Source organism: Nocardiopsis baichengensis YIM 90130, assembly GCF_000341205.1.
Classification (GTDB): domain Bacteria; phylum Actinomycetota; class Actinomycetes; order Streptosporangiales; family Streptosporangiaceae; genus Nocardiopsis_A; species Nocardiopsis_A halophila.
On the sequence record NZ_ANAS01000020.1, the window covers coordinates 113072 to 170282 of the forward strand.

General features: G+C 74.2%; 47 protein-coding genes (2 of these 47 cut by a window edge). 26 read left to right on the plus strand and 21 right to left on the minus strand.

The genetic code is table 11. The annotated features are described in order from the left end of the window. Window positions 1-969: the 3' portion of a glycine/sarcosine N-methyltransferase gene (locus C892_RS0117260; protein ID WP_193374786.1), read on the plus strand. 687 nt of this gene lie to the left of the window's left edge; 969 of the gene's 1656 nt are visible here — the last part of the coding sequence; its start codon lies off the left edge, out of view; the stop codon is at window positions 967-969. A gap of 193 nt (window positions 970-1162) precedes the next feature. On the opposite strand, the gene C892_RS0117265 is transcribed toward C892_RS0117260, so the two are convergent. Beyond that, window positions 1163-2137 carry an HpcH/HpaI aldolase/citrate lyase family protein gene (locus C892_RS0117265; protein ID WP_017558197.1) on the minus strand — a complete coding sequence of 325 codons (975 nt, stop codon included), beginning with the start codon at window positions 2135-2137 and terminating at the stop codon, window positions 1163-1165. A 158-nt stretch (window positions 2138-2295) separates the two neighbouring features. On the opposite strand from C892_RS0117265, the gene C892_RS0117270 reads away from it, so the two are divergent. The 4 genes from C892_RS0117270 (at window position 2296) to C892_RS29120 (ending at window position 7921) form a co-directional block, all read left to right on the plus strand. Beyond that, window positions 2296-4659, plus strand: coding sequence for a molybdopterin-dependent oxidoreductase (locus tag C892_RS0117270; protein WP_017558198.1), 2364 nt, complete (start codon window positions 2296-2298; stop codon window positions 4657-4659). 160 nt (window positions 4660-4819) lie between these two features. Beyond that, window positions 4820-5908, plus strand: coding sequence for a FecCD family ABC transporter permease (locus tag C892_RS0117275; protein WP_017558199.1), 1089 nt, complete (start codon window positions 4820-4822; stop codon window positions 5906-5908). Beyond that, window positions 5905-6975 (plus strand): FecCD family ABC transporter permease, encoded by a 1071-nt coding sequence (locus C892_RS0117280; RefSeq protein ID WP_017558200.1) that lies wholly within the window; start codon window positions 5905-5907, stop codon window positions 6973-6975. Before C892_RS0117275 ends, C892_RS0117280 begins: the two co-directional genes overlap by 4 nt. A 40-nt stretch (window positions 6976-7015) precedes the next feature. Continuing rightward, a complete protein-coding gene (locus C892_RS29120) occupies window positions 7016-7921 on the plus strand; it encodes an ABC transporter ATP-binding protein (RefSeq protein WP_017558201.1) in 906 nt (301 codons plus the stop codon). Window positions 7922-8049: 128 nt separating this feature from the next. Here C892_RS29120 and C892_RS0117290 read toward each other — a convergent pair whose 3' ends face one another. After that, a complete protein-coding gene (locus C892_RS0117290) occupies window positions 8050-9555 on the minus strand; it encodes a CYTH and CHAD domain-containing protein (RefSeq protein WP_017558202.1) in 1506 nt (501 codons plus the stop codon). Between the two features lie 88 nt (window positions 9556-9643). Beyond that, window positions 9644-11692: a HelD family protein gene (locus C892_RS0117295; protein ID WP_017558203.1), complete on the minus strand. Its 2049-nt coding sequence runs from the start codon at window positions 11690-11692 to the stop codon at window positions 9644-9646. Between the two features lie 486 nt (window positions 11693-12178). Between C892_RS0117295 and C892_RS0117300 the strand changes: the two genes are divergently transcribed. The 6 genes from C892_RS0117300 (at window position 12179) to C892_RS0117325 (ending at window position 18353) form a co-directional block, all read left to right on the plus strand. Next, window positions 12179-12889, plus strand: a complete 711-nt coding sequence (locus tag C892_RS0117300) for an MIP/aquaporin family protein (RefSeq protein ID WP_017558205.1) — start codon at window positions 12179-12181, stop codon at window positions 12887-12889. Between the two features lie 130 nt (window positions 12890-13019). Then, a complete protein-coding gene (locus C892_RS0117305; RefSeq protein WP_017538872.1) occupies window positions 13020-13385 on the plus strand; it encodes a hypothetical protein in 366 nt (121 codons plus the stop codon). A gap of 8 nt (window positions 13386-13393) precedes the next feature. Continuing rightward, a complete protein-coding gene (locus tag C892_RS0117310) occupies window positions 13394-13834 on the plus strand; it encodes a hypothetical protein (protein ID WP_017558206.1) in 441 nt (146 codons plus the stop codon). A gap of 24 nt (window positions 13835-13858) precedes the next feature. Next, window positions 13859-14752, plus strand: coding sequence for a sulfurtransferase (locus tag C892_RS0117315; RefSeq protein ID WP_017558207.1), 894 nt, complete (start codon window positions 13859-13861; stop codon window positions 14750-14752). A 234-nt stretch (window positions 14753-14986) separates the two neighbouring features. Continuing rightward, window positions 14987-16627: a S1C family serine protease gene (locus tag C892_RS0117320; RefSeq protein ID WP_017558208.1), complete on the plus strand. Its 1641-nt coding sequence runs from the start codon at window positions 14987-14989 to the stop codon at window positions 16625-16627. A 487-nt stretch (window positions 16628-17114) separates the two neighbouring features. Beyond that, a complete protein-coding gene (locus C892_RS0117325; protein WP_017558209.1) occupies window positions 17115-18353 on the plus strand; it encodes a glycosyltransferase in 1239 nt (412 codons plus the stop codon). Here C892_RS0117325 and C892_RS0117330 read toward each other — a convergent pair. The 3 genes from C892_RS0117330 to C892_RS0117340 all read right to left on the minus strand — a co-directional run bounded on the left by C892_RS0117330 (window position 18311) and on the right by C892_RS0117340 (window position 21788). Continuing rightward, window positions 18311-19204 (minus strand): DMT family transporter, encoded by an 894-nt coding sequence (locus C892_RS0117330; RefSeq protein WP_017558210.1) that lies wholly within the window; start codon window positions 19202-19204, stop codon window positions 18311-18313. The genes C892_RS0117325 and C892_RS0117330 overlap by 43 nt on opposite strands. A 430-nt stretch (window positions 19205-19634) precedes the next feature. Continuing rightward, window positions 19635-21065 carry a sensor histidine kinase gene (locus tag C892_RS0117335; protein ID WP_017558211.1) on the minus strand — a complete coding sequence of 477 codons (1431 nt, stop codon included), beginning with the start codon at window positions 21063-21065 and terminating at the stop codon, window positions 19635-19637. Between the two features lie 3 nt (window positions 21066-21068). Beyond that, window positions 21069-21788, minus strand: coding sequence for a response regulator transcription factor (locus C892_RS0117340; protein ID WP_017538879.1), 720 nt, complete (start codon window positions 21786-21788; stop codon window positions 21069-21071). A 291-nt stretch (window positions 21789-22079) separates the two neighbouring features. Between C892_RS0117340 and C892_RS0117345 the strand changes: the two genes are divergently transcribed. The 5 genes from C892_RS0117345 to C892_RS0117365 all read left to right on the plus strand — a co-directional run bounded on the left by C892_RS0117345 (window position 22080) and on the right by C892_RS0117365 (window position 29577). Then, window positions 22080-22988, plus strand: a complete 909-nt coding sequence (locus C892_RS0117345) for a universal stress protein (RefSeq protein WP_017558212.1) — start codon at window positions 22080-22082, stop codon at window positions 22986-22988. Between the two features lie 2119 nt (window positions 22989-25107). Then, complete coding sequence (locus C892_RS0117350) at window positions 25108-26097, plus strand: NADPH:quinone oxidoreductase family protein (RefSeq protein WP_026124442.1); 990 nt, start codon at window positions 25108-25110, stop codon at window positions 26095-26097. A gap of 44 nt (window positions 26098-26141) precedes the next feature. Further along, window positions 26142-26927 (plus strand): SDR family oxidoreductase, encoded by a 786-nt coding sequence (locus C892_RS0117355; RefSeq protein ID WP_017558214.1) that lies wholly within the window; start codon window positions 26142-26144, stop codon window positions 26925-26927. Window positions 26928-27714: 787 nt separating this feature from the next. Beyond that, window positions 27715-28869: an anhydro-N-acetylmuramic acid kinase gene (locus C892_RS0117360; protein ID WP_017558215.1), complete on the plus strand. Its 1155-nt coding sequence runs from the start codon at window positions 27715-27717 to the stop codon at window positions 28867-28869. Between the two features lie 114 nt (window positions 28870-28983). Next, complete coding sequence (locus C892_RS0117365; RefSeq protein WP_017558216.1) at window positions 28984-29577, plus strand: sigma-70 family RNA polymerase sigma factor; 594 nt, start codon at window positions 28984-28986, stop codon at window positions 29575-29577. On the opposite strand, the gene C892_RS0117370 is transcribed toward C892_RS0117365, so the two are convergent. The 3 genes from C892_RS0117370 to C892_RS29125 all read right to left on the minus strand — a co-directional run bounded on the left by C892_RS0117370 (window position 29566) and on the right by C892_RS29125 (window position 32259). Next, entirely contained in the window at window positions 29566-29955 is a 390-nt protein-coding gene (locus C892_RS0117370; RefSeq protein WP_017540787.1) for a VOC family protein, read from the minus strand. The two genes, C892_RS0117365 and C892_RS0117370, sit on opposite strands and share 12 nt — an antisense overlap. A gap of 136 nt (window positions 29956-30091) precedes the next feature. After that, window positions 30092-31558, minus strand: a complete 1467-nt coding sequence (locus C892_RS0117375) for an NADH-quinone oxidoreductase subunit NuoF family protein (protein ID WP_017558217.1) — start codon at window positions 31556-31558, stop codon at window positions 30092-30094. Next, a complete protein-coding gene (locus C892_RS29125; RefSeq protein WP_051060559.1) occupies window positions 31555-32259 on the minus strand; it encodes a ferric reductase-like transmembrane domain-containing protein in 705 nt (234 codons plus the stop codon). The genes C892_RS0117375 and C892_RS29125 overlap by 4 nt, the downstream gene beginning before the upstream one ends. Before the next feature lie 354 nt (window positions 32260-32613). Here C892_RS29125 and C892_RS0117385 point away from each other — a divergent pair, with 354 nt between their 5' ends. From C892_RS0117385 to C892_RS0117400, 4 genes are all read left to right on the plus strand, one after another. Beyond that, window positions 32614-33255, plus strand: coding sequence for a COG4315 family predicted lipoprotein (locus C892_RS0117385; RefSeq protein ID WP_017558218.1), 642 nt, complete (start codon window positions 32614-32616; stop codon window positions 33253-33255). Then, window positions 33230-33922, plus strand: a complete 693-nt coding sequence (locus C892_RS0117390; protein ID WP_017558219.1) for a DUF4142 domain-containing protein — start codon at window positions 33230-33232, stop codon at window positions 33920-33922. The genes C892_RS0117385 and C892_RS0117390 overlap by 26 nt, the downstream gene beginning before the upstream one ends. Before the next feature lie 48 nt (window positions 33923-33970). Continuing rightward, complete coding sequence (locus C892_RS0117395) at window positions 33971-35248, plus strand: DUF1996 domain-containing protein (RefSeq protein WP_017558220.1); 1278 nt, start codon at window positions 33971-33973, stop codon at window positions 35246-35248. Window positions 35249-35421: 173 nt separating this feature from the next. Continuing rightward, window positions 35422-37263, plus strand: a complete 1842-nt coding sequence (locus C892_RS0117400) for a phosphoenolpyruvate carboxykinase (GTP) (RefSeq protein ID WP_193374787.1) — start codon at window positions 35422-35424, stop codon at window positions 37261-37263. Window positions 37264-37362: 99 nt separating this feature from the next. Here the strand turns inward: C892_RS0117400 and C892_RS0117405 are convergent, their stop codons facing one another. Together C892_RS0117405 and C892_RS0117410 are read right to left on the minus strand one after the other, a co-directional pair. Further along, window positions 37363-38094: a YqeB family protein gene (locus C892_RS0117405; RefSeq protein ID WP_017558222.1), complete on the minus strand. Its 732-nt coding sequence runs from the start codon at window positions 38092-38094 to the stop codon at window positions 37363-37365. Between the two features lie 148 nt (window positions 38095-38242). Further along, window positions 38243-39454 (minus strand): pyridoxal phosphate-dependent aminotransferase, encoded by a 1212-nt coding sequence (locus C892_RS0117410; protein WP_017540781.1) that lies wholly within the window; start codon window positions 39452-39454, stop codon window positions 38243-38245. 78 nt (window positions 39455-39532) lie between these two features. Here C892_RS0117410 and C892_RS0117415 point away from each other — a divergent pair, with 78 nt between their 5' ends. The 4 genes from C892_RS0117415 (at window position 39533) to C892_RS0117430 (ending at window position 42425) form a co-directional block, all read left to right on the plus strand. After that, a complete protein-coding gene (locus tag C892_RS0117415; RefSeq protein WP_017558223.1) occupies window positions 39533-40192 on the plus strand; it encodes a winged helix-turn-helix transcriptional regulator in 660 nt (219 codons plus the stop codon). 72 nt (window positions 40193-40264) lie between these two features. Beyond that, window positions 40265-41380 carry a beta propeller repeat protein gene (locus tag C892_RS0117420; RefSeq protein WP_017558224.1) on the plus strand — a complete coding sequence of 372 codons (1116 nt, stop codon included), beginning with the start codon at window positions 40265-40267 and terminating at the stop codon, window positions 41378-41380. Then, a complete protein-coding gene (locus tag C892_RS0117425; protein ID WP_017558225.1) occupies window positions 41371-41649 on the plus strand; it encodes a MoaD/ThiS family protein in 279 nt (92 codons plus the stop codon). The genes C892_RS0117420 and C892_RS0117425 overlap by 10 nt, the downstream gene beginning before the upstream one ends. 158 nt (window positions 41650-41807) lie before the next feature. Beyond that, window positions 41808-42425 carry a DinB family protein gene (locus C892_RS0117430; RefSeq protein ID WP_239647425.1) on the plus strand — a complete coding sequence of 206 codons (618 nt, stop codon included), beginning with the start codon at window positions 41808-41810 and terminating at the stop codon, window positions 42423-42425. 72 nt (window positions 42426-42497) lie between these two features. Here the strand turns inward: C892_RS0117430 and C892_RS0117435 are convergent, their stop codons facing one another. The 4 genes from C892_RS0117435 to C892_RS31615 form a co-directional block, all read right to left on the minus strand. Then, complete coding sequence (locus C892_RS0117435) at window positions 42498-43787, minus strand: D-arabinono-1,4-lactone oxidase (RefSeq protein WP_026124444.1); 1290 nt, start codon at window positions 43785-43787, stop codon at window positions 42498-42500. Between the two features lie 303 nt (window positions 43788-44090). Next, window positions 44091-45188, minus strand: a complete 1098-nt coding sequence (locus tag C892_RS0117440; protein WP_204366453.1) for a polysaccharide deacetylase family protein — start codon at window positions 45186-45188, stop codon at window positions 44091-44093. Continuing rightward, complete coding sequence (locus tag C892_RS0117445) at window positions 45185-45988, minus strand: phytanoyl-CoA dioxygenase family protein (protein ID WP_017558229.1); 804 nt, start codon at window positions 45986-45988, stop codon at window positions 45185-45187. Before C892_RS0117445 ends, C892_RS0117440 begins: the two co-directional genes overlap by 4 nt. Before the next feature lie 98 nt (window positions 45989-46086). Further along, on the minus strand, window positions 46087-46248 hold the full coding sequence (locus C892_RS31615; RefSeq protein ID WP_017558230.1) for a hypothetical protein: 162 nt from the start codon (window positions 46246-46248) through the stop codon (window positions 46087-46089). Window positions 46249-46592: 344 nt separating this feature from the next. Here C892_RS31615 and C892_RS0117455 point away from each other — a divergent pair, with 344 nt between their 5' ends. After that, the gene (locus C892_RS0117455) at window positions 46593-47831 is read left to right on the plus strand and encodes a helix-turn-helix domain-containing protein (RefSeq protein WP_017558231.1); all 1239 of its coding nucleotides are present in this window, start codon (window positions 46593-46595) and stop codon (window positions 47829-47831) included. A gap of 76 nt (window positions 47832-47907) precedes the next feature. Here C892_RS0117455 and C892_RS0117460 read toward each other — a convergent pair whose 3' ends face one another. The 6 genes from C892_RS0117460 to C892_RS0117485 all read right to left on the minus strand — a co-directional run bounded on the left by C892_RS0117460 (window position 47908) and on the right by C892_RS0117485 (window position 56425). Continuing rightward, window positions 47908-49173: an ATP-grasp domain-containing protein gene (locus tag C892_RS0117460; RefSeq protein ID WP_017558232.1), complete on the minus strand. Its 1266-nt coding sequence runs from the start codon at window positions 49171-49173 to the stop codon at window positions 47908-47910. Between the two features lie 98 nt (window positions 49174-49271). Further along, window positions 49272-50288 (minus strand): alpha/beta hydrolase, encoded by a 1017-nt coding sequence (locus C892_RS0117465; RefSeq protein WP_017558233.1) that lies wholly within the window; start codon window positions 50286-50288, stop codon window positions 49272-49274. Window positions 50289-50337: 49 nt separating this feature from the next. Next, window positions 50338-50742: a RidA family protein gene (locus C892_RS0117470; protein WP_017558234.1), complete on the minus strand. Its 405-nt coding sequence runs from the start codon at window positions 50740-50742 to the stop codon at window positions 50338-50340. A 96-nt stretch (window positions 50743-50838) separates the two neighbouring features. Continuing rightward, complete coding sequence (locus tag C892_RS29130; protein WP_017558235.1) at window positions 50839-52071, minus strand: hypothetical protein; 1233 nt, start codon at window positions 52069-52071, stop codon at window positions 50839-50841. Continuing rightward, window positions 52068-53276: a cytochrome P450 gene (locus tag C892_RS0117480; protein WP_017558236.1), complete on the minus strand. Its 1209-nt coding sequence runs from the start codon at window positions 53274-53276 to the stop codon at window positions 52068-52070. Before C892_RS0117480 ends, C892_RS29130 begins: the two co-directional genes overlap by 4 nt. Continuing rightward, on the minus strand, window positions 53273-56425 hold the full coding sequence (locus tag C892_RS0117485) for a non-ribosomal peptide synthetase (RefSeq protein WP_017558237.1): 3153 nt from the start codon (window positions 56423-56425) through the stop codon (window positions 53273-53275). The genes C892_RS0117480 and C892_RS0117485 overlap by 4 nt, the downstream gene beginning before the upstream one ends. 160 nt (window positions 56426-56585) lie before the next feature. Between C892_RS0117485 and C892_RS0117490 the strand changes: the two genes are divergently transcribed. Further along, window positions 56586-57211: the 5' portion of a type I polyketide synthase gene (locus C892_RS0117490; RefSeq protein ID WP_017558238.1), read on the plus strand. 2332 nt of this gene lie beyond the right edge of the window; only the first 626 of its 2958 coding nucleotides appear in the window; its start codon is at window positions 56586-56588; the stop codon falls past the right edge of the window.

Genomic DNA, 57211 nt, shown 5'->3' on the forward strand with positions numbered 1-57211 from the left:
AACTACACGCGGCGGCTCCTGCGCGAGGTGGGCTTCCAGAAGGTGGACACCTACGGGGACTTCCAGGAGACCCACCAGGGTGAGGAGCCGGACTTCTTCATCCACATCGCCGAGAAGGCCTACCTGCGGGAGGACGACCTCTCCGGGAACTACTCGGCGGCGGTGCGCACCGCCCGGGAGTACTACAACTCCTCGGACGCCGACACCTTCTACCACACGATCTGGGGCGGCACCGACATCCACGTCGGCCTGTACGACTCCCCGGACGGCGACATCGCCGAGGCGAGCCGCCGCACCGTGGAGCGGATGGCCGGCAAGGTGGAGATCGGCCCCGACACCCAGGTCATCGACGTGGGCGCCGGCTACGGCGGTTCCGCGCGCTTCCTCGCCCGCCAGTTCGGGTGCAAGGTCACCTGCCTGAACCTGAGCGAGGTGGAGAACGAGCGCAACCGGGAGATGAACCGCGAGGCGGGCCTGGACCACCTGATCGACGTGGTCGACGGCTCCTTCGAGGACATCCCGTGCCAGGACAACGCCTTCGACGTGGTCTGGTCGCAGGACGCCTTCCTGCACAGCGGCGACCGGCCCCGGGTCCTGGAGGAGGTCGCCCGCGTGCTGCGCACCGGCGGGGACTTCGTCTTCACCGACCCGATGGCCTCGGACGCGGCGACCCAGGACGCGCTGCGCCCGATCCTGGACCGGCTGCACCTGGACAGCATGGGCACGCCCGGCTTCTACGACAAGCAGACGGCGCGCCTGGGCATGTCCAAGGTCGAGTTCGACGACCTGACCGAGCAGCTGCCCCGCCACTACGGCCGTGTGCTGGCCGAGACCGAGTCCCGTGAGTCCGAGCTGACCGGAAAGATCAGCGAGGCCTACCTGACGCGGATGAAGACCGGTCTGCGCAACTGGGTCCACGGCGGCGAGTCCGGCTCGCTGGCCTGGGGGATCCTGCACTACAAGTCCTGATCCCGCCTCCCGGGAACGGCGGGCGCGCCCTGGGCCCGCCGCCCCGGCCCGGTCCCCGGCTCGCGGGGGGCCGGGCCGGTGGTCGTCCCGGGGAATGAGGCTCCAGGCTCGGGGGCGCGGCGATGCGTCGGCCTGCCGCGTCCCCGGTTCCCGGCCGGGCGCCTTCGGGCGCACCCCCGGACGAAGCCCTCCGTCAGCCGGCGCCGGGAGCGTCCGCGGCGTCGGAGCGTGCGGCCCCGGAGCGGACGAGCCCGGCCGCCCGGCCTTTCGCGGAGACGACCAGGGCCATCTTGCGCGAGGCCTCGTCCAGCATTTCGCCGTCGAGGGTGACCGCTCCCCGGCGCTGCACGGACGTGGCGTGCTCGTAGGCCTCCAGGATGCGCTCGGCCCGGTCGAACTCGGCCTGGTCGGGGGCGTAGACCGTGTTGGCCGCCTCGACCTGGGAGGGGTGGACCGTCCACTTGCCGTCGTAGCCGAGGGCGGCGGTGCGCCGGGCCGAGGTCTGGAAGGCCTCGGGGGCGCGGACCTTGAGGTTCGGTCCGTCGATCGCCTGCAGGCCGTTGGCGCGCGCGGCGGTGAGGATGCGCAGCAGCACGTAGTGGTAGGCGTCCCCGACGTCGTAGCCGGCCGGCTGCTCCCCGACCTCGAGGCCGCGCATGTTCATCGACGCCATGAAGTCGGCGGGGCCGAAGACCAGCGCCTCAAGGCGCGGGGACGCGGCGGCCACGGCGTCGACGGCGGACAGGCCGCGGGCGTCCTCGATCTGCGCCTCGATGCCGATCCGCCCGGGCTCCAGGCCGCACGCGCGCTCCACCTGGGTGAGCAGGAGGTCCAGCCACTGGACGTGGACCGGGTCGGTCACCTTGGGCAGCACCAGGCAGTCCAGGTCGGCCCCGGCCCGCTCCACCACGGTGATCACGTCCCGATAGGTCCACGGCGTGTCCAGTGCGTTCACGCGGACCGTGCGCACCCGCGCGCCCCATCCGCCCTCGGTGAGCGCGGCGGCCGCGGCGTCGCGCGCGCGGTCCTTCTCCGAGGGGGCCACGGCGTCCTCCAGGTCGAGGAAGAACGCGTCGGAGGCGATCTCGCGCGCCTTCTCGACGAATCGGGGGTTGGATGCCGGGACCGCGAGGACCGAGCGTCGCGACCGGTAGGGCGCCGCAGCCATGTTCCACTCCTGCCGTGTTCGGGTTCGGGACCGAAGGCGGACGTGCCGCCGTCGGACTCTATCCCGCACTCGAAAGGCACATTAGGGTGCATTCCAGGCATGTCCGTGCGTAGGTGGGCGCGCCGACGGGGACGAGATCCATGGGGGAAAGGGGAGCGATGAGCCGGACGAGCGACGTGTCGCCGCACGAGGGGCCGCGCACCGAGGCGTACCCGACTAGTTCGCACTGGGGTTCCTACGAGGTCCTCGTCGAGGACGGCAAGGTGGTCGGCGCGCGTCCCGACCCCCGCGACCCCGACCCCGCACCGCTCATCGGCAACGCCGCCGGAGCCCAGCACCACCCCGCGCGGGTGGCGCGCCCCACCGTGCGGCGCCGGTGGCTGGACGGCGGTCCGGGCCCCGACCCCCGGCGCGGGGACCCCGACGACGAGTACGTCGAGGTCGACTGGGACACCGCGGCCGAACTGGTCGCCCAGGAGCTGGGCCGGGTCCACCGCGAGCACGGCGGCGAGGCCGTCTTCGGCGGCTCCTACGGCTGGGGCAGCGCCGGGCGGTTCCACCACTCGCAGAGCCAGCTGCACCGGTTCCTCAACACCGCGGGCGGCTACACCCGCAGCCGCGCCACCTACAGCCACGCCGCCGTGGAGGTCCTCTTCCCGCACCTGGTCGGGGCCACGGGCGCCCACGCGCTGCTGGAGCGCGCGCCCACCTGGCCGGCGATCGCCGAGCACACCGACCTCATCGTGTCCTTCGGCGGGCTGCGCAGGTCCAACACCTGGATCGCCTCGGGCGGGCGCGCCGCGCACACGGCCGTTCCGGGCATGCGCGCGGCCGCCGAGCGCGGCCTGCGCACGGTCTCGATCAGCCCGCTCAAGGACGACACCATCGACGAGATGGGCGCCGAGTGGCTGCCTGCGGCGCCCGGCACCGACACCGCGGTCATGCTGGCCCTGACCCACGTGCTGTTCGAGGAGGGCCTGGCCGACCGCGCCTTCCTCGACCGGTACACCGTCGGCGCCGACGTGGTGCGGCGCTACGTCACCGGCGAGACCGACGGGGTGGCCAAGACGCCCGAGTGGGCCGCCCCGATCTGCGAGCTGCCCGCCGAGACCCTGCACGCGCTGGCGCGGCGCATGGCCGCGGGGCGCACCCTGGTCAACGTCGGCTGGTCGGTGCAGCGCGTCCGGTACGGCGAGCAGCCCCTGTGGGCGGGCCTGGCGCTGGCCGCGTGCCTGGGGCAGATCGGCCTGCCCGGCGGCGGGTTCGCCACCGGGTACGGCTCCATGGGGCGCTACGGCGGCGGCGCCACCCCCGGTGGCCTGCCGCGCTTCCCCAAGGGCTCCAACCCCGTCGACCGCCTCATCCCGGTCGCCCACACCTCGGAGATGCTGCTGCGCCCGGGGGAGGAGTTCGACTTCGACGGCGAGCGCCTGACCTACCCCGACATCCGCTTCGTCGCCTGGTCCGGAGGGAACCCGTTCCACCACCACCAGGACTTGGCGCGCCTGACGCGGGCCTTCGGCCGCCCGGACACCGTCCTGGTGGTCGAGACGCACTGGACCGCCACCGCGCGCCACGCCGACATCGTGCTGCCGTCCACCACCACCCTTGAGCGCGAGGACATGGCGGCCAGCCAGGGCGACCTGCGCCTCAACGTGATGCGGCGGGCGGTCGAGCCGTACGCGGAGGCGCGCGACGAGTACGAGATCTACAGCGCGGTCTGTGCGCGCATGGGCCTGGAGAAGGACTTCACCGAGGGCCGCACCGCCGAGGAGTGGATGCGGCACATGTACGGGCAGTGGCGCGCGCGCCAGCACGAGATGTTCGGCGCCGACCTGCCGGCCTTCGACGACTTCTGGGAGGCCGGGGGCGTCGACCTGCCCGGGCGGGTGGACGACGAGGCCATGGCGGCCTTCGCCGAGTTCCGCCAGGACCCGGTGGGCAGCCCGCTGCAGACCCCGAGCGGCCGCATCGAGCTGTTCTCGGCGACCATCGCCGGCTTCGGGTACGCCGACTGCCCGGGCTATCCCATCTGGCTCCCGGGGGAGGAGAGGATCGGGTCCTCGCGCTCGCGCCGGTGGCCGCTGCTCCTGCTGGCCAACCAGCCCCAGGGGCGCCTGCACAGCCAGCAGGACATGGGTGCCTACAGCGCCTCGCTGAAGGTCCAGGGGCGCGCACCGGTGCGCATGAACCCCGACGACGCCGCGGCGCGCGGGCTGTCCGACGGGGACCTGGTGAAGGTGCACAACGACAGGGGCAGCCTGATCGCCGGGGTGCGGGTGTCCGACGCGCTGCGCCCCGGGGTGGCGCAGCTGTCCACCGGCGCCTGGTACGACCCGTCCGCCGAGGACGTGACGTGCGCGCACGGCAACCCGAACGCGCTGACCGACGTGGTGGGGACCTCCCGCCTGGCGCAGGGGTCGACCGGACAGCACGTGCTGGTGGAGGTCGAGGCCTACCGGGGCGACCCGCCGCCGGTGAGGGCCTTCACCCCGCCGGTCCCGGTGCCCTCTTCCTCCTGATCTGGAACATAGGTTAGCCTCTACTAAGTTCTTTCACCGGTACCGGGCCCCCACCGGCACCGGTGTCCGGTGGTGCCCTGCCGCGCCCGGAACGGAGTCGGAGGAGACGAGTGGCCTTGCCAAGGCGGTGCGCCCGCCCGGTCCCTGAGGTCGGGACGGGATGAGCGCCCAGACGGCGGCGCCGGAACGGCGCTCCCCGGACCGGGACGAGGCGACACAGGCGCTCGCGAAGCGCACCAGGGCCGGCGCCAAGGTGCACACCGCCAGAGCGCTGGGGCTGCTCGTCGCCATCGGGGTCCTGCTGCTGTGCGTGGGGCTCAGCGTTTCGGTCGGCGCCAAGTCCATTCCGCTGGGCACCGTCTGGGAAGCGCTGGTCAGCAACGACGGCTCCTACGACCACAGCGTCGTCGTCGAGCTGCGCATCCCCCGCGCGGTCCTGGGCGTCTTCGTCGGCGCGGCCCTGGGCCTGTCCGGGGCGCTCATGCAGGGCCTGACCCGCAACCCCCTGGCCGAACCGGGCATCCTCGGCGTCAACTCCGGCGCCGCGGCCGCCGTGGTGGTCGCCATCTTCGTCTTCGGCCTGACCAGCCCGGGCGCCTACGTGTGGTTCGCTTTCGTCGGCGCGGCGGTCGCGGCCCTGGCCGTCTACGCGCTGGGCAGCCGCGGACGCAGCCAGGCCACCCCGGTGCGCCTGGCGCTGGCCGGGACCGCCGTGGCCGCGGTGCTGCAGGGCCTGGTCTACGCGGTCATCGTGCTCGACGACTTCGTCTTCGACCGGATCCGCTTCTGGCAGGTCGGCTCCCTGGTCGGGCGCGACCTGGAGCTGTTCTCCCGGATCTGGCCCTTCCTGGTCACCGGGGTGGTCATCGCCCTGCTGCTGGCGCCGGCGCTGAACACCGTCGCCCTCGGCGACGACCTGGCCGCGGCGCTGGGCGCGCACATCAACCGCACCCGGCTGCTGGCGGCGGTGGCGATCGTGCTGATGTGCGGCGCGGCCACCGCCACCGCCGGGCCCATCTGGTTCGTCGGGCTGACCGTGCCGCACGTGGCGCGCGCGATCACCGGCCCCGACCAGCGCTGGCTGCTGCCCTACTCGGCGGTGCTGGCCGCGGTGCTGCTCACCGCCGCCGACACCCTGGGCCGGGTGGTGCTGCCCACCGGCGAACTGGAGGTCGGCATCATCACCGCGCTCGTGGGGGCGCCCGTGTTCATCGCCCTGGTCCGGCGCAACAGGATGGCCCAGATATGACCGCGACGACCCCGCGCGCGGGCAGCGTGCGCAGCGGACGCCCGGTGCGCACCCGCTCGGGCCGCGTCTCCTTCCTGGTCCGGCCGCGCACGGCCGCGGTGACGGGCGCCCTCGTGGCGGCCATCGCGGCCGTGTTCGCCGCGCTGCTGATGCTCGGCGAGTACGAGATCACCCTGCCGCGGGTGGCCGCCGCGCTCGCCGGGCAGGGCGAGCGGCTGGACCTGTTCTTCGTGCGCGACGTGCGCCTGCCCCGCGCCTGGGTCGCGGTGCTCGTCGGCGCCTCGCTGGGGGTGGCCGGCGCGGTCTTCCAGAGCCTGTCCCGCAACCCCCTGGGCAGCCCGGACATCATCGGCTTCACCGGCGGCGCGGCCACCGGCGCCGTGCTGACCATCCTCGCCTTCGGCGGGTCGATGCTGCAGGTGTCGCTGGGCGCGGTCGCCGGCGGTGTCGCCACCGCCGGGTTGGTGTACCTGCTGGCCATGAAGAACGGCGTCCAGGGCTACCGGCTGATCCTGGTCGGCATCGGCATCAGCGCCATGCTCACCTCCGTGCGCGACTACCTGATCACCCGCGCCGACCTCACCGACGCCAAGGCCGCCCAGGTGTGGATGATCGGCAGCCTCAACGCCCGCGGGTGGACCGAGGTCATCGCGGTCGCGGTGTGCATGGCGGTGCTGCTCCCGCCGCTCCTGGCGATGGGGCCCCGGCTGCGCCTGATGGAGATGGGCGAGCAGACCGCGCACGCCCTGGGCGTCCCGGTGCAGCGCACCCAGGCGGTGGCGCTGCTGGCGGCCAGCGCCCTGACCGGGGCGGCGATCGCCGTCGCCGGGCCGATCGCCTTCATCGCCCTGGCCGCACCGCAGTTGGCCCGCCGGCTGCTCCGCTCGACCGGCACGACCCTGTTCGGCGCGGCCCTGATGGGGGCGCTGCTGCTGGTCACCGCCGACCTGGTGGCCCAGCACGCGCTGAGCCCCGCACAGCTGCCGGTGGGCGCGGTGACCGCGGTCATCGGCGGAAGCTACCTCGTCTGGCTGCTCTACCGTGAATGGCGGACCGGACGTGCCTGACCGGCGCCACCGACTCGACGCACACACAGGAGAAAGCGCGATGCCCGAACCGTCCCGGCTGTGGGGGGAGAACCTGACGCTCGCCTACGACCAGAGCGTCATCTCCCGTGACCTGGGGATCAGCATCCCGGACAACTCCTTCACGGTCATCGTCGGCCCCAACGCCTGCGGGAAGTCGACGCTGCTGCGCGCGCTGTCGCGGATGCTCAAGCCGCAGTCGGGGGCGGTGCACCTGGACGGGCGCCTGATCTCGTCCTACCCCTCCAAGGAGGTGGCGCGGCGGCTGGGCCTGCTGCCCCAGTCCTCGATCGCCCCCGACGGCATCACCGTGGCCGACCTGGTGGCGCGCGGGCGCTACCCGCACCAGAAGCTGCTGCGCCAGTGGTCCGGCTCCGACGAGGCGGTGATCACCGAGTCCATGGAGGCGACCGGCGTCGCCGACCTGGCCGACCGGATGGTCGACGAGCTGTCCGGCGGGCAGCGCCAGCGGGTGTGGCTGGCCATGGTGCTGGCCCAGCAGACGCCGCTGCTGCTGCTGGACGAGCCCACCACCTACCTCGACATCGCCCACCAGATGGACGTGCTCGACCTGTGCGCCGAGCTGCACCACGAGCGCGACTACACCCTGGTCGCGGTCCTGCACGACCTCAACCAGGCCTGCCGCTACGCCACCCACCTGATCGTCATGAAGGACGGGGCCGTGGTGGCCGAGGGCGCGCCCTCCGAGATCGTCACCGCCGGCCTGGTGGAGAAGGTGTTCGGGCTGCCCGTGCGGGTGGTCCCCGATCCGGAGACCGGGACCCCCATGATCGTGGCGGTCGACCGCCGCGGCACCATCACCCGCCGCGCGCGCGGCACCGAGGAACCCACCGGAGCCCAGGAGGCCCAGGAGGCCCAGGACGAGGCTCAGGACGACGCGGTACTGGAGAAGCCCCGCTCGGCCTGACACCGCCCCATGACCTTAGAGAGCGGTCCCGCAACGGGGACCCTCCCTGTCATCCATGCTCCAGGAGCGGCGCCACCGGGCGCCGGCCGTCCGGGCGGCTTGGCGAAGCCGTAGAAGCGCCCCGTGCGTCAGGTCCGCCGGGCTTCCTTAGGCCCGGACTCCCACTCCCTCTCCGCCTCGGCCAGCAGGTACGGCGCGACCGCTGTCTCGGCCCCCGAGAGGGCGGCCAGCGACGCCGACGCCGCGACCGGGTCGGGCGCGGCCGCCGCGACCCGCCCGCCCGAGACCTCGATGAACCGGAGCGCGGCGGCACCGTCCTGGTGGTCTCCCAGGACCTCCTGGAGGTTCGCGGCCCAGCGGCGCAGGCGGGCGGCGGGCGTGCCCAGGACCGGTTCGGAGGCCGAGGCCGCGTAACGGACGCGTTTGGCGGCCTTGCGGACCTCATGCCAGGCCTCGTCCCGGGAGGCGCGGTCGGTCGCGGCGAGCGCGCGCTCGTGGGCGGACCGCATGCGCGCGAGCGCGTCACCGACCTGGTCGTCGAGCACCTTCTCAGCGGGCTTCCCGGCGCGCGGCCCGTTCAGCGGGGAGGAGCGCAGCCGGTCCAGCCGGTCGAGCAGGGCGAAGTACTCCTGCCCGTCGAGGGAGCGGACGGCCCTGCGCCGCGCCGCCTCCAGCCGGCCGTCGAAGACGGTGAGCCAGTCTCCCGTGAGGCGGACCCCGCCCGCCCGACGCGGTAGCTCGGCTAAGCGTGCGGTGAACCGTTCCCTCAAGACCTCCAGGTCACGGGATTCCCCCAGAGCGGCCGCCAGCTCCCGCAGGGCGTCGGCGGTCGGTCGGACGGCCTTGCGGCCGACGACGGCGGGGAACCCCCGCAGGACCGTGCGGATGCGGCGGGTGGCCACGCGCATCTGGTGCAGCGCGTCCTCCTCGCCGGCGCGGACCCGGGGGTCGAGGGCGAGCATGTCCTCCACCTGGTCGAACAGGTAGCCCCGGACGGCGGCGTCGGCGGTCGGACCCGTCGGACGGGCCGGACGCTCGGGGACCAGGTCGCCCAGCAGCGTCAGTGTCTTGGACCCGGTGCGCGAGGGACGCGCCCCGGCGTCCGTCAGGCGGCGGCCGATCGCGTCCAGCAGCGCGCGGTCACCGGAACCGAGCTCGGCCTCGATCTCGCGCCAGCGCACCTCCCGTCCGTTCCTCAGGAGGACCTCGCCGTGCACGCGGTCGTCGGCTATGAGCGCCAGCGGTTCGCCGTCACCGCCGAGCAAGGCGGTCTCGGTCCGTTCGGTGGTGATGCGGGCGACCGGCACCAGCGCCGCCCCGCGCGCGGCGGAGGAGGCCAGCCGGACCAGCCGAGCGGGGATCCGGGTGGCGTGCGATCCGCGGGGGGCGCGGAACTCGCGCTTGCCGTCGGGGCCCCAGGGGATCTTCAGATGCCACCCGGTGTCCGGGCCGCCGAGGCGTCGGCGGAGCGTGATGCCGCGCGCGGCGAGGCGCAGGTCCTCGGTGTCGAAGTAGGTGGCGACGAGCCGGTGGGCCTGTTCGTCCATCCCGCCCGGCGCCAGATCGGCCGGCCGGGGCGGCTCGAACTCCGCGCCGACCTCGAACGTCGTCTCGATCTCCAGGTGATCGACCATCGCGGTCTCCAACAGAGTCCGGGCCGTACAGTCTAGGCGATCCCGCCCGATCCGCCCTGGGCCGCCGAGCGGCACGGTGCCCGGACCTCTACGCTCGGCGAGCGTCGGTGAGCGGGGTCGGGAGGGGCCGGGAGTGCACGATGTGCAGGCGGCTCACGGCGCGGGTGAGGACCACATAGAGGCGGTTCAGTCCGCGCTCCTCGGCGTCGGCGATACCCGACGGTTCGACGGCCACGACGGTGTCGAACTCCAGTCCCTTGGCGAGCGTGGCGGGGACGCACACGATGCGGTGCGACTCCAGGGCATCGGGGTCCTGCCCCAGATGGGCCGCCTGCACGCCCCGCTCCACGAGCCCCCGGTAGAGGGCCTCCAGGTCCCCGTCCGCGGCGATGAGTCCGATGGACCCCTCCTCGTCCAGCGCGCGCTTGCAGGCGTCGAGGGCGGCGGCGACCAGCCCGTCGGAGGGCGCCCGCTCGATGGTCAGCGCGCCGGGCGCCTGCCGGGCCGCGCTCGGGGCGGGCAGGTCCGGGGCGATCGAGGGGAGGAGCCGTGCCGCGAAGTCGATGATCTGGGCCGGCACCCGGTAGCCGCGGCTGAGGACCTGCAAGCGCGCGTCCTCCTTGCCCAGGTGGTGCAGCAGGTCGGCCCATCCGCCGGCAGCGGCCGGCGCGGTGCCCTGGGCGATGTCGCCCAGGACCGTGAGCGAGCCGCCCTGGGCCCGGCGGGCCACGGCCCGGCACTGCATCGGGCTCAGGTCCTGGGCCTCGTCCAGCACGATGTGGCCCAGCGTCGCGGGGCGGCGGACGAGGCACGCGGCCTCGTCGATGAGCACCAGATCGGCCCCGGACCAGGGGGCGGACCGCATCGAGCGCGGGCGCCGCGGGAACCGCACGGCCCGCCGCTCCTCCGGGGAGAGGATCCCCGCGGCGGCGCGCGCCAGCCGGTCGGGATCGGTGAGCAGGCCGAACACCAGCTTGACCGGGTCGGCCTTGGGCCACATGGCGGCCACGGCCGCCTTGACCTCGCGGCCGCGGGACAGCCGCTCGCGGGCACGGGGGTCGTCCGCCCTGCCGTCCGCCTCCATGAGGGTCTGCACCGCCCCGGCCAGGCGCTGCGCCAGCAGCTCCCGCCCGGCCCCGTAGGAGGCCTGCTGGCGGCGGATGCCGTCGACGATGGCGGCGATCTCCTCCGGCGGCACCCGGTACTTGCGCGACCCGACCGTCACCACCAGCGTCTCCTCGGCGGGACGCACCTGGGCCCACAGCGCGCGGGCGATGACCTCGGCCATACGCGCATCGCCCTTGACGCGGGCCGAGGCGGGCTCCTCGGCACCGGCCGGCCCGCCCGGCTCCCCTCGGGCGATCAGCTCCTCCAGGGTGAACTGCCCGGCCTCGGCCTCGCCGAGGGCGGGCAGCACGTTGCGGATGTAGGACAGGAAGGAGCTGCTGGGGCCGACGATCGCCACACCGCCTTCGCGGCGCAGGCGCTCGCGGTCGGTGTAGAGCAGGAAGGCGATGCGGTGCAGGCCCACCGCGGTCTTGCCGGTCCCCGGCGCGCCCTGCACGCACAGGCTGGTGTCCACAGAGGCGCGGACCAGGTCGTCCTGGTCCGGCTGGATGGTGGCGACGATGTCCCGCATGGGGCCGGTGCGGGGGCGTTCGATCTCCGTGGCGAGGAGGTCGGCCGCGAAGCCTCCCGCGCCTCCCGCGCCGCCCTCGGCTCCGTCGGCGAGGTCCTCGTCCTCGAACGCGGTCAGTTCGCCGTCGGCGCCGAACCCGTAGCGGCGGCGGGTCAGCACGCCCATGGGGGAGCGCGGGCCGGCCCGGTAGAAGGCGGACGAGACCGGCGCCCGCCAGTCCAGAACCATCGTCGCCCCGGAGGCGTCGCGGACATTCCGCCGGCCGATATAGGCGAGATCGGCGTCGGGCGTGCGGGTGGGGGTGAAGGGTTCGCCGGGGCCGGCCTCATAAAGGTCGCCGGGAGGGAAAGTGAGGCGTCCGAAAAAGAGCGGCGCGTCCGGGAGTTCGGCCAGGGCCTTCGCGCGGCGCTCGCGCGCGCGTTGCAGAACGGCGTTGGTGTACTTGTCGCCTACGGCATCGCCGAGGGCGGTTCCGGTGGCGAGCACTTCCCGGTGCATTCGGCGGAGGGCCTCGCGGGAGGCGGCGAGGTGGTCCCGTTCCGCGCGGAGTTCGGCGGCGCCGTGCGCGGGTGCGGCTGCGGAATCGGGCAGGCGTGACGGAGGCGTGCACGAGGACACGGAGGACTCCCCGGGATCGGTCGGGCTGGTCGTCGGGGCGGCGGATGCGCGGGTCCCGCCCCGGCGTGGCGACGGCCGGTTCGTTCCGATCCTCTGCGCGTCGGTGTGCCTTCGTGCACTTCCGCCGCGAAGAAGCGATCATACCCGTGAGAGGGGCCACTGACAATCCTCTTTTCCGTCTCCCTGATCCGGAGAATCCGTGTCGGAGCGCCGTGCGCGCACCGGGGTGCCGAATGCGCACGAGCAGCCGTAACGATGGGATAAATCGGGCGCTCCGGGCGGGGTACGGGATCGTGATCACCGGCGGTAGGGGGTATCCGTCCGGTATTTCCACCGGTCCAATCGGAGGCGACGGTGACGACGACGATGACGATCTTCTTCGGTGAGCTGTTCGGAACGGCGATCCTGGTCCTCTTCGGCTGCGGCGTGGTCGCCGCCCATGTTCTGAACAAGTCCAAGGCGCAAGGCGGGGGCTGGGTCCTGATCACCTTCGGGTGGGGCTTCGGCGTCATGGCGGGCGCCTACTTCGCGCTCCCGCTGTCGGGCGGACACATCAACCCGGCGGTCACACTCGGCCTGGCGGCCTCCACCGGAGAGTGGGCCACCGTCCCCGTGTACATGCTCGGCCAGATGCTCGGCGCGATCATCGGCGCCGCCCTGACGTGGCTCGTCTATCTCAGCCAGTTCAAGAACTCCGACGGGCCGTTCCTGGGGATCTTCTCCACCGAGCCCGAGGTGCGCAGCCCGGGCGCCAACTTCCTCACCGAGTTCATCGCCACCGCCGCCCTGCTGTTCATCGTCACCGCCACCGGGCAGAACGAGGAGCTCGCGCTGTCCGGGGTGGGCGTGCTCATCGTCGCCTTGGGCGTGGTCGGCATCGGCATGAGCCTCGGCGGCCCCACGGGGTACGCCATCAACCCCGCCCGCGACCTGGGGCCCCGCATCGTCCACCAGCTCCTGCCCCTGAAGGGCAAGGGCACTTCGGACTGGGGGTACGCCTGGGTGCCCGTCGTCGGCCCGCTGGCCGGCGGCGCGGTGGGCGGCGTCCTCGGCGCTTGGGCGCAGGGACTGGTCTAGCCTCAGGCGCCATCACCGGCGGCGGGCGGGGGCGACCCCGCCCGCTTTCGTCTGCGCCCGCCCGGTGTACTACCGTTTGTAGTCGCAGTCCGCGCAGGTGCGGACGTGCGCAGGGAACAGGGGAGCGGTCGTGGTCGAGGGGCTGACGAGCACCATCCAGCTGGTGTCGCTGGCGATGGCGGTCTGGTGCACCGTCTCCGCGTTCCGGGACCGCCCCATGGTGGTACCGCACCTGGTCGGCATGGCGGTGCTGTGGCTGCTCACCATCGCCCAGGCCGTGGTCTCGTCGGTGGTCTGGGCCGGGGGCGACCCGCCCGCCGAACCGGCGACCCTCGTCGGCTACCTGGCCACCGTGGTGCTCCTGCCCCCGGCGTGCGCCGTGTGGGGGTTCATGGAGCGCAGCCGGTGGGGGCCCGCGGTGATCGCCTTCGCCTGCTTCATCCTCCCGGTCCTGATGGTCCGGCTCGAGCAGATCTGGAACCCGCCCGTTGTCTGAGAGCCCCGTTGTCTGAGAACACCGTGCCGCAGAAGGGGGCCGCCCGCTCCGGGCCCGGCCGGGTCCTGGTCGCGGTCTACGCCGTGTTCGCCCTCGCGGCCACCGCGCGCGCGGGCGTGCAGATCGCCACGCGGTTCGAGGAGGCCCCGCTCGCCTACCTGCTCTCCCTGGCGGCGGGGATCGTCTACATCGTCGCGACCGTGGGCATCGCCAGGAGCGGGCGCACCTCCCACCGGGTGGCCATGGTCTCCTGCGCCATCGAGCTGTGCGGGGTTCTGGCCGTTGGCACGCTCAGCCTGCTGGACCCGGCGGCCTTCCCCGACGACACCGTCTGGTCGGGGTACGGAAGCGGCTACCTGTTCATCCCGCTGGTCCTGCCGGTCCTGGGCATGCTGTGGCTGCGCCATGTGGAGAAGGGGCGGACACCGGAGCGGGCCCAGACTTCCTGAGGGGCCCGGTTCTAAGGTGGCGTCATGAGCGAACCGCGCAGCGAGCACCCGTCCGTCCCGCCCGTCATCGGCCCAGCGCGCTTGGCCGAGCGCATGCGCGAGGGAGGCGACCTGGCCGTCGTCGATGTGCGCTGGTACCTGGACGGCCGCGACGGGCACGAGGCCTACCGCTCCGGCCATCTCCCGGGGGCGGTGTGGGCCGACGTCGACACGGACCTGTCCTCCGAGCCGACCCGGGAGGGCGGGCGCCATCCCCTGCCGACCCCGGAGGCGTTCGCCGAAGCGCTGGGACGCCTCGGCATCGGCGACCGTACGGAGGTCGTCGCCTACGACGATGCCGGAGGCTCCACCGCCGCGCGGCTGGTGTGGATGCTGCGCGTTCTGGGGTCGCCGGCCTCCGTCCTCGACGGCGGGATCCAGGCGTGGGAGGGCCCGCTCGAGAAGGAGGAGGTCCGGCCCGAGCCGCGCGTCCGCACGGCGGTGCCCTGGCCGGCCGAACGCTTCGCCTCCACGGAGGAGCTCAAGGACCTGAAGGAGCGCCCCGCAGGGCGGGTGCTTCTGGACGCCCGCGCGCGCGGGCGCTACACGGGGGAGCAGCCGGCGCCGGTCGACGCGCGCCCCGGACACGTCCCGGGGGCGCGTAGCGCCGAGTGGCAGGGCAATCTCGGGGCCGACGGGCGCTTCGCCGCGCCTGAGCGCCTCAGGGAGCGCTTCGCCGTCCTGGGAGTCGAAGGGGCGGAGTCGGTCACGGCCTACTGCGGGTCCGGGGTGACCGCCTGCCACGACCTCATCGCGCTGGAACACGCCGGTTTCGCGGGGGCGCGCCTGTACCCGGGGTCGTGGAGCGCTTGGGGGGCCGATACCTCGCTTCCGGTGGAGACCGGCGATCCGGAGGGTGGGACGGGCGACGCGCGCTGAACCGGAGCGCGCCGCCGAGACTGCACCGCGTGGCCTCGGGCATCTCGGGTTGGCAGGCGGCCACGCGGTGGACCTTGTGAGGAAGGCAATGACCATGTTCCGTCACGATGGGGTCGGAATGGGGACGACGCGCCGTTCTGTTCTCGAAACCGCACCTAGGTGCCGTCTCACCGGGTTCTAACCCGGCGCGGCGATACTTCATCGCAACAGGGACGAGAAGCCGGAGGAGTTCGGATGAGCGCGGAGGACAGGCGAGAGGCACCGGGCGACGAGCCCCGTACCGATCGGACCCCGGAGAACGCACCGGAGGCTCCGGCGGTGGACCCGACCGCCGACACGGTCGCGGAAGAGCCCCGCGCGGCCCGGGACGACCACGAGACACCGCACGAGGCGTCGCAGCAGGCGCCGCAGGACACGCCACCCGGGGCGCCGGGCCCCGCGGGGGCGGGCCCGTGGACCCCGCCCGGGGGCGCCACGTGGACCATGCGCTCCCAGGGCGGGCACGCTCCGGGCACCGCGGGTGTTGCGGGTGCTGCGGGTGCGCCGCCCCTCGGCGCGCACTCGGGGCCCCAGCCGAGCGTGCAGACGGGGCAGCACACCTCCTGGCAGTACGCCGCCTCCCACCCCTCGGGCCCCCACGCGGCCGGCCACGGGCCCGGCGCCGGGCACCCCGGCGGCGGGGGAGCGGTTCCCCCGACCTGGCCCGGCGCGGTGCCGCCGCCCGGGGGCCAGGACGGCGGAGGCTCCGGCGGCCGCCGCAAGCGCCCGGGGCCGGTGGCGATCGCGGCCGCGACCGCCCTGGTCACCAGCCTGATCGTGGGACCGGCGGCGGCCGTGGCCACGACCTTCCTGACCGGGGGGACGAGCAGTCCGGTCAGCTCGCTCACCGGGGGCACCGCGGGCTCGGTGTCGACCGGCAGCGTCAGCGAGGTCGCCGAGAAGGTGCTGCCGAGCGTGGTCTCGATCCAGACCGGGAGCGGCAGCGGGAGCGGGGTGGTGATCGGCTCCGACGGGAAGATCCTCACCAACGCCCACGTGGTGGCCGGCGCGAGCGGCGACTCGGTCCAGGTGCGGTTCAACGACGGCACGGACGCCCGGGCGAAGGTCCTGGGGGTCGACACCGTCTCCGACATCGCGGTGATCGAGGCCCAGGGCGTCAGCGGGCTGAGCCCGGCCACGTTCGGCGACTCCGACAAGGTCGAGGTCGGCGCGGACGTGGTGGCGATCGGGTCCCCGCTGGGGCTGTCCGGGACGGTGACCTCGGGTGTGGTGAGCGCGGTGGAGCGGCCGGTGAACACCGGGGCCGCCGACGGCGGGCAGGAGGAGCAGGACCCCTTCGGCCTGGGCACGCCCGAGCAGGGGCAGGTGCAGACCTCGACGGTGATCAACGCGATCCAGACCGATGCGCCGATCAACCCCGGCAACTCCGGCGGGCCGCTGATCAACATGAACGGCGAGGTGATCGGCGTCAACACGGCGATCGCCGGGACCTCCTCCGGGGGGCAGGGCGAGCCCGGATCGATCGGGCTGGGCTTCGCGATCCCGATCAACCAGGCCAAGCCCATCGCCGAGCAGCTCATCGACCAGGGCAGCGCGGACTACGCGGCGATCGGCGCCACCGTGGCGGCCGACCGGGACGGCGTGCGCATCGTGGACACCTCCAAGGGAGGGGCCGCGGCCGAGGCCGGCCTGGAGAGCGGCGACGTGGTCACCTCCGTCGACGGCGAGGCGGTGGACGGCCCGGACGGGCTGATCGCCAAGATCCGCTCCAAGCAGCCGGGGGAGACCGTGACCATGGGCTACACGCGGGACGGCAAGGAGGACGAGGTCCAGGTGACCCTGGACGCCCAGTCGGCCGACAGCATCGGCGGCTGAGGCCCGGCGAGCGGCGGGCCGGGAGGGGGACCCCGGTCCGCCGCTCGCCGCGCCGAAGTCGTGCCGCGGGCGCCGACGGTCCGTCCTCCGGGCCCAACGGGGAATGACGAAAGAGCGAGCGGAAATCGAAGAATCGGCCGATCGGCCCTCCCTCGGGAAACTTTTCCTCCCGCTCTGCGCGTTTGGCTTGATAAGAGAGGGCGATAACCCTCTTCACGGGGGAACGGCCGGATTCGGCCGGTGGCGGCGACCTGCGGATTCCTTCCTCATCCGCAGTCGCCGCCCACTGTTTTCCGGGGGTTCGCCGTGAATGCCCGCCGGCGCGGGTAAACACTCGGCAACATGGACGCGGAACCGGGGCCGCACAGGCGGTCGCCCGAAGTATCGTTCCCGGGACCACTCGGGTCCGGGCCGTCCTGGCGGCCAGGGCCCGCCCCGTCCGGCGCAGCCTCGCGGAACCCCGAGCACACCCTCCAGGAGGGCCGAGATGGCCGCACTTCCCTCTGCCGAACCCGCAGCGCCCCCGGAACGCCTGCGCGTGCTCATCGGCACCGACACCTTCCCGCCCGACGTCAACGGCGCCGCCTACTTCACCGCGCGCCTGGCCCGCGGCCTGGCCGCGCGCGGCCACGACGTGCACGTGGTGTGCCAGTCGCCCGACGGCCGCCCCTCCACCGCCCGCGTGGACGGGGTGGTGGAGCACCGGCTGCGCTCGATGTCCTCGCTGGTCCACGAGACCGTCCGGCTGGCCCTTCCGCCGGGCGTCCCCGGCCACCTGGACCGGCTGATCCGGCGCCTGCGCCCGCACGCCGTGCACGTCCAGAACCACTTCGTCGTCGGCCGCCTGCTGATGGCGGCCGCCCGGCGGCACCGGGTGCCGGTGGTGGCCACCAACCACTTCATGCCGGAGAACCTGTTCAACTACCTGTTCGTGCCCGAGGCGCTGCGCGGCCCCGTCGGCCGCCTCGCCTGGCGGGACTTCAGCCGGGCGCTGGCCGGCGCCGAGCACGTCACCACGCCCACCCCCACCGCCGCCCAGCTCCTGCTCGACCAGGGGTTCCCCCGGCCGGTGGAGGCCGTCTCGTGCGGCATCGACCTGCGCCGCTTCCACCCGCCGGGCGCCGGCGGGGAGCCGCGGTCCGCGCTGCGGGCCCGGCTCGGCCTGCCCGACCGGCCCACCTTCGCCTTCGTCGGCCGCCTCGACGAGGAGAAGCGCATCGGCGACCTGGTCCGCGCGGTGCGCCGCACCACCTGCGACGACGCGCAGCTGGTGCTGGCCGGCACCGGGGCCCAGCGCGGCGCCCTGGAACGGCTGGCCGAGGAGGAGGGCGTGGGCGAGAGGGTGCGCTTCCTCGGGTTCGTGCCGCACGAGGACCTGCCGCTGGTGTACCGGGCCGCGGACGTGTTCACCATCGCCGGGATCGCGGAACTGCAGTCGATCGCCACCCTGGAGGCCATGGCCAGCGGGCTGCCGGTGGTGGCCGCCGACGCCATGGCCCTGCCGCACCTGGTGGAGCAGGGCCGCAACGGCTACCTCTACGAGCCGGGCAGCCCCGACGACCTGGCCAAGTACCTGAGCGTCATCCTCGCCTCGCCTGAGGAGCGGGCCCGGATGGGCGCGGAGAGCCGCGCCATGGCGGCCCGGCACGACCACGAGCGCTCGCTCGACCGGTTCGAGCGGATCTACGCCGACGTGGCGCTGAGGTCGTCGGCGCGCGGAGGCTGAGCGGTCCGGGCGGGCCGCTGCGGCCCCGAGGCGCGGGCCAGCGTCACCACGCCGACCGCCCCCAGCACGGCCGCCGCGGCCGCGATCGCGGCGTGCGCGGGGTCGGTGGGAAGCCGCTCGCCGAAGTAGGCGACGCCGATGAGGGTGGCCGCGATCGGGTCGCTGAGCATCAGGGTGGCGTAGGCCAGGGCGAAGTGGTCGGTGCGGTAGGCGTTCTGCATGATGAGCCCGCCGGTGAGGCCGATGCCGACGGCGACCGCCGTCATCGGCTGGAGGGCGGCGGCGGGGTCGGCCAGCGCGGCGATGCCGATCACCCGGCCGAAGGCCGAGGTGGCGGCGTAGGCGACGCCGCTCGCCAGGGCGAAGGCCCCGGCGCGCAGGGCGCCGCGGCAGGAGCGGCCCACGGCCACGCAGAGCGCCATCACGGCGCCCGCCCCCACCGCGATCTCGGTGAGGCCCAGGGTGCCGGGGACGGGGCCCTGGCTGTGCGGAACGGTGGTGAGCAGGCCGGCCAGGGCGATGCTGACTGCGAGCGATCCCAGGATCTGTGCGGGGCTGGGGCGCCGCCGCCGGAACCCGGCCGAGAGCAGCACCGCGAACAGCAGGCCGGTGATGCCGATCGGCTGGATCACCACCAGCGGCGCCTGGGTGAGCGCCCACAGGTGGGCCCCGATGCCGCCCATCGTCAGCAGGGTGCCCAGCCACCACAGGGGCATGCGGAGCAGGGCGCGCAGCAGCGCGAGCTGCCCGATCCCGCGGATGGGTGCGGTGAGCAGCGCCCGGTCGTGCAGGGCGGCCCCCGCGGCGACGGAGAACGCCCCCGAGATCGCCACGGCCACGGCCCACGTCATGGATCCCGCCCTTCCGCGTCCGGGTACCTGCCAGGCACATCGCTTCCGCCGGCGGAAGCGGTTCTCCGGCCGGGGCGCTGCGTGTCGCCCTCGCTGCCGGGTGAGCCTCGGGGGACTGGGCGGGGGGGGGACCGGGCAGACAGGGGCGCCTTGAGGTTACTCCAGAGGGCGGCCCTGCGTGTGCGCGAAGGGGACGAAGCGTCCTCGCAGAGGGAGGGGGAGCGCGGCCCGCACCCGTATCGAGAACAGAACGGCGAGCCGACCGCGCTCGGAGCCGCGGGCAGGCCCCCGATGGGAGGCGGGACGAGGAGCGGGCACCCGGACCGGGGTCTCCAGCCGCCGACCGGCGACCGCCTTGACCGGGAAGCCCGTCGGCGCCAGGGGGCTCGACCGCCGGGGGAGGGGCGGGCGCGGTGTGCGCCGCCCCGTGTCACTCGGCGTCGGACGCCCGCTCGCCGGTCACCGGGAGGGTGAACCCGATGACCGCCCCGCCGCCTTCGCGGTTGGCGGCCTGCACCGTCCCTCCGTGTGCGTGCACGATCTCCTTGACCATGGACAGCCCCAGCCCCGAGCCGGGCAGCGCGCGGGCGGAGTCCGAGCGGTAGAAGCGCTCGAAGACGTGATCGACCTCCTCCGGGGCGATGCCGGGCCCTCGGTCCCTGACCTCCACGCGCCCCTCGCGGACGACGATCTCGATCGGCCCGGCCCCGTCGGTGTCGAACTTCGCGGCGTTCTCCACCGGGTTGGACAGGGCCCGCTCCAGCGCCGTGGGCAGCCCGTGCACCGTGCTCCCGTCGGCGTCGACCACCACCTCCCGGCCGGTCCGCCGCCGGGCCCGGTCGGCGACGCGCTCGGCCAGCGCCCCCAGCTCCACGTCGGCGGGGGCCTCGTCCGCGCGGGTCCCCGTCGCCAGCTGCACCAGTTCGTCGACCAGTTGGGACAGCTCCCGGGTCTCACCCTGCAGGTCGTCGACCAGCCGCTGCTGGGCCTCCGGCCCCAGCCGGTCGAAGGAGCGCATCACGCTGACATTGGTGCGCAGGCTGGTCAGCGGGGTCCGCAGCTCGTGCGAGGCGTTCTGCACCAGCCGCCGCTGCTCGGCCTCGGCGCCCGCCAGCCGGGTCAGCATCGCGTTGAACGCCCGCCCCAGGCGCCCGACCTCGTCCGGGGACGTGCCGCCCTCCGGCGCCACCAGGTCCAGCCGACCGGTGGTGCGCACCTGCTCGGCGGTGTCGGTCAGGCGCACCAGCCGCTTGGTGACCCGCCGCGCCAGCAGCCACCCGGCGCCGGCGGCGACCGCCAGGACCCCCGCGCCCACCACCAGGATCTGCAGGGCGAGCACGTCCAGCATCCGCTCCATCGGGGACAGGCGCTGACCGATCTGGATCGCGCCGTTCCCCCCGCCCAGCGAGACCGTGGCGATCCGGTAGTCCTCGCCGCGCGCGCTGTCCTCGCGGGTGTGCACCACCCCGGCCTCCTGCTCGGCGGCGACCGCCCGGTCGTCGGCGCGCACCGGCAGCACCTCGACGGACCGGTCCGCTCCGATCGGCACCGCCACCGAGCCCCCGGAGCTCAGCGCCTGGTAGGTGAAGGAGTCCGAGTGCAGGAACGTCGGCTGCTGTCCGCCACCGAACGGGGAGGAGGCGGGGGCGCTCAGGTCGGAGGCCAGGCGTTCGGCCGTGGTCTGGAACTCGTCCTCGGCGTCGGCGCGGATCAGCACCGCCGCCGTGCTGTAGGCCAGGGTCCCGGTGAGCAGGCTGGCAACCGCGGCGACCACCGCGAAGGCCACCGCGAACTTGGTGCCCAGCCGCCACCGCTCCGGCGCCGTCAGGCGCGCCGCGACCGCCTTCACCCTCTGCCGCACACCTCAGCCCTCCTGGGGCCGGAGCGTGTAGCCCACGCCCCGGACGGTCTGGATCAGCGGCGGCGCGTCGGGCGAGTCCAGTTTGCGCCGCAGGTAGCTGATGTAGACGGCCAGGTTCTTGGAGTCCGGGCCGAAGTCGTAGCCCCAGATGCGGTCGTAGATCGTGGGGTGGTCGAGCACGATGCCGGCGTTCCGGGCCAGCAGCTCCAGCAGGTCGAACTCGGTCTTGGACAGCTCCACCTCGCGCCCGCCGCGCCAGACCCGCCGTGCGGCGGGGTCCAGGCGCAGGTCGCCGACCTGCAGGACGGGCTCGGGGCGCTCGCCGTCCTCCGGGACGGGGGCGGCCCGGCGCAGCAGCGCGCGGATGCGCGCCAGCAGCTCGTCCAGCTCGAAGGGCTTGGGCAGGTAGTCGTCGGCGCCGGCGTCCAGGCCGGCGACCCGGTCGGAGGTCTCCACCCTGGCGGTGAGCATCAGGATGGGCCGCCGGTCGCCCTCGGCGCGCAGCACCCGGGTGACCCCGAGCCCGTCGACCCCGGGCATCATCACGTCGAGGATCAGCAGGTCCAGCTGTTCGGCGTGGGCTTTGGCGAGGGCCTGTACGCCGTCCTCCGCGGTCAGAACCTCGTGGCCCTCCAGCATGAGGGCGCGTTCGAGGGACTCGCGGATGGCACGGTCGTCGTCGGCGAGGAGGATGCGACCGGCGGAGGCACTGGCGGAGGTCATGGACGCCATCGTCGCCCATCCGGGTGAGACGACGGTAAGAGGACACGGGGTCGCGGTCGCGGTGGTCGTCGGGCATTCGCCCGGCGTCCGGTGCTCGCCCGGTGGCCGTCCGACCGCTGAACGGGGGCGGCGTCGGGCCATGGGCGCGGGGTGACGGACAGGACAGGGCAGGACCGCCTGTCCGACGGCCTGTCGGGGTAGGTACTCCCACGGCGGCCCCAGTCGGGGGTGGACGGCCGCAGAGGACGACACGGGGGAACGACCGGCTCGATGGAGAGCGAGGCACGCGATATGGACACCGGAGAGAGCCCGCGCTGGGTGGTCGTCGGTGTGGACGGTTCGGATTCCAGCCGATACGCGCTGGAATGGTCGGCCAACCAGGCGATGACGTACGGGCTGGGGGTCCGCATCGTCACCGCCGTGTGGCCGCCGGACTCCGAGGGGCCGTTCGGCGAGCTGATCCGCGGGAGCGAGGAGGACGGCGAGACGCCGCGCCAGCACGACGCGCGCGCCCTGCTGGCCTACGCCCGCGACTGGGTGCAGCGGCTGTTCCCGGAGCTGTCGGTGGAGACCAGGGAGGCCGCCGAGCGCCCGGCCGAGGCCCTGCTGCATGCGGCCTCGGAGCCGGGGGTGGCCTGCGTGGTCGTGGGCTCGCGCGGACTGGGCGGGCTCGCCTCGGCGTTCGTCGGCTCGGTGGGCGTGGAACTGGCGGCCAAGTCGCCGGTGCCCACCGTGGTGCTGCCCAAGCACCACGAGACCGCCGAGGGCCGACGCGGCCGCATCATCGTCGGGGTCGACGGCTCCGAGACCGGGGGGCGGGCGCTGGCGTTCGCCTTCCGGCAGGCGGAGCGGAGCGGTGCGGAGGTCGTGGCGGTCTGCGCGTGGCAGCCGATGGCGGCGTTCGCGTCGTCGGTGGGGCCGGTGCCGCCTGAGGCCTTCGACGACGAGGCGGTCGAGGCGGCGGCGCGCCGCACGGCCGAGGCGTCCCTGGAGGACCTGCGCGAGGACCACCCCAAGGTGGTGGTGGACGTGCGCACCGTGCGAGCGCACCCGGTGGTGGCGATCCTGGAGGAGGCCACGCCTGCGGACCTGATCGTCGTCGGCTCCAGGGGCAGGGGCGGATTCAAGGGACTGCTGCTGGGCTCGGTGAGCCAGTCCGTCCTCCACGGCGCCCATGGCCCGGTGGTCGTGGTCCGTTAGAGCACGAGCGTTCGGGCAGCGGGCGGCGAGCGACGGCCGGTGGCCCGTCGGGCCACGCACCGGGGAGTGGGCAGGAACGGCGTACCTCGGGCCGCCGAGTGACCGGGGTCCGGGGAGATGGCGGCAACGGGACGGCAGGTGCCCCGCTCCGGGCTGCTTGCCGGGTGGCGGGGCCCTTCGGCGCAGGGGAAGGGCAGCGACGGCGGAGCTGGTGCCCCGCTCATGGACCCCGACCGGGCGCCGGGCCGCCGCGGAGCCAGGGAGATGCAGCGACGACGAGAAGACCGGGCGGTTCCCCAGGGTTGCTTGTCGGCCGCCGGACCCCTCGCGGTCCGGCAACAGCAGCGGCAACGACGGAACGGCAGGTTCCCCGCTCGCGGCTGCTCGCCCGGCGGCGGGCGGTCGGAGTGCCAGGCAGAGGGCGGCGACGAAGCGGCGGGGCGGTTCCCCGGTGTTGCCGGTCGGCCGCCGGGCCTCCCGCGGTCCGGGCCGGGGGCGCGCTCGGGCCTGGCGCCGCCCGCCCGCACCCGCGGCGCACCCGCCCGGCCCGAGCCGGGCACCCCTCCGACCAAGGACCCCATCCGACCTGGGCTAATACACACCGTCACGGAGGCGGGGCGGGCGGGAGCGCACCGATCGACGCCCCACGGCGGCCTCCGGGCGCGATCCCGGCCAGACCAGAACGGGATTCGGTGCCACGGTGTCCGTATCGCCCCTGTTCGTCCGCGCGTCGGGGAGGCCGGGGCGGCGCAGGAGGGGCGGGGTGCCCGCCCGCGCCGGTCCTCGCGCCGGCGTTGACCCCCTCTTGCTTACCCGGGGTGACCGGAGGCGCTGTAAACGGGTCTGGTGTGCCGACAGGAGGGGCGCCGGGTACCGAATCCCGTTCTGGTCTGGCCACCACCGCACACCCGCCCGGCCTGCGGGGCCGCTCCGAGTGCGCGCGGGGCCCGCACCCCCCTTCCGATCCGGACAGACGGGACGCCCGGCCGGCCGTGCCCGTCGGAGATCGGCCCGGAAGGAGGTGTTCTCCATCGAGAGTGGTGGTAGCGCCACGCAATGTGCAATTGCGTGGCGCTACCACCACTCTCGATGCCCGACTGCCGCCTGGCGCGCCCGGTATGTGCGGAATGCGAAAAAGAAGAGCCCCTCCAGGGCGGCAGGTCGCCCGGCGCTCGACCGGCAGGGCCGGGGAGCCGCCCGGCCTCCTCGTCGTCGCCGCCCTCTGCCTGGCACCCGACCGCCCGCGGTCGTGTCCGCCGGCCCGGTGGAACCCTCCGGGCCCCGGCCAGCCCCCCGAGGGGCGCTGCCTGCCCCCCGCATCGACACCCTTGTTGATCTCGGGCAAGTCGGGGTAATACCGGCGAGTATTACCCCGACTTCCCCGAGATCAACGGCAAGAAGGAGGGGGCGCGCATCCCGGGGCGAACTCGCCGATCGCGCCGCAGCGCTCGCACCTCTCAGAAGGACGCGGCCGAAGGTTCCACCACTCCAGCGGACACGACCCGCTTCGTCGTCGCCGCCTTCGCCCCTTTCGCCCCGGCGGCCCGGCACCCGGCCGGCAGGCGTGAGCGGGGGGCCTGCTGTCCTGTCGTTGCCGCTGCTGTTGCCGGACCGCGAGTGGCCCGGCGGCCGACCGGCGGCCCCGGGGACCCGCGGCGCTTCGTCGTTGCCGCCATCTCCCTGGCACCCCAGCGGGCCGGCGCCCGGCCGGGGTCCATGAGCGGGGCACCAGCTCCGCCGTCGTCGCCGCTCATCGCCGGTACCGCCGGGGCCCTGCCGCCCGGCTGGCAGCCGTGAGCGGGGTACCTGCCGTTCCGTCGTTGCCGCTGCTGTTGCCGGACCGCGAGGGGCCCGGCGGCCGACCGGCGGCCCCGGGGAACCGCCCGGCCCTGTCGTCGCTGCTCACTGCCCTGGCCATGTGCGGACCCGTCGGCCGCCGTGAATGTGTGCGGGGGTGGATCCGTCCGGCCGAGCCTCCGGCGCGGCGCCGCCATCGAGCCGTCCGGATGCGAGGAGGTCGCTGCACCCGCGTCCGCCCCTTGACGGGGGTGCCTGTGCGCGGTTCACTGGCCGACGACGATTACCGACCGGTTGGTATCCCCATGAGGTGGAGGCGGAAGTGAAGTCGTTGCGCGTGCACGGCCCCGGCGAGCCGAAGGACGTCCTGCGGGTGGAGGAGGTCGACCGTCCGGAGCCCGGGGAAGGCCAGGTCCTGGTCCGGGTGCGCTCCGCCGCGGTGAACTTCCCCGACGCGCTACTGTGCCGCGGCACCTACCAGATCAAGCCCGATCCCCCCTTCACCCCGGGCGTCGAGCTGTGCGGCGAGGTGGTCCAGGCCGGGCCCGGCGCGTCCGCCCCCGCCGAGGGCACGCGCGTGCTCGGCACCGCCTCCCTCCCCGACGGGGCCTTCGCCGAGTACGCCCTGATGCCCGCCGACGCGGTCTTCCCCGCCCCCGACGCCCTCACCGACGACGAGGCCGCCTCGCTGTTCATCGGCTACCAGACCGGCTGGTTCGCCCTCCACCGCCGTGCGGCCCTGCAGCCCGGCGAGACCGTGCTGGTGCACGCCGCCGCCGGCGGCGTGGGCAGTGCCGCCGTGCAGCTGGCCAAGGCCGCCGGGGCGCGGGTCATCGGCGTGGTCGGCGGGCCGGACAAGGCCCGGGTGGCCGCCGAGCTCGGCGCCGACGTCGTGGTCGACCGCCGCTCGCAGGACTTCGTCGAGGTCGTCAAGGCCGAGACCGCCGGGCGCGGCGCCGACGTCGTCTTCGACCCGGTCGGCGGCGACTCCTTCGCCCGCTCCACCAAGTGCATCGCCTTCGAGGGGCGGATCGTGATCATCGGGTTCGCCTCCGGGACCATCCCCGAACAGGCGCTCAACCACGTGCTGATCAAGAACTACTCGCTGCTGGGCCTGCACTGGGGCCTGTACCAGCGCCGCGCCCCCGAGCTCATCCCCCAGGCGCACGACCACCTCACCGAACTCGCCGGCAAGGGCCTGGTCAAGCCGCTGGTGAGCGAGCGGGTCGGGTTCGACGGGCTGGCCGCCGGCGTGCAGCGGCTGGCCGACGGCGCGACCGTGGGCCGCCTGGTGTTCGCCCCCTCCGCCTGACCCCGACCGCCGTCCCCGCCCCGCCCCCACTCCGAGGAGTCCCCGTGCCCGGAACCTTCTCCGTCCCCGGAACCATCGCGGTCGTCACCGGCGCCGCCGGAGGCATCGGCCGCGCCGTGGCCGAACGGCTGCTCGCCGACGGCGCGGCCCGGGTCGTCGTCGCCGACCGGGACGGCGACCGCGCCCGCGCCACCGCCGAGGAGCTCGGCCCCCGCGCGTCCTGGGAGGCGTTCGACGTCGCCGACGAGGGAGCCGTCGCCGCCGCCGTCAAGAGGATCTGGGACGGCGTCGGCCCCGTCGACCTGTGGTGCTCCAACGCGGGCGTCGGAGCGGGCGAGGGGCTGGGCGACGACGCCGACTGGGACCTGTCCTGGCGGGTGCACGTGATGGCGCACGTCTACGCGGCCCGCGCGCTCTTCCCGCGGATGGCCGGGCGCGGCGGCCACTTCCTGGTCACCGCCTCGGCGGCCGGGCTGCTGACCAACCTCGACACCGCCCCCTACACCGTCACCAAGCACGGCGCGGTGGCGCTCGCCGAGTGGCTGGCCATCCGCCACGGAGACGAGGGCATCGGGGTCTCGTGCCTGTGCCCGCAGGGCGTCAACACCGCCATGACCGCGGGCGACGGCTCATCGGCCTCCACCCGCCTGGGCGGGCAGTACCTGGAGCCGGAGGAGGTCGCCGATTGCGTCGCCGCGGCGCTGCGCGACGGGCGCTTCCTGATCCTGCCGCACCCCGAGGCAGCCGAGTTCGAGCGCCGCCGCGCGCAGGACCGGGACCGCTGGCTGAAGGGCATGCGCAAGGCCTGGGCCAAGCTCAAGGGCGCGTAAGCGGGCGTGAGGACGGGCGGCCGACCACGCTCGGAGCGTTGAGGGGGTCTCGCTGCAGCGGCTGCGGACGCGGCGGTGGTGCCCCCGGCCCGGTGTTCCTGCCGCCGCCGAAAGCGCCAGAACGCCGAAGGGTGAAGGGACACCGTGCTCCGGCTGGTGGGAGTGGGCCGGACCGGCCCGAAGACCCTGGCCTGCACGTGCCTGGTCCGTAATGTCGACGCCGTTCAGGGGGCACCTCCGCTGGGGTGGTGGAGCTCTCCGGGCCCCGGCCGCCCCCGGGGGCGCTGCCTGCCGCCCGCACCGACACCCTTGTTGATCTCGGGGAAGTCGGGGTAATACCGGCGAGTATTACCCCGACTTCCCCGAGATCAACGGCGAAGAGGGGACGCACCGGGGGCGGGGTCGCCGATCGAGGTGCAGCGGTCGCACCGCTCACAAGGACGCGGCCGAAAGTTCCACCACTCCAGCGGACGCCGTCCGCTCAGGAGGGCCCCGGGACGCCCTAAGCGTGGTGTCCCGGAAGGCCGGAAACGCGGTCGGCGGCAGGTCCATCGGTCCGTCACGGCGCGGTGGGCGCGGCGAGGGGCTCATTGAGCATGGGGGCAGACTCCACTCCCACAACAGGATCCGGAGAACGTACCGGACCACCACACCTGAGGCGCCGGGGCAATGGGGGATGAGAACAGGCCGCCCCCGGCCGTCGCCTCGCCCCCGCAGGCATTCCGCCCTTCGGACCCGACCCCCCCGTGCGTCGGACGCCCGGCACGGGGAAGGACGGTCCCCGGAGGTGGTGCCCGTGATCGTGATCGGACTGTCCTCAGGAACCTCGGTGGACGGCATCGACGCCGCCGCGGCCGACCTCCGGCTGGAGGCGGGCGAGGTCCGCCTGCGGCCGCTCGGCCACCTGACCACCCCCTATCCGCCGGGCCTGCGCGCCGAGGTGCTGGCCGCGCTCCCGCCCGCCGCCACCACCCTGGAGCAGGTGTGCCGGATCGACACCGGCATCGGGCGCGCGTTCGCCGAGGCCGCCCGCGAGGCGGTGGACCGGCTCTGCCCGGGCGGCTCCGCCGACCTGGCGGTCTCCCACGGCCAGACGCTCTACCACTGGGTCGAGGACGGCCGGGTGCGCGGGTCGCTCCAGCTCGGCCAGCCCGCCTGGATCACCGAGGCCACCGGGCTTCCCGTGGTCTCCGACGTGCGCGCCGCCGACATCGCCGCCGGCGGCCAGGGGGCGCCGCTCGCCTCCCTCTTCGACGTGCTCTGGCTCTCCGGCCGCCAGGAGCCCGCCGCGGCCCTGAACATCGGAGGGATCGCCAACCTGACCGTGGTCGGGCCCGGGACCCCGCCGGTGGCCTTCGACACCGGCCCCGGCAACGCGCTCCTCGACGCGGCGGCCGAACTGGCGCCCGGTGAGGAGCGGATGGACGCCGACGGCGAGCGCGCGCTGCGCGGGCAGGTGGCCCCCGACCTTCTGGAGCGCCTCCTCGACGAGCCCTACTACGCCCGCGCCGCCCCGAAGACCACCGGCAAGGAGCTGTTCAGCACCGCCTACCTGGAGCGCGCGCTCGTCGGGACCGACGCCTCGTGGGACGACGTGTTCGCCACGCTGACCGACCTGACCGCCGTCACCGTCGCCGACGCCTGCAAGGCACACGGGGTGGGCGAGGTGCTGGTGTCCGGAGGCGGGGTGCGCAACCCGGCCCTGATGCGGGCCCTGCGCGCTGCGCTGGCGCCCGTCCCGGTGCGCGGGTCGGAGGCGCTGGGCGTGGACCCGGACGCCAAGGAGGCCTGCCTCTTCGCGCTCCTGGGGTTCCTGACCTGGCACGGGATCCCGTCCACGGTCCCCGCGTGCACCGGGGCGGCGCACCCGGTCCTGTCGGGCCGGGTCGGCCGCCCGCACCCTTGGGCCGAACTCCCCGCGCGGCTGCGGATCGACGGCTGAACCCGGTGTCCGGAACCTGTGCGCGCGGCGCCGGCCTGCGCGGTATTTCGGACCAGTGGTGGGGATTCGCCCGATCGGTGTACCTGATCATGGTTCATCGGTGACCATGTCCCTGTGCGCGGATCCGCCGGACCCGGGGGCAGGGCGGGCGCGGACGGACCGGCGTTCGGCGGGCGGGACGACGAGCTCGTCGCCCTGCTGTACCGGGAGTTCCGCGCCCCTCTGCTGAGGAACGTGCGCCTGCTGACCGGCGGCGACGAGCAGTGGGCCGAGGACGTGTTCCAGGAGGCCGCGCTCCGCGCCTGGCGCCGTGCCGAGTACCTGAGCCGCGAGCGCGGCGAGCTGTGGGCGTGGATGATGACGGTGGCCCGGCGGATCGTCATCGACGACCGCCGCCAGCGCGGCACCCGCCCGGTCGAGGTCGAGGCCGACCGGGGGGAGGACCCGGTGGTGCCGGACGCCTCCGAGCCGACCCTGTCGGCCCTGGTGCTCGCGCAGGCGCTGCCCGCCTTGGCCGACCACCACCGCGAGGTGCTGGTCCTGACCTACCTGCGGGACCTGTCGGTGGGGGAGGTCGCCGAGGAGCTGGGGATCCCGCCGGGCACCGTGAAGTCCCGGCTGCACTACGGCCTGCGCGCGCTGCGCGAGGCGGTCGCCGACCAGGGGAGCGATGCGCCGGACCCTGCGGAGTCCCCGTCAGCCGAGTAGGTCCCAGCGGTTCCCGGAGATGTCGAGGAAGACCGCCACACGACCGTAGGGCTCGGTGCGCGGCTCGGAGACGAAGCGGACCCCGGCCTCGACCAGGCGCGCGTAGTCGCGGTCGAAGTCGTCCGCGCGAAGGAAGAAGCCGACGCGCCCGGCGGCCTGGTCGCCGATGGCGGCGGTCTGCTCCGGCCCGTCGGCCCGGGCCAGGAGCAGCCCGGTCGCGGCCCCCGGCGGGCGGACCACCACCCACCTCTTGGGGCGCCGCCCGACGCTGGTCAGCGCCGGGGAGTCCTCGACGAGCTCGAAGCCGAGGGTGTCGACGAAGAAGGCGATGGCCGGGTCGTAGTCCTCGACGATGAGGGAGACCAGATCCAGGTTCATCCCCCGAGCCTAAGGACCCTTCGGACAATACGCGCGGCCCCGCCGGGGACCGGGGACCGGACACCACACCCCCGCCCGCGACCACGGAACCACGGAAAACCTCGGCACCGAGGCTCTTGGAAGCCCCCCGGTGCGCTCACCGGGTGCTGCCAGGGGGCGAGAGGCGCAGGGCCAGGGCCGGGCACATGTCGGCCGCCTTGGCGGCCTCGGCCTCGAAGCGGTCGGGGACGGTGATCTCCGGGGACTCCGGGTAGCCGTGCCGGTCCAGCCGGATCAGTCCGGGCGCCAGGTGGGCGCACAGCCCGTGGGCGTCGCACCGCGACCAGTCCACCGCCAGCCGCGCCTGCGCCGCCGTTCCCCCGGGAAGCGGCAGCACCCCGTGCGCCCCCGGCCGGCACGATCCGGTGACGGCGTGCACCGCGATGTCGTCGCGGAAGGCCCCCAGCGCCGACACCGCCAGCCGCGCCGCGCCGTCGGGGTGCGCGCACGCCCCCCGGCCCGCCCCCACGGCCGCGGCCTCCGCGACCGCCTCGGGCGTCCCCTCGCCCTCGGCCAGGTCGGTGAAGGCGCGGGCCAGCCTGGGCAGCCCCCGCACGCACGGCCCGCACTGGCGGGCGTTCTCCTCGGCCAGGTAGCGCAGCACCCGCGCGGTCTCGGCGAGCGGGCAGGCGTCGGGGCCGAGGGGCAGCACGATCCCGGCCCCGAGCGCGCCGCCCCGCCGTTCCAGGCCCGCGCGCGAGAGCTCGGTCCCGGCGGCGTCCCGGGGCGCCAGCCATGCCCCGTGGTACCCGCCCACGAGCACCCCCCGCCCCGCTCCGGCCCCGCAGGCCTGGAGCACCTCGCCCAGCGGGGTGCCCAGCGGTGCCTCCACGACCGCGGGCGCCCCGGCGGCTCCGCCCACCGTCAGCAGCAGCGTCCCCGGCTCCCCGGGGGCCCCGACCACGCCGAACCGGTCCGCCCCCAGGGCGGCCAGCACCGCCAGCTGGGCGAAGGTCTCGGCGTTGGACAGCAGCGTGGGCAGCCCGTCCACGCCCGCGTCGCTGGCCCGGCCCTTCACCCCCGGCGGGATGGGGGTGCGCCCGTTGATGCCGCGGACCAGCGCGCCGCCCTCCCCCGACAGGAAGCGCTCGGGCAGGCGCACCACCCGGACCGCCGGCCCCGGCCCGCGCTCGGCGATCGCGTCCAGCAATGACCGCTCGGCGGCGCCCTCGCCGGCGGTGCCCACCACCACCTCGGGCGCGTCCAGCGCGGACGCGGCCAGCTCCGCGCCGTCCAGCACCAGGTGCGGGGCCAGCGCCAGCAGCGTGCGGTCCTTCAGGCTGCCCGGCTCGCCCTCGGCGGCGTTGACCACCACCCGGGTGCGGCCGCCGCGCCGGGCGACCGCCCGCAGCACCGCGGCGAGCTTGCGGGCGAGGGGGAAGTGCGCCCCGCCGCGCCCGCGCAGGTCGCCCAGGCCGGCCAGGGCCACCAGGTCGTCGGCGCGCAGCCGGGGCGGTTCGGGGTGCAGGGCGCGGTGGGCGGCCAGGGCCAGGCGGGCCCCGTCCTCCAGCCCGGCGGTGAGCCGGGCCGGGCCCAGCGTGCGGACCGCGGCCGGGGCGCTCACCGGCGCCCCTCGCGGATGGTGGCCCAGAACTCCAGGTCCTCGGCCAGGCCGTCGCCGTCCTCCGCCCCGTCCGGGCGCCGGGGGCGCGCCCGCCCCCGCGGCCGCCTCCACACGTCGTCCCCGTCGTCCCCGCCGGAGCGGACCACCCGCACCCGCCGCTCGGCGTCGGAGCGCCCCGGGTCCGGCCCGGCGGCCACCAGCAGCCGGGCGGCCAGGGCCAGCCCGACCGCGGCCAGGCACAGCCCGTAGCCCGCCACCACGAGGCCGGGGGGTTCGCGCCCGGCGGTGAGCCCGTGCACGATCGCCAGCGGCCAGCACAGGTAGGCGCTCACGTGCACGGCCCGCCACACCCGGGGCCGGCCCCCGCCGGCGAACCGCCGCCGGAGCAGGCCGGTGGCGACGATCGCCAGCAGCAGGTCGGTGGAGAGCGCGCCGAAGGCCACCGCCGCGTCGGCGCCGAACGGCAGCACCGCGTGGTGGACGGCGGCCCGGCCGAACGCCACCTGCAGGGTCACGTGGGCGATGAGGAACCCCACCGCGGCCACCGCCACGGACCGGTGCACCGCCTGCAGCGCCACCCGGTGCCGCACCTGGAGCACGATCCGGTCGGTGGCGAGCAGCCCGCAGACGGTCGCGGCGGTCAGGCCGAGCAGGGCCAGCACCCCCGACATCGCCCACAGGAAATCCTGGAACGCGCGCATGAAATCCAATTGGCGCGGCGCGGCAAGGGCCACGATGGTGTTCGCTATAACTAGTCCGATTAGGAGGAATCCATGGGCGACCAATGGCCGCCGTCGGGTCTTGAGGGGGATATCGATCGAGGTCAGAACCTGTTTGACGGATTGCAAGACGGTTCGTTCGGGCATTATGTGCCTCCGTCTGGCGTGGGTTGGTGGCAGAACATAGCACGCGTGTGGCGCACGTGGGGAGATTCAAGAAATTTGCCCGGGAGGTGAACCGGGGGCGGCCTGTGTGCGTATCTCTAAGCGATAACGCCCGTGAAACGGGTCGGCAACTGAACAGGGAATGACCGAGGAACCGGACGGAGGAGGAACGTGGAAGCACCCGGAAGTCTCAGCCTGGTCCTGGTCGGCGCGGCCGCGGCGGTGCTCGCGGCAGGATGCGGCGGCCCGGACGAGGTCCCCGAGTACGACGCGGCCCCCGCGGACGAGGGCGGGGACGGGACGGAGGAGGCGTCCCCGGACACGTCGCTGGCCGTGCGGGAAGGCACCGGCGTCGGCGACGTGGTGGCCGACGCGGACGGCTACACGCTCTACATGTACACCCAGGACGTCTCCGATCCGCCGACCGCCACCTGCGCCGGGGACTGCGCCCGGCAGTGGCCGCCGGCGCTGGACGAGGGGGGCGCCCCGCCCGAGGGCATCGACGCCGACCTGGTCGGCAGTGTCGAACGGGACGACGGCGATGCCCAGCTCACCCTGGACGGGTGGCCGCTGTACCGGTACGCGGGCGACGTGGAGCCCGGCGACGTCAACGGCGAGGGCGCGGGCGGCCTCTGGTACGCCGTGGCCCCCGGCGGCGGCAAGGCCGCGGAGGCCGGCGGCGGGGGCGGCGGCGAGGGCGCCCCGGCCGAGGAGTCCCCCGCCGAGGCCCCCTCGTCGGACGGCGGCTACGACGCACCGGAGGGCGGCTACGACGACGGGGCCGGCGATGGCGACGGCGGATACGGGTACTGACCCCTCCGGGGGCCGCGGGCGCCGCCGCTTCAGGATCCGGTCGCTCTCCTCGCTCGGCGCCGTCGAGTTCGCCGGGGTGGCCGTCTTCCTGATCATCTCCACCCTCACGGTGTTCATGGTGGTCCCGCACGGGGCCATGACCGCCACCGGCGTCTTCTGGCGCGAGTGGGAGATGACCGACTACGGCCCGCTCGGCCCGGCCGACCGCAGCGCCCTCGCCAAGGTCCGCCAGGCCAACCTGTGGGAGATCCCCACCGGCCAGCAGGCCGAGGAGCGCGCCCGCAGCGACCGCGTCCGCGAGGTCGGCGGCACCCTGGCCGACGACCACATCCGCATGGACGAGCAGGTCCGCGACGTCGCCCGCAAGCTCGACGTGGAGCTGCCGACCATGCCCACCGGGCAGCAGCAGGACTGGATGGACGAACTCGCCGGACTCTCCGGCGACGCCTACGACCGCGCCGCGGTCAACCGGCTGCGCTACGCCCACGGAGAGGTGATCCAGGTGCTGGCCGAGGTCCGCGCCGGCACCCGCAACGACCTGGTGCGCTCCTTCGTCCAGCACGCCATGTTCATGGTGCTCAAGCACATCACGCTGCTGGAGGGCACCGGGCTGGTGGATTTCGAGCGGCTCCCCGAGCCGCCGCCGCCCGAGCGCCGCAGGGGCTGACCCCCGCCGCGCGACCGTCACACCCCCACACGACGGAAGGTCTGACCGATGAACAACGACCCCCGCATGCCCGACCCCGGCCACCGGCGAAAACGCGCGAGCCGGCGAAGCGCCCGCCCGCGTGCCCTGCCCGTGCTGCTCGTCGTGCTCGCAGGCGCGGCCACCGCGGCCGCCGTCTTCACCGCCCCCTACGTCGTCGCGCCCGCGGCCACGACGGTCGGCGGGCAGTCGCACGGCGACGGCGGGTACGGCGGTCACGGCCGAGGAGGAGACGACCGGGACCGCCGCGACGGCGACGGCCAGGGCCGCGGAGGACAGGACGGCGCCGGCGGAGATGCGCCGGACCCGGCCGATCCGGCCGATCCGGCCGATCCGGCCGATCCGGCCGATCCGGCCGATCCGGCCGATCCGGACGGCGACGGCGTCCCCGGGGCGCCACCCGGCCCCGACGACTTCGTCGACATCCGCGACGTCCCCCCGGCCGACCCCGCTCCGCCGCCGGGTGCGTCCGGAGGCGCCGACGGCACCTTCCGCGCCGAGTGCGGCCGCAACGAGAACGGACTGTTCAACTCCGAGAACGTGATCGTGGCCCCGGGCGTCCCCAACGGCGCCCAGCACACCCACGACTACGTCGGCAACCAGGACATCGACCGGTTCACCGAGGACGTCGCCGCCAACAACGCGATCCTCGCCCAGGGCGGCACCAGCTGTGCCGGGGGCGACCGCTCCCTGCACTACTGGCCGGTGCTGCGCGACCTCACCCGGGAGGGGGCGGACGCCGACGCCCCGGGCGGCGGCGCCGACGGCAACTTCGGCCGCATCCTCACCCCCGTGAGCGTGGACATCGAGTTCCGGGGGAACGCGGTCGACGACGTCGTGGCCATGCCGCGCTTCCTGCAGGCCATCACGGGCAACGCGCGCGCCGCGACCAGCGGGGAGAACGCCAACGCCCAATGGACCTGCACCGGGTTCGAGGACCGGATCTCCACCGAGCGGTACCCGCTGTGCCCCGACGGCAGCGATGTGACGAGGATCATGGACTTCCCGAGTTGCTGGGACGGGCGCGCCATCGAGAGCGAGGACAACCGCTCGCACATCGTCTTCCCCGACCCGGCGTCCGGCGCATGCCCCGAGGGCACGCGACCCGTCCCCCAGCTGCGGCAGACGCTGGTCTACCAGGTGCCCGAGGGGCCCTCGTTCGCCGTGGACGGTTTCCCCGAAGAGGCCCACCAGGCTGTGACGGATCACTCCGACTTCATCAACGTCATGCCCGATGACCTCATGGATGAGGCGGTGACCTGCATCAACAGCGGTCGGGACTGCTGAGCCCGGACCGGGACACGCCCTGCGGACCGGGTGGGCGACACCCGGTCCGCAGGGCTCTATCGTGGGGCAACGGCGAGAAATAGACCACCGGTCTAAACCTGTTGTCCAGACCAACTGGCCGGTGAAGGCACTCGTCGTCGATGATGCGGACCAGACGACGAGAAGGAGCCGCTGTGTCTGAGACCGTTCCCGCCACGGGTGCCGTGTCCACCGAGTCCACCAGCCATACCGCGCCCACCAGCCATAAAGAGCTGATCACCTGGGTTGACGAGATTGCCGAGCTGACGAAGCCCGATGAGATCGTTTGGTGCGACGGCTCGGATGCCGAATGGGAGCGCTTGACTGGTCTACTCGTCGAGAAGGGCACCTTCGTTCGGCTCAATCCGGAATTGCGCCCCGACAGCTTCTACTGCCGCTCCGACCCCAGCGACGTCGCGCGCGTGGAGGACCGGACCTTCATCTGCTCAGAGCGCGAGCAGGACGCCGGCCCCACCAACAACTGGATCGCGCCGGACGAGATGCGCGCGACCTTCGCCGACGTGTTCGACGGCTGCATGCGCGGACGCACCATGTACGTGGTCCCGTTCTGCATGGGCCCGCTCGGGGGGAGCATCTCCCAGCTCGGCGTGGAGATCACCGACTCGCCCTACGTCGTGGTCTCCATGCGCATCATGGCGCGCATGGGCGAGGCAGCCCTGCGCCTGATCGAGGAGCGGGGCTCCTTCGTCAAGGCGGTGCACTCCGTGGGCGCGCCCCTGGAGCCCGGGCAGGACGACGTCGCCTGGCCCTGCAACCCCACCAAGTACATCTCGCACTTCCCGGAGACCCGGGAGATCTGGTCCTACGGGTCGGGCTACGGCGGCAACGCCCTGCTCGGCAAGAAGTGCTACGCGCTGCGCATCGCCTCGGTCATGGCGCGCGACGAGGGCTGGATGGCCGAGCACATGCTCATCCTGAAGGTCACCCCGCCCGACGGCGACCCCAAGTACATCGCCGCCGCCTTCCCCAGCGCCTGCGGCAAGACCAACCTGGCCATGCTGGAGCCCACCATCCCCGGGTGGAAGGTCGAGACCGTCGGCGACGACATCGCCTGGATGCGCTTCGACGACGAGGGCCGCCTGCGGGCGATCAACCCCGAGGCCGGGTTCTTCGGCGTCGCCCCGGGCACCGGCGAGACGACCAACGCCAACGCGGTGCGCACCCTGTGGGGCAACAGCATCTTCACCAACGTCGCCCTCACCGAGGACGGCGACGTGTGGTGGGAGGGCCTGACCGACGAGGCCCCCGAGAAGCTCACCGACTGGAAGGGCCGGCCGTGGACCCCGGAGTCCGGCGAGCCCGCCGCCCACCCCAACGCGCGCTTCACCACCCCGGCCGGGCAGGCCCCCACCATCGCCCCCGAGTGGGAGGACCCGCAGGGCGTGCCGATCTCGGCGATCCTGTTCGGCGGCCGCCGCGCCACCGCCGTCCCGCTGGTGAACGAGGCCTTCGACTGGCAGCACGGCGTGTTCATGGGCGCCAACGTCTCCTCGGAGAAGACCGCCGCCGCCGAGGGCACCGTGGGCGAGCTGCGCCGCGACCCCTTCGCGATGCTGCCCTTCTGCGGCTACAACATGGGCGACTACTTCGCCCACTGGCTGGAGATCGGCCGCGCCACCGACGCCGAGAAGCTGCCGCGGATCTTCTACGTCAACTGGTTCCGCAAGGACGCCGACGGGCGCATCGTGTGGCCCGGGTTCGGTGAGAACTCCCGCGTGATCAAGTGGATCGTGGAGCGCCTGGAGGGCAGGGCCGAGGCGCAGGCCACCCCGATCGGCAACCTGCCGACCGAGGACGCGATCGACACCGAGGGCCTGGACCTGTCCGCGGAGGACCTGAAGTTCCTGCTCACGGTGGAGCGGGACACCTGGCGCCAGGAGGCCGGCCTGGTCCCCGAGTTCTTCAAGACCTTCGGCGACCAGCTGCCGCCGGAGCTCTGGGAGGAGTACAACGAGCTGATCGACCGGCTGGGGTAGTCCCCGTCCGGCGTCCGGGAGGCGGGGAGGCCCCCACCAGGGGTGGGCCTCCCCGCACGCGTGTGCGCGGGGCCTGCCGCCCGTGGGGCCCGGTCGGCCTCAGCCCCGGGACGCGTCCGGGAGGAGCCGGAAGTACTGGCGGTCCTTCTCGTCGCGCACCACGACGCCCAGCCCGGCCAGCTCGCGCCGGAGCTCCTCGGCGTCGTCGCCGTCGTCGTCCTTCTCCAGAGCCTCCCTGCGGGCCCGCAGCAGGGCGTTGGCGGAGGGCGGCAGCTCCGGCAGGCCGTCGACCCACCGCCGGAACTCCCCGGCGTAGGGGTCGGACTCCAGCCAGGGCCAGCCGTTGACCCGGAAGGCCTCGGCGACCCGGGAGGCGCTCAGGTCGCAGGGCATGCGCTCCAGCTCGCCGCCGTCGCCGCCGAGCAGCACCAGCCGCTTGCCGGTCAGCCCCTTGCCCTCGACGAAGGCCCCGTCCACCTGCGAGCGCGGGTGCTCGTGCGTGCGCCCGCGCCGGGTCAGCGCGACCCGGTCGGTGCGGACGGCGACGACCAGAGCGTCGCGGTCGTCCAGGTAGGCCAGGACCAGTCCGCCGATCCCTCCGAGCGCCGCCGCCCCGATGGTCGCCCCGGGCTCGGGCAGCGACTCCAGCAGCTCCAGCGGACCCTGGAAGGGCGCCCAGGGGAGCGAGACGATCCACTGGGCCGCCCACTTGAGCAGGAGCCCCGCGCCGAGGCCGAGGACGGGCAGGAGCAGGCGGACCCAGACGGGGTTGGCCACCACGGCGGCGCCCCCCGCGGCGCCGCCGGACGTGGAAGCGTCGTTGACGTGCATGTCCTCGACGGTAGGCGCGGGCGGTCCGGCCCCGCGTCGGTCGACGGCATGGAACGCGCGGTCCGGCGTCGTCCCTTGGTATGACCCTGGCCGGCGGCACCCGGACCGCCTGTGCCTCCTACTGCCGGTACCCCGACAGCCTGTGCCTTTACTGCCGGTACCCCGACAGGAAGCGCCCGATCCGCCCGACGGCCGCGTCGATGTCGTCGGGGTGCGGGAGGGTCAGGATGCGGAAGTGGTCCGGGCGGGCCCAGTTGAAGCCGGTCCCCTGCACCACGTGGATCTTCTCCTGGAGCAGCAGGTCGAGGACGAACCGCTCGTCGTCGGCGACCGGGTGCACCTTCGGGTCCAGGCGCGGGAAGGCGTACAGGGCGCCCTTGGGCTTGACGCAGGAGACCCCGGGGATCTCGTTCAGCCGCTCCCAGGCCCGGTCGCGGCTCTCCCGCAGGCGGCCGCCGGGCAGCACCAGGTCCTCGATGCTCTGCCGGCCGCCGAGGGCGGCCTGCACCGCGTACTGGGCCGGGACGTTGGGGCACAGCCGCATCCCGGCCAGCGTGGTCAGCCCCTCCAGGTAGTCGCGGGCGTGGTTCTTCGGGCCGGTGACGGCCAGCCAGCCGGAGCGGAACCCGGCGACCCTGTAGGCCTTGGACAGCCCGCTGAAGGTCAGGCACAGCACGTCGGGGGCGAGCGCGGCGGGGCTGTGGTGCTCGACGCCGTCGTAGAGGATCTTGTCGTAGATCTCGTCGCTGAAGACGATCAGGTTGTGCCGGCGGGCCATGTCGCAGATGCGCTCGACGACCTCGCGGGGGTAGACGGCCCCGGTGGGGTTGTTCGGGTTGATCACCACGACGGCCCGGGTGCGGTCGGTGACCTTGGACTCCATGTCGTCCAGGTCGGGCATCCAGTCGGCGGACTCGTCGCAGGCGTAGTGCACGGGGGTGCCCCCGGCCAGGGAGGTGACGGCGGTCCACAGCGGGAAGTCGGGGGAGGGGATGAGGACCTCGTCGCCGTCGTCGAGCAGCGCCTGCACGGCCATCTGGATCAGCTCGGAGATGCCGTTGCCCAGGTAGACGTCGGCGACGTCGAGCTCGGGGAAGCCGCGGGCGGCGTAGTGCTGGACCACGGCCCGGCGTGCGGGGAGGATGCCGCGCGCGTCGCTGTAGCCGTGCGCGTTGGGCAGGTTGCCGATGATGTCCTGGACGAGGGCCTCGGGCGCCTCGAAGCCGAAGAGCGCCGGGTTGCCGGTGTTCAGGCGCAGCACGCTGTGCCCGGCCTCCTCCAGGGCGTTGGCCTGCTCGATGACCGGCCCGCGGATCTCGTAGGAGACGTTGTTCAGCTTGCCCGACTGCTTGTACTCCATGGTGTCCTCCCCGTGTTCTCGCTTGGTTCTACCAAGTAAGTACTTGGAAAGTCCAACCCATTGTCTACACTGAGGCGCATGCCGCACCGAAGCTACGACCAGTACTGCGCCGTCTCCCGGGCCCTCGACGCCGTCGGTGAGCGCTGGACCCTCCTCGTGGCGCGCGAGCTCCAGGCGGGGCCGCGGCGCTATACCGACCTGCACGCCGACCTGCCCGGCGTCAGCACCGACGTGCTCGCCTCGCGCCTGCGCGACATGGAGCGCGGCGGACTGGTGGTGCGCCGCCCGCTCACCCCGCGGGGCGGCGCCGGCCTGTACGAGCTGACCGAGCGCGGCCGGGCGCTGCTGCCGGTGCTGCGCGCGCTGGCCGAGTTCGGCGCGCCGGAGCTCGAAGAGCGCAGGCCCACCGACGCCTTCCGGGCCCACTGGCTGGCGCCGCTGCTGCTCGGCGTGGTGGAGCGGACCTGCCCGGGCGCGTCCGGAACGGTCGAGGTGCGGCTGGAGACCGGCGTGTTCCACGTGCGCCCGGCGGGGACCGCGGGCGGAGGCGCCGGCTACGGCGACGGCCCCGCCGAGCGGCCCGACGCGGTGCTCTCCCTGAGCGAGGAGGCGTGCGTGCGCATCGCCCGGGGGGTGTCGTCCCCGGCGGAGGCGGTGGAGCGCGGCGAGGCGTCGGTCGAGGGCGAGGGGCCGATCGCCCGCGCCCTCCGGGCGGCGCCGGAGTTTACCCCGTCTTGAGCGTGACCCGGCTCTCGTTTGTCGTCCCCCCGTGCGAAGGTGTGGCCTACGACTCACCATAGGGGGATCGAGATGCCGTATCTGCTGCTCATCGGCACCCGGAAGGGCCTGTTCAAGGCCACCAGCGACGACCGGCGCGCATGGGAGGTCAGCGGCCCGCTCAAGCTCGACGCCGAGTCCTGGACCGACATGATGGGGGTGTACGCGGTCGGCGTCGACCCGCACAGCCGCCGCATCCTCGCCGGGGCGGAGAGCTCCCACTTCGGGCCCAGCGTCTGGTACAGCGACGACCTCGGCGCCACCTGGAGCGAGCCCGAGGAGCGCCCCATCGCCCTGCCGGAGGACGCCGAGGAGTCCTTCACCCGGGTGTGGCAGTTCGCCTTCGGCGACGAGCCCGGCACCGTCTACGCCGGGGCCGAGCCGCACTCGCTGTTCCGCTCCACCGACGGCGGCGAGCACTTCGAGCTGGTGCGGCCCCTGTGGGACCACCCGCACCGCAAGGACTGGTTCCCCGGCGCCGGAGGCGGGGCGATCCACACCATCATCCCCGGCAAGGTCGCCGCCGACGGGACGGACCCGCGCGCGATGACGGTGGCCATGTCGACCGGCGGCGTCTACCAGACCCGCGACGCCGGCGCCTCCTGGGAGCCCGCCAACAAGGGCGTCACCACCACCTTCCTGCCCGATGAGATCCCCGAGTACGGCCAGTGCGTGCACAAGGTCTCGGTGGGGGCCGACGGCGCCTTCTTCCTGCAGAACCACCACGGGGTGTTCCGCAGCGAGGACCCGGCATCGGGGTGGGAGCCGATCGCCGACGGGCTGCCCTCGGACTTCGGCTTCGCCATGGTCGCCCACCCGCACCGGCCCGGGGCCGCGCTGAACTTCCCGGTCATCAGCGAGGCCTGCCACATCCCGCCCGACCACCGGCTGCGGCCCTTCCGCACCGAGGACGCCGGCGGGTCGTGGGGCGCCTACGACGCCGGGCTGCCCAAGGAGCCCTACTTCGGGATCGTGCTGCGCGACGGGGCGTGCACCGACGGCGCCGACGACCCGGGCTTCTACTTCGGCACCCGCTCGGGCGACGTGTACGCCACCACCGACTCCGACGGGCGCTGGCACCAGGTCGCCGCCCACCTGCCGGACGTGCTGTGCGTGCGCGCGGTGGAGGTGGAGGCGCGATGGCGGTGACCGTGATCCTGCCCCAGGTGCTGCAGTCCGACGCCGGCGGCGCCAAGCGCGTCGACCTGCCCGGCGGCCCCACCCTGCGCGCGGTCCTGGACTCCCTGGCCGACCGGCACCCCCGGCTCGACCGCCGGGTCCGCGACGAGCAGGGGGCGCTGCGCCGCTACGTCAACGTCTTCATCGGCGACGACGAGTGCCGCGCGGCCTCCGGCCTGGACACCCCGGTCCCCGACGGAGCGGAGGTGCGCATCCTCCCCTCGGTCGCCGGAGGCTGACCCGGACCGCCGGGCCCCGCCACCGGGCGACCGCGCACCCCGTCTCCGCCCGTCCGTGCCGCCGGTGCGGAAATCCGGTTCGCCACCGGCGAGTTTCGCGTGCCCGCGGAGTCCAAGCACGTGTGAGCGTGCGGATGCGGGCCGTGAGGGGTGCGGTGATGGTGAACAGGGCCGGTGGACCGACCGTCGACGACAGGGGCGCGACCGGGGGATTCGTCCCCGACCATGCCCACGCCCTGCTCGAACGGGCCGTCGGGGCCGTGCTCAACGCGGCCCAGCACGCCCGGCCCGAGTTCTTCGAACGGCCCACGCCGTGCGCCGGGTGGAACCTGGAGATGCTCCTGCTGCACACCGCCGATTCGCTGGACACCCTCGGCGAAGGCCTCGGTGAGGGCCGGGTCGCGCTCTTCTCGACCGCGTCCGTCGGCCATGACGCCATCTCCGAGGTGCGGATCCGCGCCTGCCGCCTGCTGCGCCTGCCCGCCGGCGGAGGCGCGGCGGCGGTCGCCGACCGCTCCCTGGGCACGGCGGCGCTGGCCGGGGTGGGGGCGCTGGAGGCGGCGGTGCACGCCTGGGACATCGCCGCGTCCTGCGGCGCCCCGGGGCCGGTGCCGCCCGACCTGGCGGCCGCCCTGCTGCCGGTGGTGCCGCTGGTGGTCACCGACGCCACCCGCCACCGCCTGTTCGCCGACCCGGTCCCCGCCCCGCCCTGGTCCGGCGCGGCCGACCGCCTCGCGGCCCTCACCGGCCGCGACCCGCGGCGGAAGCGCCCCTGACCCCACCGGACGGATCGCGCCGACCCGACGGCGCACGCGCCGAGCCCGCGGTTCCTCCGTGCACCCGACGGTTCACACGGCGGCGAGCAGGGCGTCGATGAAGGGGTTGCGGAACTTGCCCGTCGGGTCGAGGCCTTCGGCCAGCCGCTTGAAGTCGGCGGCGCGGTCGTAGAGGCCGGCGGTCTCTCCCGGTGAGAGGGCGGTGAGCTTGGCCCAGTGGGGACGGGCGCCCAGCGGCAGGAGGCGCTCCTCGATCGCCGCGATCACCGGGCGCACCGCCTCCACGTCGTTCACCCAGGTGAAGTGGAAGGCGGCGGAGTCGCGTCCGTAGGCAGGGCTCAGCCACAGGTCGTCGCCGCGCACGGTGCGCACCTCGGAGATGTGCAGGACCGGCGCGACCAGGTGCCCGATGCCGCGCAGCGCCTCGATGGCGGCCGGGGCGGCCTCGCGCGGCACGAAGTACTCCGACTGCAGCTCGTCCCCGGCGCCGTCGGGGCCGGCCCCGGCCGCGGCCGGGAGGAAGTGGGGCAGGCGCTCGTGCCAGGGGCCGCCGATCCCGAGCTGCTCGGTGCACAGGTCGGCTCCCCTGCCGGGGACGGGGTTGACCCGCTCGCGGGCGGGCTCGCCGCCGTTCGCCCCGTCCTCCGGGGCGCCTTCGGAGCGGTGCTTGAGCCAGAGGCGGGCGTGCCCGCTGTGCCAGTCGGTGAAGGCGCTGACGCTGTAGGCGCGGCCGAAGACCTGGTCGAACCGGTGCACCGGCTCGTCGAGGGGTACGTCGAGGAGGACGCGCTGGGAGACGGTGAAGGCGGGTTCGACGTCCAGCGTCATCCGGGTGACGATCCCGAGCGCCCCCAGGGAGACCACCGCCCCGGGGAAGGTGTCCGGGTGGGTGTCCCGGGCCAGCCGCACCGGGTCGCCCTGCGGTCCGATCAGCTCCAGGGCGCGGACGGAGGCGGACAGGCAGCGCTGGGTGTCACCGGAGCCGTGAGTGGCGGTCGCACAGGCGCCGGCGATGGTGATGTTCGGCAGGGACGCGAGGTTCGACAGCGCGTACCCGGCCGCGTCGAGGGCGGCGCAGGCGTCGGTGTAGGACAGGCCCGCGGCGACCTCCGCCGTCGGCCGCCCCTGTCCGTCGGCGACGGTGACGGTGCCGGGCAACGCGTCCGTCCACACCAGGTCGCCGTCGGAGGCGATGACGGGGGAGAAGGAGTGGGTGCTCCCGAGGGCCCGGATCCTCGGGGAGCCGTGCACCAGTCGGCGCAGTTCCTCCACGGACCCGGGCCGGTGGGTCCGCGCGCCGTCGAAGGCGACATTACGGCTCCAGTTCGCGACCGGTGCTCTGAGGGGACGGGGGAGGGCCATGATCACTCCGATTCGGTGGGCGGTGCTGCGGCGGATCGCGGGGGTGGCGCGGGGCGCACCGACCGCCCCCCGGAGCCGCCCCCTGGGGCGTTCCCCACTGCGCGCGTGCAGGAACGGTCACGTTAGGCGCACCGGGCGCCCGACGTCGCTGTTCGGCCGCTCCGTCGGGCGGGTTTCCGCGGTCAGGGGCCGATCCGCAGGGCAGGCACGAGGACAGGGCGCGGAGACAGGGCGCGGGGGCACGGCGCGGCCTGCTCGGACGGCGCCCCTTCCTACAGTGGGGCCGTCGGGACCGTCCTTCGGCTAGGAAGGCGCGCCCGCAGGCTCCTTCGAGGCCGAACGGGCGGTGGTGGAGGCCAGGGTGTCGACGGTGACGAACCTGTAGCCCCGTTCCAGGAGCCCCTCGATGATCGGCGGAAGCGCGGCCACGGTCTCCGAGCGGTCGCCACCGCCGTCGTGGAGGAGCACGACCGAGCCCGGCTGCACGCCGTCGAGAACGGTCCGGGCGATGGTCTCGGAACCGGGCATCGTCCAGTCGTCCGGGGCGACGTCCCAGAGGACCGTCGTCGCCCGCAGGCGCTGCAGTCGGCCGACGACCTCCGGCGTCCGTGCCCCATAGGGCGGGCGGAAGAGGGACGGCGGGGGGCCTCCGGACGCCTCGGCGACCGACGCGCCCGTGCGCCCGAACTGCTCGCGGAGCTCCTGTCCGGACAGCTCCGGCAGGAAGGGGTGCGACCACGTGTGGTTCCCCAGAGCGTGACCGCCCTCGCGCATCCGGACCAGTTCCTCCGGATGGGCGAGGGCGGTCATCCCCACGCAGAAGAAGGTCGCGGGCACGCCGTATCGGTCCAGGACGTCGAGGACCTGTCCGGTGTAGGGGGGAAGGGGGCCGTCGTCGAAGGTCAGGGCCACGTCGGGGCGGTCGCGGGGACCGTGGAACAGGAACCGGCCCGCGGCGGCGGCGTCCCGGTCGGCATCCGCGCTGGAGGCGATCCAGGCCTCCAGCTCGTCCTCGCGGCCGGTCTGGGTCCCGCGCCTTCGTTCCAGGCGGGTCAGGCGCCCGCGGTCGTACCGAGCGGCGCGGGTCAGGGCGGCGGCGGGGACCGCGCCGAACGCGGGACGTGCGGGCAGTACACCCGGATCGGCCCGGTACACCTCCAGGCCGGCCGCCATCAGCCGTCCGTCGAGGATGCCGTTGGTGCTCTCCACCACCGTGAACCGAAGGGCGTCGAGGCCGCTCAGGCAGGCGATGAGGTCGGTGGTCCGTGAGGCGTCGAATTCGGCCGGGGGCCGGGCCTCGCCGCCGTCGGCGTCGACCACCTCCACACGGTGGCCGGTTCCGGTCCATGATATGCCCGCGTACAGGATGGTTCTGCCCTCCCGGGGGGCGGAGCCGCTCACCGGCTCGGAGCGTATTCGGTGAAGTGGCGCCCGGAGAAGAGCTCCGGCCGCCTGCCGTCGGCCAGGCCCAGTTCCTCCGCCCGCCGGAGCATGTGGCGCCAGTACGGCTTGACCGGTGGCCAGAGGGTGCCGGTCTGGCAGTAGGAGGCGTCGACGAAGTAGCGCTCCTTGCCCCGCCCGTCCGGACGGCGGCGGCGCGTGTGGAACAGGGCGGAGTGCAGGACGACGGTGGAGCCGGGCGGGAGCCGGTCGATGAGGACCTCGCCGGGGAGGGTGGCGCAGTCCAGGTGGGCGCGGGCGTCCTTGGCGGCGATCTCGCGGTGCGATCCGGGCAGGACGGCGAGCGACGAGGCGTCCGTGTCGAGGCCGTCGAGGTAGTGCAGCGCGTGGACCATGGTGTGGGCGCGGTCCGTCTGGGGCCGCTGCTCGTAGTCGTGGTGCCAGGGCTTTCCGGGCAGGTCAGGGGCCTGGCGGTCGCTGTGCAGATGGTGGAAGACGAAATCGGTTCCCATGATGCGGTCCAGCAGCTCCAGGAGCGGCGGATGGCACACGAGCTCGCCGTGCGCCGGGAGCTCGAGCTCCATAAGGGCCGGGGGGCCGTGCGAATCCGGGTCGGTGGCCGCCGCGATGGACCGTGCCCGGAGGCCGTCGTCGACCCACCTGTCGACTTCGCTCTTGAGCGCGGTGACGAGGTCGGCGGACAGGAAGCCGGGCAGGACGAGGTATCCCTCGCGGGCGAAGCGTTCGAGGTCGTCGTCGGTGGCGGCTGCGGGGCTGCGAAGGCCGTGGCTCAGGACCATGGTCGGGGACTCCCTTCGAGGGCCGGGGTGGGGAGGAGGGGGGGCGTCCGGGCGCAGGGGGCGCCCACCATCGGCTGGGAAGAGCGGAGCGCGTCGGCTCAGCGCGGCCAGTCCACGCCGTCGTCGGCGGCCTGCGGGGAGGTCGTGGGCCCCACGGCGGGGGTGCGCGGCCAGTCCACGCCGCCGGAGGACAGGGCCAGGGCGGAGACCAGAGCGAGCAGGGTGAAGGCGGTGGAGGCGAGCATGCGTCGGATGTTCATCGTGAACTCCTCGTGGGGGTGGGGGGCGGACGGTGGGCCCGTCGCCATCGCCAGGGAACCTAGCAATTGGAAGGAAGGTTGGCAATTGTTTGTCTTATGGTTGGCAACATTAGGACAGCAGTGAAGGAGAAGAATTGACTGCTCTGCGCTCTTGCAGGGCAACATTGGGTGTCGGTAAGGCAAATCCGCTGGTATCCTCGTGGTGGCAGGTGGTGGACGGCTCCACGGAGGACGCGCTCGGAAGGAGGCCCCGGTCCGTGCCGGCGCCGCTCCCGGCGCCGACCGCCTCGGCGGGCGCGGGACCAGAGGGAGCGACTGCACGATCAAAGGACAGTGAGACCCACATGTTGGAACAGCCGCTCTTCGGGCGGCGCCTCAGGGAACTCCGGAAGAGGCGTGGACTCTCCCAGGCCGAGCTCGCCGGGGAGGAGATCTCCACCGGCTACCTCTCACGACTGGAGTCGGGGGCCCGCCGTCCCACCGAGAAGGTGGCGGCCCACCTCGCAGAGCGGCTCGGCGTGGCCCCCGCCGACTTCGGGCGTCCGTCGGGCGGGAGCAGCCTGGCCAAAGCGGTCGGTATCGCGGGCTCCTCCGAGGACGGGGAGGCCGACGATGCGCTCGTCACCGCGCTGGAGCAGGCCGATGACGCCGATCCCCTGCTCCGCTGGCAGGCCCTCTGGATGGTCGCGGACCGCTGGTGGCGGCAGGGGGCGCACGCCAAGGAGCGGTCCTGCGCCGCCGAGCTGGTCGCCCTCGCCGACGAGCTGGACCTGCCCGAGCTGCAGTGCCGCTCCTCGACCCGGCTCGCGCGCTGCCTGCGCTCCACGGGCGACATGGCCGGCGCGATCGGCGAGGCGGAGAAGGCGTGCCGGCTGGCGCGGGAGCAGCGGCTCTCCGTCCAGGACACCGGCAAGGCCCTGCTCGTCCTGGTGTCGGCCGAGGCCGAGGCGGGGCGCCTGCCCGAGGCCCGGGCGCACGCCGACGAACTCGTCGACCTCGCAGAGGCCCCTGGGCGCCTGCGCGCCAAGGCGCTGTGGTCGGCGGCGACGGTGCGGTTCCGCATGGGCGAGCAGACGGCCGCCCTTGAGCGCCTGGAACGCGCGATGAAGGGGCTGGACAGCCACGACGACCTGAAGCTGTGGGTGCAGCTCCGCCTGGCCGCCGCGTCGTTCTGTGTGCAGATCGAACCGCCTCTGGCCGATCGGGCGCGGCCCTATCTGGAAGAGGTACGGGTCCCCATCGAATTGATGGGCGGTCCGGTGCTGCGTCAGGAATGGCTCATGCTCCACGCGCATCTGGCGTTCCTCGAAGGGCGGTACGAGGACGCCCGGGCCGCTCGGGACGAGGTGCGTGCGGGGGAGATGCTGCTCGCCTATCGGGACGAGGTGCGACTCGCCGTGCTGGAGGCGCGCCTGATGGTCCTGGAAGGCCGTGTGGAGGAAGGGATCCGGCGCCTCAAGGAGCTCGGTGAGCAGACTCAGGGGGCGGCCAACCTCGATCTGGCGGCCGAGGTCTGGCGGGTGCTCGCCCAGGTGCTGGAGTCGGTGCGCTCGGCACCCTCCCCGGAGCGGCTGGAAGGGTAGGCCGGCCACGGGCACGCCCTGGCCGCGGGCTCCGGGGACGCCCGTCCCGGAGCCCGCGGCCGCCGCCCCACAGGCGTCACATGCGAGCCGGCGCCGACTCCGGTGCGGCCTCGGCGGTGATCTCCACCGAAGCGGCCAGCTCCTCGACCAGGTGACGCGCACGAGCAGGCGTGTCGGCACCCACGGCGATGCTTCCCACCCGGTCGCCGGAGTCGCGGGTGCCCGTGAAGGCGTCTCCGGGCGCGGCCGTGAACTCGGCGCACAGGACCGCGGGGTGCGCCGTGGCACTGTCCCAGCCCTCGACCCGTGAGAGACGACCCGCGGGCGCGCTCAGAAAGCGGACCGCTCCGGCCCGGGTGGCGGCCGGCGGCGGTGTGACGGGGCGGCCGAGCGCGTCGTCGTAGACCGGGCCGAACATCTCCAGGCCGGGCATGGCGTGCTGAAGCAGCACGTGCAGCCAGTCGCCCCCGGGGCGGGAGTGCAGCTCACCGAGGACCACCCCGTCTCGGGTGAGCCACAGTTCCACATTGAACACCCCGAACCTGAGGCCGGCGGCGGTCAGTGCGGCCCGTACCCGCGATGTGATCCGCCGGGCCGTGTCCGCGGGCAGATCCGCGGGGATCACATGCCCCAGCTCCACGAAGTGCGGCGGTGGGAAGAGCGACTTCCCGGTCACCGCGAGCACGTGCGGTTCGCCGCCGAGGAACAGGCCCTCGACGCTGAGCTCCTGCCCTTCCACGAACTCCTCGACCAGGAAGAGGCCCGGGTCGGGCAGTGCGGCGATGGCCGAGGGCAGGTCGTCCCGGCCATCGATCCTGGTGGTCCCGATGCTGCCCATGCCGTCCCGCGGCTTGACCACCCACGGTCCGCCGCTCTCCCGCAGGAACGCCTCGGCGTCCGCGACCCCCCGGCACAGGCGGACCGAGGGCTGGGGGAAGCCGGCCGAGGCCAGCAGCGCACGGCAGGCGTCCTTGTTCCTGGTCTGCCGAACGGCGGGCAGCGGGTTGCCCGGCGCCCCCATCAGCTCGGCGATCCGGGCCGTCGCCTCTACGACGGTGTCCCGAAGCCCCAGGACGATGTCGAAGCGCTCTCCGGCGGCGAGCCGCTCCTCGGCCCAGCGAAGGCTCGCCCGGGGGTCGTCGGGATCGACCGCCGATACCCCGTCGGCCAGGGCGGTGACCTTCCCGATCCGGGGCAGGACCTCGGCGCGGTGGGTGACATGCGTGTGGATTCCGCGGGCGCGTGCCTCTTCCAAAGCGAGGCGGGCGATGTCGATGCTGGAGCCCACCGGATTGGCCCCTCCGACGAGCAGGAGGCGGGGTTGGCGGGACGTCGTGTCCATGATCGGTCCTTCCGGGCAAGAGGCCGTCCCGGCCCGGGACGGCCTGGTGTCGGTCCATGCGGCGCGGCCCTGCCGGGGACGCGGCCGCGGCGGGTGGTTCACCGGGCCAGAGTGCGCCTGAGCCAGTCCACGCGGGCGGTATGGGCGGTTCGCGAAACCGCGGCCCCGGGAACCCACTCGTCGAAACTGTGGAAGGCGCCGGACCACACGTGCAGCTCGGCCCGGCCCCCCGCTTCCCAGATCCGGGAGGCGTAGGCGATCCCCTCATCGCGCAGCGCCTCCACCGATCCCACCTCGATGTAGGCGGGCGGGAGCCCGTCCACCCGGTGCGCACGCGCAGGCGCGGCGTAGCCGCTGACGCCGTGGCCCCCCTGGGCCCCGCCCAGTAGAGCCCTCCAGCCGGTCAGGTTGGACCGCCCGTCCCACACCCCCACGTCCAGCATCTGGGTGTGGGATCGACTGCGGCACCGGTCATCGAGCATCGGGAACTGCAGGAACTGCCCGCACGGCCGCGGGCCGTCACGGTCCCGGGCCAGGAGGGCGAGTCCGGCGGCCAGCCCTCCTCCGGCGCTGTTGCCCCCGACGACGATGCGCCCGGGATCGATTCCCAGCGCCGCGGCGTTGCGGGCCAGCCACGTCAGCCCGGCGTAGCAGTCCTCGACGGGGGCCGGGTGCGGGTGCTCGGGCGCCAGCCGGTAGTCCACGGCCGCCACGGCGGCGCCCAGTTCCTGGGCGCGGTCCAGGTCGCAGGCGAGCTCGGACCCCCGATGGGTCCCGGCGACCATTCCGCCGCCGTGCACGTGGTACAGGACCGGGAACGGCCGGGGCGCCGCCGTCGGAGTGCAGATCAGCAGCGGCACGGCGGGGGCGCCGTCGGGGCCGGGGGCGGTGCGCTCCCGGACGGTGAAGGCACCGCCCCGCTCCAGCGCCTCGTCCGGGAGCCGGGCCCGCCGGGAGCGCAGGCGCCGGTCGGGGATGAGCCGGGGGGTGAGCGGCATCGCCATCTCGGCCCGGATCCGCCGCAGGGGTTCGGCCAGTTCCGGATCGAGCGGGGGAGGAACGCCCTGTGCGGGGGCCGGGGGCGCGGGCGGGAGATCGGTGGGGTCTGCGGACACGGTACTCCTGGGATCGTGGTGGGAGAGGCGCGGAGCCGGGTGCGTCGCCTCAGTCGTGGACCAGGGCGAGCGCGTCCACCTCCAACAGCAGGTCGGGGCGGTACAGCGCGGCCACCTGGACGACGGTGCTGGCCGGAGGCAACCGGGTGTCGATGAAGGCGTCCCTCACGGCCAGGACCGCGGGCACGTGGTCGATGTCGGTCAGGTAGTAGGTGAGCTTGATGACGTCGTTGAACGTGGCGCCCGCGGCCGCCAGGCAGCGGTGCATGTTGGTGAACACCCGGTGGGCCTGTGCGGCCGGGTCGCCGGGGCCCACGAGCGCGCCGTGCTCATCGAAGGGCATCTGGCCCGCGATCGCCGCGGTCCGCCCCGGGCCGGCCACGACGTGGGTGTAGCCCGAGCTCGGGGCGACCCCCTCGGGCGCCGGGATGTGGGTGAGTCCGCCGTGTTCCATATCCGTCCTCTCGTCGCTGGGTCCGTGTGTGCGGGCGCCGCCGGAGCCCGCCGCAGTGCGCCGGGTCCGACCGGAGGGGCGGCCGTTCGGGCGCGCTCACCGGCGGGTCGCGGTGCTGTGGGCGAACCATGTGGCCAGGCGGCGCATGCGTTCGGACGTCTCGTGCTCGTCGGGGCCCTGGACCACGGCGGTTCCCGCATGGGCGCACGAGGCCCGGCGCGCGTCGGAGAGGACGTCTCCGACGCGGGTCGGCAGGTGGACCTCGACCACACCCTCGCGGCGCATGACCTCGTCCTCGGCGGGAAGCGAGGAGACGGTGCCGGGGGAGGCGGTCAGGAACACGTCCCCCAGCCACGCGTCGGCGGGCCGCGGCGGAACCGAGGGGGCGAGTCCGAGAACGGCCCGGGCCCACTCCTCGTGCAGGTCCACCCCGTGCTGGCGGCGGATCATCGCGTCGAACGAGCCGCCCGGAATGCGGCCTCCGCACTCGCCGAAGAAGAACCGGTCGCCCTGGTCGAACACTTCCATGTGGAAGACGCCGTCGTGATGGTCGAGGGCCTTCATCGCGTGCCCGGTGAAGGCGCGCAGGTCGTCGTAGAGCCCCGGGCGGTGCGCGGGGTGCTGCAGGACCGAGGCGACGATCCCGCCGTCGCGGATCGCCAGAACGTTCTGCAGGTAGCGCCCGACGGACAGGAAGGTGATCCTTCCCGCTCGCACGACGCCGTCCACGTGGAGTTCAGGGCCCTCGATCCACTCCTCGGCGATCCAGGGGCCGCGGGCGCCCGAGTGCGCCAGCGCGCGGGCCGCTTCGGCGCGTTCCCGCTCGGAGTGCCAGGAGTGGACCCCGCGGGTCGCCGAGTTGCCGAGCGGCTTGACGACGCCGCGCGTATAGGGGAGGCCGTCGAGCTCGTGCGGATGGACCACGGCCCGGGAGTCGGCGACGGGCAGGCCGGCGTTACGGATCCTGCGCTTCTGCACTTCCTTGTCGCGGAGGGCCACGGCCTGCTCCGGCGTGCCCGTGCTCCGCCGCCCACCGATCAGCGCGGCGTTGACGAGGGTGAACTCGAACTGGCTGCACACCGTGTCGAAGTCCTCGGCGCGCACCCCCTTGCGCGCCAGACCGGCGAGCACCGACTCGGCTCCGGCCGGGTCCTCCACGACGATCGTGCACGCATCGTCGAGGATCCCATTGCGTGGGCCGTCGTCCTCGGGGGCCAGCACGCACACCACCTCGGCGCCCAGGCGCCGCAGGGCGGTCACCGCGTCCGGCCGCCAGCCGATCAGCAAGACCTTCTGTGCGTGCGTCCGTTCCGGGATCCGCATGGTCATCTCCGTCTCCTCTTCGGCGTGAATCGCAGGGGAAGCGACCGCGGGCCCGCGACGGCGATCGAACGCACGCGCGGTGCCGGGCCGAGAACCGCGACATCGCCCGCCCGGTCGAGGAGCCCGGTCAGCAGCCGGCGCATCTGGGCCCGGGCCAGCGTGGCGCCGATGCAGTAGTGCTCGCCCGCGGCCAGTGCGATGTGGCGGTTGGGGCGGCGGGCGATGTCGAAGCGGTCGGGGTCGGCGAAGACCTCCTCGTCGCGGTCGGCCGAGGGGAGCCACAGGACGACGCGCTGCCCGGCTCTGATCCTCTGGCCCCGGAGGGTGCAGTCGCGCGTGGCGGTGCGCATGCTGTGCACGGCGCTTGACGTCCAGCGCAGGATCTCCTCGACGGCGCCGGGGAGCAGCGCCCGGTCCTCGTCCAGGCGCCGGAGCTGTTCGGGGTGGCGGAGGAGGGCGAGAACCCCGCCGACCAGGGCAAGCCTCCCGTTCTCGGTCGCGCCGATGAGGTTCTCGCAGTTCAGGAGGGCCTCCTCTTCGGTAAGGAGCCGGTCCTGCACGGTTCCGTGGACCAGGGCGCTCATCAGGTCGTCGGCCGGCTCCTCCATCCGTCGGAACAGCAGCTCGCTGAAGTACTCGAGCAGGCCCGGGTGCGCGACCAGCGACGTGTGGGCTTCGAACGCCTCGTCGGTCCAGGCCAGGAGGCGGTCGTGGTCCTGTTCGGGAACGCCCATGATCCGGCAGATGAGCGTGTGCGAGAGCCGCCCGGCGATGTCGTGGACGGCGTCGCAGTCGCCGAGCTCGAAGGCGCGGTCCAGGGTGGAATCGACCGCGGCCGCGATGGTTCCCTCCAGGCCCCGCACGGCCCTGGTGCTGAACCAGTCCGCCATCAGGCCGCGCAGGAGCCGGTGCCGGGGCGGGTCGCTGAGCGCCAGGGTCATGCCTCCGCCGGGGTCGTCGCCCTGCCGGGCCGGTCGGAGCAGGACTCCCTGTTCAGAGGAGAACGTCTGCGGGTCGCGGTAGACGGCCTTGATGTCCTCATGGCGCGTCAGCGACCAGAACGCCGGCAGTTCGGACGCGTGATGGAAGTGCACCGGTGCGTTTCTGCGCATCCAGCGCCAGACGAGGTGCGGGTCCCCGTCGGCGTGGAGCGCGGTCTCGGTGAGCAGGGCGGGGTCGGGGTCGTGGAGGGGCAGGGCCGCTGAGGTCATGACGGTGCTCCCGGAACGAGCGCGTGAAGGCGGTCGGAGAAGCGTTCTGCGAGGTCGCGGCAGGTGGACCCGGCCACCGCTTCGGGGCGGTAGGACAGCTCCAGCCGCAGTCCCCCGTGCGCTTCCGGCCACAGTTCGGCGTGGAGCTCCAGGGGGAGGTCGAGGTAGGGCTGGCGGATGAAGGAGGCCCGCACCCCGGACAGCTCCAGCTCCGGGGCCCGGTTGTCCTGGAGGGCCATGAGCGTCTGGTAGATCGGGGGGCGGCCGTCCGCGACGGCTCCCGCGGCCTCGGCCAGGTCCTCCAGGTCCGCCTCTTGGGCGGAGAAGGCACCGCGGACCAGACGTGCGGTCGCCGTGAGCGCGTCGGGGCCCTCCCCGAGTGCGGCGCCGCGCATCCGCACGCAGAGCATCGTGATGTGGCACCCCACGGCGTGCTCCAGCCCGGGGCCGTCCCTCCGGGCCGCGGGAACCCCGAGCGCGAAGTCCCACTGCCCGGTCACCTCCGCCAGGCTCGCGGACCAGGCGTGGAGCAGGGCGCAGAAGCGCGTGGTCCCCGCCGCCGCGGCGGCGCGGTCGGCGGCGTCCGCCACGTGGGCCGGAATCGCCGCCGCGACCCGGCCGGGGGGACCGGGTGCCGTGCCCACCGGTCGGCGGGGCCAGCGTATCGGCGGCACCCCCCGGAGCTCCTCGCGCAGGCCGGGGCTTCGGTCGTCGGAGTGCGACAGGCGCGCGATGCGGGTGGAGTGCAGGCGCTCCAGGGAGGGCGGCTCGGGACCCGGGGCCTCCCGGTCCTCCAGCGCCGCGTTGTAGGCGGCCGCCAAGTCATCCGCCAGCACCGACTCCGACCAGCCGTCGAAGGCGATGTGGTGCACGACGCAGCCGAAGAACCAGCGGTCACCCGAGGAGAGGGGGACCAGCACCGTCCGCCAGACCTCGCCGTCCTCCAGGAGCAGGCCGTCGGACAGTTCGGCGCGCAGCGCGCGGAGCGCGGCCTTGGAGGAGGGCTCGGGCCCCAGCACTTCGAGCGGGGGTGCGGGGACGTCCGCGGGGACGGCGGAGGGGACGGGGAAGGGCGTGTACGCCGCTCGCAGGGGCTCGTGCCGCCGGTGTACCGCTGCTGTGGCCGCTTCCAGCGCGTTCGGATCGGGCTCTCCGTCGATCCGCCAGACCAGGGTGCAGTACCCCGTCCGGTCCGACGGCGACGTGAGCTGCCGGGTGAGATAGACGGACTGCATCGGGGTGAGCGGAACGGCGCCGCCGGGCGCGTCCGGCCCGCCGGCCCTGTCGGCCCTGTCGGCGGCCCCTCCGCCGTCGCCGGTGGGGCGGGGCTCGGCCGAGCGCAGCCATGCGGCCAGGGCCGAGGCGGAGGGGTACTGGTAGAGGCGGGAGACCGGGACGGCTCGGTCCAGGCTCTCGGCCAGGCGAGAACAGACCCGCCCCGCGTCCAGGGAGGATCCGCCGAGTTCGAAGAAGGAGGCGTCGACCGGTGTCCTCCCCGGGCCCAGTACCGCGGCGAAGGCGGCGGCGACCGCGCGCAGGACGGCGTCGTCGTGGGCCCCGCACCGTCCGCCGTCCCCAGCGGCCCGGTCCCCGGGCGGGTCCGCCGCCGCGGCGGCGGCCGGCACCGCGCGCAGCAGCGCCGCCTCGTCCAGTTTCCCCTGCGGGGTGAGGGGGAAGGCGTCGACACCGACCACCGACGAAGGCAGCTCATAGGCGGGGAGCTGGGCCCTCAGCGCGGTGCTCACCTCCTCCCAGCGCTCCCCTGGCCGTGCCGGGACGCAGAAGGCCACCAGGTCGCGGACGGCGCCGCCCGCGTCCCGGCGGGCCACGATGCGGGCACTGCGCACGGGGGCCAGGCGTTCCAGCCTGCGCTCGATCTGGGCGGGCTCCACCCGGTGGCCGCGCAGCTTCACCTGCCGGTCGGCCCGGCCGCGGAAGCGGAGCAGGCCGTCCTCACCCCACAGGCCGAGGTCGCCGGTGCGGTAGACGCGTGTCCGCTCCCCGCCGATGCGCAGGTGGGCGAACTTCTCCCGGGTGAGCGCGGGGTCGCCCAGGTACCGGAGCGCGAGCCCCTCTCCCGCGATGCAGATCTCGCCGGTGCGGCCGGGTTCGCAGATCCGGTCGCCGTCGAGGACGTACACCTGTGTGCCGGGCACCGGCCGGCCGAGGGGGATCCCGTCGTCGCGGTCGCAGTCCCGGGCCGTGACCCGGTGCGTCGTGGCGAACACGGTGCTCTCGACCGGCCCGTAGCCGTTGTACAGATCGGCGGAGGGGTGCCGGTCCAGGAACCGGCGCACGTGTCCAGGGGAGAGGCGCTCGCCGCCGACCATGATCCGGCGCAATCCGGTCAGGGCGCCGGGCGCTTCGTCGACCAGCATGTTGAACAGGCCAGCGGTGATCCAGGCGGTGTCCACCCCGTGGCGGGGGACGGCTTCGGCCAGGAAGGCGGGGGTCAGGTAGGGATCGTCCGCGACCACCGACGCGCCGCCGGTGAGCAGCGGCGACCACAGCTCCAGGGAGAAGGCGTCCCAGGAGGTCGGGGCCGCCAGCGGCACGGTCGCGCCGAGGGCCAGGCCGCCGGGGCGGAACAGTCGGGACGTCGCTCGGTGCGGGCTGACCACCCCCTTGGGCGCGCCGGTGGTGCCGGAGGTGAAGAAGATGCAGGCGGGGTCCGTGCCGCGGGCGACGGCGGGCCGGAAGGCGGGGGAGGGGGCGGTGCGGCCGCGGGGAGGGGTCCATACCGGAACACCGGTCCCGGGCGGGGCGGACGGGGTGCCCTCGGCCCCGGCGACGGCGAGCGGGGGAGTGAGCCGATCCAGGATCTCGCGGATCCGGGGGGCGGGCCACCCGGGGTCCAGTAGCGCGTACGCCGCGCCGGTCTTGAGCACGGCGAGCGCGGCGGTCACCGCCTCGATGCCGCGCGGTAGCAGGATCGGGACGAAGGAGCCCGGGCCCGCCCCGGCATCGGCGAGCCGTTCGGCCCAGGCGTCGGCGGTCCGGTCCAGCGCCCCGTAGGTGAGCGCGGTCCCGTCGCCGACGAGCGCCGGCGCCCCGGGGGCCTCGGCGGCGCGGCGGGCGAAGATCTCGTGCAGGCCCTGGCCGGGGCCGTTGTGCACAGGCCCGGTGGCGAAGCAGGGGTCCGAGGGCACGGCCGTTCCCCTCTCGAATTTGCCAATCTGCGGATGGTCGGTTGGCAAAAGATTGCCATCATCTTGGCGAGTTTGGCAATATCGGTGGGGCCGCGCCGTTTCCGCGGGCGGCCCCACCCCGGGGGCCGGGGCGGGGGCACCTCCGATCGAAGGTGGTTCGATGTCTCGCGACCGCTCCTACGACATCGCCGTCACCGGTGTGTCCGGCCGGTTCCCCGGCGCCTGCGACCTGCGTGCACTGTGGGAGGCCCTCAAAGAGGGGCGCATCCTGACCAGGCGCTATGCCAGGGATGAACTCCTGCGGGCAGGGGTGCCGCCGGAGGTTGCCGACGACGCCGACTACGTTCCGGTCCACGGGCACCTGGAAGGGGCCGAGCGGTTCGACAACGCCCTGTTCGGGATCGGCCCGCGCGAGGCCGAGCTGCTGGACCCCCAGCACCGGATGATGCTCGAGGCGGCATGGGCGGCGTTGGAGGACGCCGCCGTGGCCCCCGCCCGCGCCCCCGCCACCGGTGTGTACGCCTCGGCCGCCGGCAGCGGCTACCTGCGCGCCATGGTCGCCGGAGGAGGCCTGGACCCCCTTGCCCTGGACGATGCCGTGCACGGTTCGGAACCGGACTTCCTCGCCGGGCACATCGCCTACCGGCTGGGGCTGGACGGACCCGCGATGGCGGTGCAGACCGCCTGCTCCTCCTCGCTCGTCGCGGTGCACACGGCAGTGCAGGCGCTGCTGGCGGGCGAATGCGACCAGGCGCTCGTCGTCGCGGCGGGCGTCCCCTACCCGCA

What these genes read in the sequence shown, in the direction of transcription:
- C892_RS0117345 (WP_017558212.1), top strand. Translation starts at nt 22,080, where the DNA reads ATGGACACCGGAGAGAGCCCGCGCTGGGTGGTCGTCGGTGTGGACGGT.
- C892_RS0117270 (WP_017558198.1), top strand. Translation starts at nt 2,296, where the DNA reads ATGAGCCGGACGAGCGACGTGTCGCCGCACGAGGGGCCGCGCACCGAG.
- C892_RS0117445 (WP_017558229.1), bottom strand. Translation starts at nt 45,988, where the DNA reads ATGGTCCTGAGCCACGGCCTTCGCAGCCCCGCAGCCGCCACCGACGAC.
- C892_RS0117480 (WP_017558236.1), bottom strand. Translation starts at nt 53,276, where the DNA reads ATGACCTCAGCGGCCCTGCCCCTCCACGACCCCGACCCCGCCCTGCTC.
- C892_RS0117435 (WP_026124444.1), bottom strand. Translation starts at nt 43,787, where the DNA reads ATGGCCCTCCCCCGTCCCCTCAGAGCACCGGTCGCGAACTGGAGCCGT.
- C892_RS0117395 (WP_017558220.1), top strand. Translation starts at nt 33,971, where the DNA reads ATGAACAACGACCCCCGCATGCCCGACCCCGGCCACCGGCGAAAACGC.
- C892_RS0117325 (WP_017558209.1), top strand. Translation starts at nt 17,115, where the DNA reads ATGGCCGCACTTCCCTCTGCCGAACCCGCAGCGCCCCCGGAACGCCTG.
- C892_RS0117315 (WP_017558207.1), top strand. Translation starts at nt 13,859, where the DNA reads ATGAGCGAACCGCGCAGCGAGCACCCGTCCGTCCCGCCCGTCATCGGC.
- C892_RS0117320 (WP_017558208.1), top strand. Translation starts at nt 14,987, where the DNA reads ATGAGCGCGGAGGACAGGCGAGAGGCACCGGGCGACGAGCCCCGTACC.
- C892_RS0117295 (WP_017558203.1), bottom strand. Translation starts at nt 11,692, where the DNA reads ATGCACCGGGAAGTGCTCGCCACCGGAACCGCCCTCGGCGATGCCGTA.
- C892_RS0117290 (WP_017558202.1), bottom strand. Translation starts at nt 9,555, where the DNA reads ATGGTCGATCACCTGGAGATCGAGACGACGTTCGAGGTCGGCGCGGAG.
- C892_RS0117370 (WP_017540787.1), bottom strand. Translation starts at nt 29,955, where the DNA reads ATGAACCTGGATCTGGTCTCCCTCATCGTCGAGGACTACGACCCGGCC.
- C892_RS29125 (WP_051060559.1), bottom strand. Translation starts at nt 32,259, where the DNA reads ATGCGCGCGTTCCAGGATTTCCTGTGGGCGATGTCGGGGGTGCTGGCC.
- C892_RS0117415 (WP_017558223.1), top strand. Translation starts at nt 39,533, where the DNA reads ATGCCGCACCGAAGCTACGACCAGTACTGCGCCGTCTCCCGGGCCCTC.
- C892_RS0117420 (WP_017558224.1), top strand. Translation starts at nt 40,265, where the DNA reads ATGCCGTATCTGCTGCTCATCGGCACCCGGAAGGGCCTGTTCAAGGCC.
- C892_RS0117460 (WP_017558232.1), bottom strand. Translation starts at nt 49,173, where the DNA reads ATGGACACGACGTCCCGCCAACCCCGCCTCCTGCTCGTCGGAGGGGCC.
- C892_RS0117275 (WP_017558199.1), top strand. Translation starts at nt 4,820, where the DNA reads ATGAGCGCCCAGACGGCGGCGCCGGAACGGCGCTCCCCGGACCGGGAC.
- C892_RS0117470 (WP_017558234.1), bottom strand. Translation starts at nt 50,742, where the DNA reads ATGGAACACGGCGGACTCACCCACATCCCGGCGCCCGAGGGGGTCGCC.
- C892_RS0117280 (WP_017558200.1), top strand. Translation starts at nt 5,905, where the DNA reads ATGACCGCGACGACCCCGCGCGCGGGCAGCGTGCGCAGCGGACGCCCG.
- C892_RS29130 (WP_017558235.1), bottom strand. Translation starts at nt 52,071, where the DNA reads ATGACCATGCGGATCCCGGAACGGACGCACGCACAGAAGGTCTTGCTG.
- C892_RS31615 (WP_017558230.1), bottom strand. Translation starts at nt 46,248, where the DNA reads ATGAACATCCGACGCATGCTCGCCTCCACCGCCTTCACCCTGCTCGCT.
- C892_RS0117390 (WP_017558219.1), top strand. Translation starts at nt 33,230, where the DNA reads ATGGCGACGGCGGATACGGGTACTGACCCCTCCGGGGGCCGCGGGCGC.
- C892_RS0117425 (WP_017558225.1), top strand. Translation starts at nt 41,371, where the DNA reads ATGGCGGTGACCGTGATCCTGCCCCAGGTGCTGCAGTCCGACGCCGGC.
- C892_RS0117300 (WP_017558205.1), top strand. Translation starts at nt 12,179, where the DNA reads ATGACGATCTTCTTCGGTGAGCTGTTCGGAACGGCGATCCTGGTCCTC.
- C892_RS0117410 (WP_017540781.1), bottom strand. Translation starts at nt 39,454, where the DNA reads ATGGAGTACAAGCAGTCGGGCAAGCTGAACAACGTCTCCTACGAGATC.
- C892_RS0117265 (WP_017558197.1), bottom strand. Translation starts at nt 2,137, where the DNA reads ATGGCTGCGGCGCCCTACCGGTCGCGACGCTCGGTCCTCGCGGTCCCG.
- C892_RS0117340 (WP_017538879.1), bottom strand. Translation starts at nt 21,788, where the DNA reads ATGACCTCCGCCAGTGCCTCCGCCGGTCGCATCCTCCTCGCCGACGAC.
- C892_RS0117455 (WP_017558231.1), top strand. Translation starts at nt 46,593, where the DNA reads ATGTTGGAACAGCCGCTCTTCGGGCGGCGCCTCAGGGAACTCCGGAAG.
- C892_RS0117430 (WP_239647425.1), top strand. Translation starts at nt 41,808, where the DNA reads ATGGTGAACAGGGCCGGTGGACCGACCGTCGACGACAGGGGCGCGACC.
- C892_RS0117330 (WP_017558210.1), bottom strand. Translation starts at nt 19,204, where the DNA reads ATGACGTGGGCCGTGGCCGTGGCGATCTCGGGGGCGTTCTCCGTCGCC.
- C892_RS29120 (WP_017558201.1), top strand. Translation starts at nt 7,016, where the DNA reads ATGCCCGAACCGTCCCGGCTGTGGGGGGAGAACCTGACGCTCGCCTAC.
- C892_RS0117405 (WP_017558222.1), bottom strand. Translation starts at nt 38,094, where the DNA reads ATGCACGTCAACGACGCTTCCACGTCCGGCGGCGCCGCGGGGGGCGCC.